This window comes from Flavobacterium terrae (assembly GCF_900142035.1).
In the GTDB taxonomy this organism is placed as follows: Bacteria; Bacteroidota; Bacteroidia; order Flavobacteriales; family Flavobacteriaceae; genus Flavobacterium; species Flavobacterium terrae.
The window spans coordinates 114,715-172,385 of sequence record NZ_FQZI01000004.1 but is presented as its reverse complement, the minus strand read 5'-3'; the positions used below and the strand labels follow the sequence as shown (position 1 = coordinate 172,385).

Here is a 57,671-nt window from a genome sequence, read left to right as displayed (position 1 = left end):
CAAAGCAATTAATAAAGATGGGACAAAAGACAAATCCAATCGGAAATCGCCTTGGTATCATCAGAGGATGGGATTCTAACTGGTATGGTGGTAATGACTACGGTGATAAAATCGCCGAAGACTACAAAATCAGAAAGTACATTCATGCTCGTTTATCAAAAGCTAGTGTATCTAAAGTAATCATCGAGAGAACTTTGAAACTTGTAACCGTTACTATCACTACTGCTAGACCTGGTATCATTATCGGAAAAGGTGGACAAGAGGTAGACAAGTTAAAAGAAGAACTTAAGAAAATTACTGACAAAGAGGTTCAAATCAACATCTTTGAAATTAAAAGACCTGAATTAGATGCTTATTTAGTTGCAAATAGTATCTGTCGTCAAATTGAAAGCCGTATTTCATACAGAAGAGCTATCAAAATGGCAATCGCTGCATCTATGAGAATGAATGCAGAAGGAATCAAAGTTATGATTTCTGGTCGTTTAAACGGTGCTGAAATGGCACGTTCAGAAAGTTTCAAAGAAGGACGTATTCCTCTATCAACTTTCAGAGCAGACATCGATTATGCTTTAGCTGAAGCTCACACTACTTACGGTAGAATGGGTGTTAAGGTTTGGATCATGAAAGGTGAAGTTTACGGAAAAAGAGATCTTTCTCCACTTGTAGGTATGGATAAAAAAGCTGCAGCTGGTAAAGGTGGTGATGCTCCACGTGGTGGAAAATCAAACGGTAAACAAGGAGCTCGTAAAAGAAAGTAATTTTTAAATTAAAGAAAAATGTTACAGCCTAAAAGAACAAAATACCGTAAGGTACAAAAAGGTAGAATGAAAGGGAACTCTAATAGAGGTCACGAACTTTCAAATGGAATGTTTGGAATTAAATCTGTACATGAAGATGGTGCTTTCTTAACGTCTCGTCAAATCGAGGCAGCTCGTATCGCAGCTACTCGTTATATGAAACGTGAAGGTCAATTATGGATTAAAATTTTCCCAGATAAGCCAATTACAAAGAAACCTCTTGAGGTACGTATGGGTAAAGGTAAAGGTGCAGTTGAATACTGGGCTGCTGTTGTTAAACCAGGAAGAATTATGTTTGAGGTAGGTGGTGTTCCACTAGCTGTTGCCAAAGAGGCTTTACGTCTTGCAGCACAAAAATTACCAGTAAAAACTAAATTCGTCGTTGCTAGAGATTTCGAAGCATAATAAATAAGATTATGAAACAATCAGAAATTAAAAATCTATCTGCAGCTGAGTTACAAGAGAAGCTAGTTCAATTAAAAAAGACTTATGCCGACCTAAAAATTGCTCATGCTATTTCTCCAATCGAGAATCCACTTCAAATTAGAAGTATTAGACGTTCAGTAGCAAGAATTGCAACTGAATTAACTAAAAGAGAGCTTCAATAATATTCAGCTGAAAAGATGGAAAAAAGAAATTTAAGAAAAGAAAGAATTGGTGTTGTTACATCAAACAAAATGGATAAGTCTATTGTTGTTTCTCAAGTAACAAGAGTTAAACACCCATTATATGGTAAGTTCGTGTTAAAAACTAAGAAATATGTTGCACACGACGAAACAAACGACTGTAACATTGGTGATACAGTAAAGATCATGGAAACAAGACCTTTATCAAAATCAAAATGTTGGAGATTAGTTGAAATCATTGAAAGAGCTAAATAATTATGGTACAACAGGAATCAAGACTAAAAGTAGCAGATAATACGGGAGCTAAAGAAGTTTTAACTATCCGTGTTTTAGGTGGAACGAAAAGACGTTATGCCTCAGTTGGTGACAAAATTGTAGTAGCTATCAAAGATGCAACACCTAACGGAAACGTAAAAAAAGGTGCTGTTTCAACTGCAGTTGTTGTGAGAACTAAAAAAGAAGTAAGAAGAGCTGATGGATCTTACATCCGTTTCGATGATAACGCTTGTGTATTATTAAATGCAGCAGGTGAGATGAGAGGAACACGTGTATTTGGTCCTGTAGCTAGAGAACTTCGTGAAAAACAATTCATGAAAATTGTATCATTAGCACCAGAAGTGCTTTAATTATTAATTACGATGATAAAGCTAAAAATAAAATCAGGAGATACTGTAAAAGTTATTGCAGGTGACCATAAAGGTGCTGAAGGTAAAGTTTTACGTGTACTTCGCGAGAAAAATAAAGCGGTAGTTGAGGGAGTAAACTTTGTGTCTAAACACACAAAGCCAAGCGCTAAAAATCCTCAAGGTGGAATCGTTAAGAAAGAAGCTCCTATCCATATTTCTAACATCGCTTTAATCGACCCTAAAACTAAGTCTGCGACTAGAGTAGGTTCTAAAGTTGAAGGAGATAAGAAAGTAAGAGTTTCTAAAAAATCTAATCAAGTATTATAGTCATGACTTATATACCTAGACTAAAAGAAGAATATAAGAGCAGAGTAATTGCTGCTCTTACAGCAGAATTCGGTTACAAAAACGTAATGCAAGTTCCTAAATTGGAAAAAATCGTTTTAAGTAAAGGAGTTGGTGCAGCTGTATCTGATAAAAAACTTATCGATTACGCTGTAGAAGAGTTGACAAAAATTACTGGTCAAAAGGCAGTAGCTACTATTTCTAAAAAAGACGTTGCGTCTTTCAAATTAAGAAAAGGTATGCCAATTGGTGCAAAAGTAACTTTACGTGGTGAAAGAATGTATGAATTCTTAGATCGTTTAATTACGGCTTCATTACCACGTGTAAGAGACTTCGGTGGAATTAAATCTTCAGGTTTCGACGGAAGAGGTAATTACAACCTAGGAGTTCTTGAGCAAATTATCTTCCCGGAAATTGATATTGATAAAGTAAATAAAATTTCTGGTATGGATATTACTTTTGTAACTTCTGCACAAACAGATAAAGAAGCAAAATCATTATTAGCTGAATTAGGTTTACCTTTTAAAAAGAATTAAGACATGGCTAAAGAATCAATGAAAGCCCGTGAGGTTAAAAGACAAAAAACGGTAGAAAAATATGCAGAGAAAAGAAAAGCTTTATTAGAAGCTGGAGATTACGCTGCATTACAAAAATTACCGAAAAATGCTTCACCAGTTCGTTTACACAATCGTTGTAAATTAACAGGTAGACCAAGAGGGTATATGCGTCAATTCGGTATTTCACGTGTAACATTCCGTGAGATGGCAAACAGTGGATTGATTCCAGGAGTTAAAAAAGCTTCTTGGTAGTTTGCAAAAAAGTATTATATTTGCAAACTTAAAATATTAAAGTTTAATAGGTTAAAGGTTCAACTCACTGAGGGTGAGTTGAAAACCATAACCACAATTTGTTTATAATGTATACAGATCCAATTGCGGATTATCTTACGAGAGTTAGAAATGCAGTGAAAGCAAACCACAAAGTGGTAGAAATTCCAGCGTCTAACTTGAAAAAAGAAATCACAAAAATCTTATTCGATCAAGGTTACATCCTTAGCTACAAGTTCGAAGACAGTACTGTTCAAGGTACTATCAAAATCGCTCTAAAGTATGATAAAGATACTAAAGAGTCAGTAATTAAAGATATTCAAAGAATTAGTAAACCAGGTTTACGTAAGTATGCAGGTGCTACTAAATTACCAAGAATTTTGAATGGTTTAGGTATTGCTATCGTGTCAACTTCTAAAGGAGTTATGACAGGAAAACAAGCTAAGCAATTAAATGTTGGTGGTGAGGTAATTTGTTACGTATACTAAAAAAGAGATAAGAAATGTCAAGAATAGGTAAAAATCCAATTGCAATTCCAGCTGGCGTAACTGTAGAAGTTAAGGATGCTGTTGTTACAGTTAAAGGAAAACTAGGGCAACTTTCTCAAGAGTTTACAAACAATGTTACTGTAACTGTTGAAGAAAATCAAGTTCTTGTTACAAGAGCTGCCGATAGCAAAGAAGAAAGAGCTCAACACGGTTTGTATAGAGCTTTAATCAATAATATGATTACTGGTGTATCTACTGGTTTTACTAAAGAATTAGAATTTGTGGGAGTTGGTTACCGTGCTTCTAATCAAGGAAACAAACTTGATTTAGCATTAGGATATTCTCATAATATCGTTTTAGAGGTTGCGCCTGAGGTTGTTGTAGAGACAATTTCTGAAAAAGGTAAAAACCCTATCGTAAAATTAACTTCTTATGACAAACAATTATTAGGGCAAGTTGCGGCTAAAATCCGTTCTTTCCGTAAGCCTGAGCCGTACAAAGGAAAAGGTATTAAGTTTGTAGGTGAAGTATTAAGAAGAAAAGCAGGTAAATCAGCTTAAAAAATAAGGTTATGTCATTAACAAAATCTGATAGAAGACAAAGAATACAGTACAGAATTAGAAAGATTGTAAGCGGAACTGCTGCAAGACCTCGTTTATCTGTATTCAGAAGTAACAAAGAAATCTATGCTCAGCTTATAGATGATGTAAACGGTGTTACGTTATTAGCCGCTTCTTCTCGTGAGAAAGGTATCGATGCAAAAGGAACTAAAGTTGAAATTGCTACAGCAGTTGGTAAATTAGTTGCAGAAAAAGCTTTAAAAGCAGGTATCGAGAATGTAACATTTGATAGAGGTGGATATTTATACCACGGTCGTGTTCAATCATTAGCAGAAGGCGCTAGAGCCGCTGGATTAAAATTCTAAGAAATTATGTATCATAATTATAAAAACGTAGAGCTAGTAAAGCCAAGCGGTCTTGAATTAAAAGATCGTTTAGTTAGTGTTAATCGTGTTACTAAAGTTACAAAAGGTGGTAGAGCTTTCGGTTTTTCTGCAATTGTAGTAGTAGGTGATGAGCACGGTGTAGTTGGTCACGGTTTAGGAAAATCTAAAGATGTTTCTGAAGCAATCGCAAAAGCGGTAGAAGATGCAAAGAAAAACTTAGTTAGAATTCCTTTAAGTGGTCATTCAGTACCTCACGAGCAAAAAGGTAAATTTGGTGGAGCAAGAGTATTCTTAATGCCTGCTTCTCATGGTACCGGAGTAATTGCTGGTGGTGCTGTTCGTGCCGTACTTGAATCAGTAGGAGTACACGATGTATTGTCTAAATCTCAAGGGTCTTCAAATCCTCACAACGTGGTAAAAGCAACTTTCGATGCTTTATTGCAAATGAGAAGCGCAGTTACTGTTGCTAAGCAAAGAGGAGTTTCTTTAGAGAAAGTATTTAAAGGTTAATTCAAGGAAATTATGGCAAAGATTAAAGTAAAACAAGTAAGAAGCAAAATCAACTGTCCAGTAAACCAAAAAAGAGTATTAGAGTCTTTAGGTTTACGTAAAATGGGTCAAGTTGTTGAGCACGATGCAAGTCCTGCTATCCTTGGAATGGTAAATAAAGTTAAACACCTAGTTTCTGTACAAGAAGCTTAATAACTAATATTGTTATGAATTTAAGTAATTTACAACCAGCTGAAGGTTCGACACACAACCAAAACAAAAGAGTAGGTAGAGGTGAAGGTTCTGGAAAAGGTGGTACTGCTGCACGTGGTCACAAAGGAGCTAAGTCTCGTTCTGGTTATTCTAAAAAAATTGGTTTTGAAGGAGGGCAAATGCCACTTCAAAGACGTGTACCTAAATTTGGTTTCAAAAATATCAATAGAGTTGAATATCAAGGTGTGAACCTAGATACTTTACAAGCTCTTGTTGATAACGGATATGCTACTGATACTGTAGATTTTGCTACATTAGTAGAAAACCGTTTAGCTACTAAAACTGAAGTTGTTAAAATTTTAGGTAGAGGTGAGCTTAAAGCTAAATTAAAAGTAAGTGCACACAAATTCACAGCTACTGCGAAAGCCGCTATCGAAGCTGCTGGAGGTGAAGCTATAGAATTATAATTTTCTGAACACGATGAAAAAATTTATTGAATCGTTACAAAACGTTTGGAAAATAGAGGAACTAAAAAACAGAATCCTAATTACATTAGGATTTCTGTTAGTTTATCGTTTTGGCGCTCAAGTAACGTTACCGGGTATAGATGCTACTAAATTGCAAGGATTAACTAATCAAACTGACAAAGGTATTGGTTGGTTAATTGATGTATTTACAGGTGGAGCATTTTCTCAAGCTTCGGTATTTGCTTTGGGTATTATGCCTTACATTTCTGCTTCAATTGTAGTACAGTTAATGGGAATTGCTATTCCTTATTTACAAAAGCTACAAAACGAAGGAGAAAGTGGTAGAAAAAAGATGAATCAAATCACAAGATGGTTAACAATTGGAATTACATTAGTACAAGGTCCTGGTTATATTTATAATCTTTATCGTACACTTCCAGCTGATGCTTTCTTGTTAGGATTTAATTCATTCGGATTTTTATTCTCTTCAGTAATTATTTTAACTACAGGAACAATTTTTGCAATGTGGTTAGGAGAAAAAATTACTGATAAAGGTATTGGAAACGGTATTTCATTATTAATCCTTGTTGGAATTGTTGCTAGAATGCCTCAGGCATTTATTCAAGAATTCTCTTCAGTAGTTAGTAATAATAACGGAGGGCCAATGTTAATTGTACTAGAAGTTATTATTTGGCTATTAGTAATCATTGCATGTATATTAATGGTTATGGCGGTTCGTAGAGTTCCTGTTCAGTATGCTCGTCGCTCAGTTTCTGGGGATTTAGAGCAAGATTTAATGGGAGGTAATCGTCAATTTATACCATTAAAATTAAACGCATCTGGAGTTATGCCTATCATCTTTGCTCAGGCAATTATGTTTATACCAGCAGCTGTTGCAGGTTTGTCATCTTCAGAAACAGCAAGATCTATTAGCGCAAGATTTCAAAATATATTTGGATGGGAGTATAATCTGTTATTTGCAACGTTAATTATAGTATTTACTTATTTTTATACGGCAATTACAGTTCCTACTAATAAGATGGCTGACGATTTGAAAAGAAGTGGTGGATTTATACCAGGTGTTAAGCCGGGTGTAGAAACGGCTGACTTTTTAGATAAAGTGATGTCTTTAATTACTTTCCCTGGTTCATTATTCCTTGCATTACTTGCTGTGTTCCCAGCAATGGTTCATACTGCAATGGGAGTTCAAACACAATGGGCATTGTTTTTTGGAGGTACATCATTATTAATTTTGGTTGGAGTTGCAATCGATACTGTTCAGCAAATCAATTCATATTTGTTAAATAAACATTATGATGGTTTGATGAAAAGTGGTAAAAACAGAAAAGCAGTAGCTTAATATGGCAAAACAATCAGCAATAGAACAAGACGGATCAATTATTGAAGCATTGTCAAATGCAATGTTCCGTGTTGAATTAGAAAATGGGCATATCGTAATTGCTCACATTTCTGGAAAAATGCGTATGCATTATATCAAGTTATTACCTGGTGATAAAGTGAAACTAGAAATGAGTCCATACGATTTGTCAAAAGCAAGAATTACTTATAGATACTAAAGCTACTAAAATGAAAGTAAGAGCATCAGTAAAGAAGAGAAGTGCCGAGTGCATTATCGTTCGTAGAAAAGGAAGATTATACGTTATTAACAAAAAGAATCCTAGATTTAAACAAAGACAAGGATAATTATGGCAAGAATAGCAGGGGTAGATATACCTAAAAACAAAAGAGGAGTTATCGCTTTGACATATATCTTCGGAATTGGAAAAAGCAGAGCTATTGAGATCTTAGAAAAGGCTCAAGTAAGTCAAGACAAAAAAGTTCAAGACTGGAATGACGACGAAATTGGAGCAATCCGTGACGCAGTATCATACTACAAAATTGAAGGTGAATTGCGTTCTGAAACTTCATTAAACATCAAACGTTTAATGGATATCGGATGCTACAGAGGAATCCGTCATAGAGCTGGTCTTCCATTAAGAGGACAAAGAACTAAAAACAATTCTAGAACTAGAAAAGGTAAAAGAAAAACTGTTGCTAACAAGAAAAAAGCAACTAAATAATAAGTAGTAATATGGCTAAGACAAGCACAAAAAAACGTAAAGTTATCGTTGAGTCGACAGGAGAAGCGCATATTAGTGCAACTTTTAACAACATCATCATTTCGTTAACTAACAAAAAAGGTGAAGTTGTATCATGGTCATCTGCTGGTAAAATGGGCTTTAGAGGTTCTAAAAAGAATACTCCTTATGCAGCTCAAATGGCAGCTGAAGACTGTTCAAAAGTAGCATTAGAAGCTGGACTTAAAAAGGTGAAAGTTTTTGTGAAAGGTCCTGGAAACGGAAGAGAATCTGCAATCAGATCTATTCATAATTCAGGAATCGAAGTAACAGAAATCATCGATGTTACTCCACTTCCGCACAATGGATGTCGTCCTCCAAAAAGACGTAGAGTTTAATTTATTTAAGTATAACTAGGTAGAAAACAGATTATCGGAGGATACTGACCTGAATTCATAATCTCTACCTTAAAAATTTTTAAAATGGCAAGATATACTGGTCCAAAAACAAAAATTGCTCGTAAGTTTGGCGAAGCAATCTTCGGAGATGATAAAGCCTTCGAAAAAAGAAATTACCCTCCTGGGCAACATGGTTTAGCTAAAAAGAGAGGTAAAAAATCTGAATATGCAATCCAATTAATGGAAAAGCAAAAAGCTAAATATACTTACGGTATTTTAGAAAAACAATTCAGAAACTTATTTGAAAAAGCTGCTGCTTCTAAAGGTGTAACTGGTGAAATCCTTTTACAATTATGTGAAGCTCGTTTAGATAACGTAGTTTTTAGAATGGGTATCGCTCCGTCTAGAAGAGCTGCACGTCAAATTGTAACTCACAGACATATTACTGTAAATGGTGAAGTGGTTAACGTTCCTTCTTACCATTTAAAACCTGGTGATAAAGTTGCTGTTCGTGAAAAATCTAAATCATTAGAGTCTATCGAACGTTCTTTAGCTGCATCTTCTCACGTATATGAGTGGATTACTTGGAATAATGATACAAAAGAAGGTACTTTCGTGTCTGTTCCTCAAAGAATCCAAATTACTGAGAACATCAAAGAGCAACTTATCGTCGAATTGTACAACAAATAATAATTGACATCAGTCGAAAATTTATGGCAATATTTAATTTTCAAAAGCCCGATAAAGTTATCATGATCGATTCTACTGACTTCGAAGGAAAATTCGAATTCAGACCTCTTGAACCAGGTTACGGATTGACTGTTGGTAACGCACTTAGAAGAGTTTTACTTTCAGCATTGGAAGGATATGCTATCACATCTGTTCGTATCGAAGGTGTGGATCACGAATTCTCTACTATTTCTGGTGTTGTTGAAGATGTTACCGAAATTATCCTTAACCTTAAACAAGTACGTTTCAAACGTCAAATTGAGGATATAGATAACGAAGCTGTGACAATATCAATCACAGGAAAAGATCAAGTTACTGCAGGTGATTTCCAAAAATTCATTTCTGGATTTCAAGTGTTAAACCCTGAGTTAGTAATTTGTAACCTTGATAGCAAAGTAAACCTTAATATGGAACTTACTATCGAGAAAGGTAGAGGATATGTGCCTGCAGAAGAGAACAAAAAACAAAACGCTGCAATTGGTACAATCTTTACAGATTCAATCTTTACACCAGTAAAGAACGTGAAGTATGCTATCGAAAACTTCCGTGTAGAGCAAAAAACGGATTACGAAAAATTGGTTTTTGAAATTAAAACTGATGGATCTATCCATCCTAAAGACGCTCTAACTGAAGCTGCAAAAGTATTAATTCACCACTTTATGTTATTCTCAGATGAGAGAATTACTTTGGAGGCTGATGAAATTGCTCAAACAGAATCTTATGATGAAGAATCATTACACATGAGACAGTTGTTAAAAACTAAACTTGTGGATATGGATTTATCTGTAAGAGCTTTAAATTGCTTAAAAGCAGCTGAAGTTGATACATTAGGCGATTTAGTATCGTTTAATAAAAATGACTTAATGAAGTTCCGTAACTTTGGTAAAAAATCATTAACTGAGCTTGATGAATTAGTAGCCAATAAGAATTTAACTTTCGGAATGGACTTGTCAAAATATAAGTTAGATAAAGAATAAATTACTTCATATTTTGCTCTCCAGAGAGGATAGTAGCAAGATGAAGGTTAAATAAAAACGTCATGAGACACGGAAAAAAAGTAAATCATTTAAGTAGACAAGCTGGACATAGAAAAGCTATGTTAGCTAATATGGCTTGTTCATTAATTGAGCACAAGCGTATTAACACTACTGTTGCTAAAGCAAAAGCACTTAAACAATTTGTTGAGCCGCTTATTACAAAATCGAAAGAGGATACAACTCACAATCGTCGTATCGTTTTCTCATACTTAAAAAGTAAATATGCTGTAACAGATTTGTTCAGAGATGTTGCTGCAAAAGTTGGAGATCGTCCTGGAGGATACACTCGTATCATCAAGTTAGGTAATCGTTTAGGAGATAACGCTGATATGGCTATGATTGAATTAGTAGACTTTAACGAAATCTACAACGGTGGTAAAAAAGAAGTTAAGAAAGCGAAGAGCCGTCGTGGTGGAGCTAAAGCTAAAAAAGCTGATGCTACTCCAGAAACTCCAGCTACTGAAGAATCTTCTGAATCTGCTGAATAATATGATGCTTGCTTCATAAATATAAAAAAGGATAAACATTTGTTTATCCTTTTTTATATATAATCTTTTTTGATACTTCGTTGATGTCTTAACTTATTGTTAATTTTTTATCCTCTAACTATTATTTTGTAAATTGCCTCAACTATTAGTTTGTTTTTACTAGGTTATTTTCTAAAGCGTTTTCAATTGAAACTTTTTTTATTTAAATATCTTCTTTTTTTATTTCTTTTCAATGCAAATTATCTGTTTTGTCAAAACGAAACTAATAATTGGTATTTTGGAAAAAATGTTGGTTTGAATTTTGCAAATGGTGAAGTTTTAAAATTAGAAGATGGGGCTATGAATACTCCTGCAGGGTGTGCAAGTATATCTGATGCTAATGGTGATCTGCTTTTTTATACAAATGGTAGTTCAGTTTGGGGGATGAATCATCAAATTATTTCAAATGGTGATGGATTGGCAGGTGATGTTTTAGGTGTTCAGACATCTATTATTATACCAAAACCAAATGATTCTAATACCTATTATATTTTTACTACTAGAGAATCTGATTCTAGTTCCCCAATTTTTTTTTCTAAAGGTGTTTATTATTCGGAAATTAAATTTACTAATGATTTTCCTTTGGGGGTTGTTGTTTCTAAGAATATAAAAATTACAAACACTTCTTATTCACGTATAGGAGCTATACATCATCCTGAAACTAATTCGATTAGATTGATTTGCATGACTCAATCTAATAATGGTTCTAGTAACTCTCCAAGTTCTATTCAGTCAGCATTTAATGTTTTTGTTATTTCAGAAAATGGAATCAATATAGATCCTGTTATAAGTGTGATTAATGAAAGTTTGGGTGCAGTTGGAGCAATGAAAATTTCTCCTGATGGAAAATTTGTTGCTTTTGCAGACAGGACAAATCAGAAAGTTTATTTTTATAACTATGATAATAATGCTATAACTTTTAATAGATATATTACTTTACCTACTGTACCAGCTTTTGGTTTATTTCTTGATCCTTATGGTATTGAGTTTTCTCAGGATTCGAAAATTTTTTATTATTCTGGAAATGATTATGTAGTTCAATTTCCTTTTTTTGAAATGGGAGGACCTGAACCAGTTGATTACTATATTTTTAATGTCAAGAATCCATCTTCTTTACAATTAGCCCGTAATGGTAAAATTTATGTGGTCCAAGAAAATTCAAATCGTATTGCAGTAATTAATAGTCCTGAAAAAAAGGGGGTCGATTGTGACTTTCAGCCAGGTGTCATTGAATACAATAATTCGATTGTTAAGAAGGGATTGCCAGTTTTTATTGCATCAAGTCTTAGAAATAGAATAATTTCTGCTGAGAATTCTTGCGTGAATACTGCTTTTAATTTTGATTTAGATACATATGAGAATGTGCTATCAGTTCAGTGGGATTTTGGCGATGGAACTTTTTCATCAGATTTAAATCCAAATCATATCTTTAGTGCTCCTGGAAGTTATGAAATAAAAGTAAAGGTCTTTGTTGAAAATAGGGATTTCTTTTTGTTTAAAAATGTAGAAGTGTATTCGTTACCAAATCTTGAATTAAATTCTGTTTTATCTCAATGTGTTGTAAATAACGAAATTCCTGTAATTTTTAATTTATATAATATTAAGGATTTTACAGATGATGCAAACTCTGATTATTCTTTCTCTTTTTACAATAGTTATTTTGATGCTATCAATAATGAGAATGTAATATCAAATCCTGAATTGTATGAAAGTACTTCAGTTCACGAGGAAGTTTTTGTTAGAATTACAAGCGCTACAAAATGTATTACTATTGGGAGTTTTTTTTTAGATAACTATTCTACAGCGATGTTTCAATTGGATGATATTTATACTTGCGAAAATTCAGATGGAATAATTAATAATTCAGAGGGTCAGTTTAATCTCGATTTGAAAGAGATTAATATTAGAGCTCAGTTGGATCTTCCAAGTAATTTTAGAATACAATTTTATTTAAGTTATCAAGATGCTCAAACAAAAATAAATGTATTGAATAATTCTTATGTAGGAGAAACGACAAATTTATGGATTCGAATAGAGGATGAAAATTATAATTGTTTTGGAATAGCAAGTTTTAAAGTAATTGTTAATTCAAATGTTGAACCAGATTTGGAAAGTCAATATATTATTTGTGATTCTACTATGCAATCAACAGTTGTTCTCGATGGAGGAGAGGTTAATGAGATTTGGCAATGGAGAGATGAGAATGATGTGATTCTTTCAACCTCGAGGTATTTTGAATTAGCACAAGCAGGTAATTATTCGTTAAAAGTTTATAGAACTGAAAATGACTTACAATGCTCTGCATCAAAAGGCTTTAAAGTTGTAGAGGCTAAAACAGCTTTTGTAAATAATATTTTAGCGGATGATGGACAAATTTTTATATCTGTAACGGGTGAAAGTATTTATGAGTTTTCTCTTGATGGAATTAATTATTTTGGAGAAGGATATTCATACATGTTTGATAATGTTTTGCCAGGAATTCATAATGTTTTTATAAAAGATGTTTATAATTGTGAAAAGATAATAATAGTAAAAATTCATTTGATCAAAATACCGCAATTTTTCACGCCAAACGGAGATGGTGTAAATGATTTTTGGAGAATTTTTGAATTAACAGATGAGTTTTATTCTAGAGCTGATATTCAAATTTTTGATAGATATGGAAAGAGTATATATAACATGAATTTGAGTCAAAACTATAATGGTTGGGATGGAACTTTTCAAAATCAAAAACTTCCAGCAACCGATTACTGGTATAGAATAGTTTTAATTGATTCCAGCCAAAAAGAAATTATTAAAAGTGGCCATTTTAGTTTGAAAAGATAATTTGTTTTTAAGATCAAAAAATGATCTTTTTTGGAATGACCATTTTTTTTGAATAAATTTGCCAAACTTTACACAACAATGCAACACACAACTAAACAGTCTGCTATTTTACTACTTGCGGACGGTACAATTTTTCACGGAAAATCTATTGGAATAACAGGTAAAACCTTTGGTGAGGTATGTTTTAATACTGGTACAACAGGTTATCAAGAAATCTTTACGGATCCCTCTTACTTTGGACAAATCATGGTGACTACCAATGCTCATATTGGTAATTATGGTGTCAATACAGAAGAAGTTGAATCAGACAGAATTATGATTTCAGGATTGGTTTGTAAAAACTTTTCTATGGTTCATTCAAGACCTGATTCTGAGAGTAATTTGTATGATTATTTCGAAAAGCAAAATTTAATTTGTATTTCAGATGTTGATACAAGGGCTTTAGTTTCTTATATTCGTGATAATGGTGCTCAAAATGCAGTTATCTGTACAGATGGAACTTCTGTTGAAGAGTTAAAAAAACTATTGGCCGAAACGCCAGACATGAATGGACTTGAATTAGCATCTAAGGTTTCTACAAAAGAGTCTTATTTCTTTGGTGAGGAAACAGCAACTTATAAAATTTCTGCATTAGATTTAGGGATTAAAAAGAACATTTTACGCAATCTAGCAAAACGCGATTGTTATATAAAGGTTTTTCCTTATGATGCCACTTTTGAAGAAATGAAGTCCTTTAATCCTGATGGTTTCTTTTTATCTAATGGTCCTGGTGATCCTGATCCATTGTTTGGGGCGCAGGATGTTGCGCGTCAAATTTTAGCTGAAAATAAACCATTATTTGGAATTTGTTTAGGACATCAGGTGATTGCGTTAGCAAATGGTGTTTCTACTTACAAAATGTTTAATGGGCACAGAGGGATAAATCATCCTGTAAAAAACTTGGTGACTGGAAAAGGTGAAATAACTTCTCAAAATCATGGTTTTGCTGTGAATAAAGAAGAATTAGAAAAACATCCAGAATTAGAAATTACACATTTGCATTTAAATGACGATACAGTTGCAGGTATGCGAATGAAATCTAAAAACTGTTTTTCAGTTCAATATCATCCAGAAGCTAGTCCTGGGCCACACGATTCATCTTATCTATTTGATCAATTTATTGAAAATATAAAATCTTCTAAAAACTAAAACGTTATCGTTAATAACAATTTTATTTTGATGAGTTTATCTTAAAAAAGATTGGGTAAATTTGTTATTAATTCAAAATAAAATTAAAATTTTAAAAATATGAGCATTATTATAAAAGTACACGCTAGACAAATTCTTGATTCAAGAGGTAATCCTACTATTGAAGTTGATGTAGTTACAGATAATGGTATTCTTGGTCGTGCAGCGGTTCCTTCTGGTGCTTCAACTGGTGAACATGAGGCAGTTGAGCTTCGTGATGGCGGAAAAGCTTTCATGGGTAAAGGTGTTTTAAAAGCGGTTGAAAATGTAAACACTACTATTGCTGAAGCTTTAGTAGGTACTTCGGTTTTTGAGCAAAATCTTATTGATAAAGTAATGATTGATTTAGATGGAACTCCAAATAAATCAAAGTTAGGTGCTAATGCTATTTTAGGAGTTTCTTTAGCTGTAGCTAAAGCAGCTGCAAATGAACTAGGTTTGCCTTTATATCGTTACGTAGGTGGTGTTTCTGGAAATACTTTGCCGTTACCAATGATGAATATCATCAATGGTGGTTCTCACTCTGATGCTCCAATTGCTTTTCAAGAGTTTATGATTATGCCAGTTAAAGCAACTTCTTTTACTCATGCAATGCAAATGGGAACAGAAATTTTCCATAACTTAAAAAAAGTATTACACGATAGAAATTTATCTACTGCAGTAGGTGATGAAGGAGGTTTTGCGCCAAACTTAGCTGGAGGAACAGAAGATGCTTTAGATTCAATCAAATTAGCGGTTGAAAAAGCAGGTTATACTTTTGGTGATGATATTATGATTGCTTTAGATTGTGCAGCTTCTGAATTTTATGTAGATGGTAAATACGATTACACAAAATTTGAAGGAGCTACTGGAAAAGTAAGGACTTCTGCAGAACAAGCAGATTACCTTGCAGAATTAGCAACTAAATATCCTATAATTTCTATCGAAGATGGAATGTATGAAGATGACTGGGCAGGTTGGAAATTGTTAACTGAAAAAATTGGAAACAGAGTTCAGTTAGTAGGAGATGATTTATTCGTTACTAATGTTGAGCGTTTGTCTCGTGGTATTTCCGAAGGTATTGCAAACTCGATTTTAATCAAAGTAAACCAAATTGGTACTCTAACAGAAACCATTGCGGCAGTAAATATGGCTCACAATGCAGGATATACATCAGTAATGTCTCACCGTTCAGGAGAAACTGAAGATAATACAATTGCAGATTTAGCTGTAGCTTTAAATTGTGGGCAAATTAAAACAGGTTCTGCTTCTCGTTCTGATCGTATGGCAAAATACAATCAATTATTAAGAATTGAAGAAGAATTGGGAGATGTGGCTTATTTTCCTGGGAAAAATGCCTTTAAAGTAAAATAAACTCTTCTAGATTATATGATACCCGTTAGTTTTTAAAATTAGCGGGTATTTTTTTATACTTCAGTTTCACTATCATTCTCTTTCAAAAAATAATGAACTAAAAAATAAAAAGAAACAATGTAGCACGCAATACTTGTAAACCGGAAGAACGAAAGTTTATAATAATAATGATAAATACCGTAAAAATTTTCACAGACTAGTGTGCTTAATGCGTAGATAATTAGGTAAGTGTTTTTTTGATTGAGTCTTGCTAAGTATAGATAAGTAGAACACAATAGTAAGCATATCGATACAAATCCATAAACTAAAATGACTTTATAAAATTCGGAAGAACGATCAAAAACAATAAATGAAGAAATATATAATAAGCAAATTGAAAATAGAGAAGTTAGAAAAATGGAAAAGTAATTCTCTTTTTCCATTTTATATATTTTCTTTTGTCTCAACTCTTTAATTAATTTGTAAATGAGCATTGAGTAGGCTAAGAAGTTGAAAAATAAAACATACATAAAATAGCTATAGCCTTCAAGTAAGTTAATCACTCCAGATAAAAACAATAATAATAGTATCGTGAAATTGTAGTAATTAATAGGCTTTTTGCATTGTTCTATATAATAAAAACTAATGGCACCTATAAATAAAGGCTTTGCAAAATAGGAAACAACAACCCAATCTATTAAGGTAGAAAGGAAATACAAAGCTCCAAAAATAAAGTAGAGAGCTAGATGTGATTTTAGAATTTTCATTTTGAAATGATTTTCATAAAATAAATCTGTATTGTATTGTTACATAGTGTAAAATTACTACAATTATAGTTATTTATTTAAAAATAAGTTTGTTGTGGTTTTTATTGTTTTAAATATCTAGAAAATTAAACATATAAAAGTAAATTGATGGTTTATTGAAATGTCTTGTGTTCGTTTTAGTTATGTTTTTATTTTTTTATTAAAGATTTAACGAAAACGTTTCAGTAAAACTTTTTTATTTAATTCATATTTCGCTAAATTTGTTAAATTATATTTTAAGATTAATTCCCAAATTACATTATGTCAAAAACAGCGATATTAGAGTACGATGGCAATAAGTATGAGTTTCCAGTTATTGTAGGAAGTGAAAACGAACCAGCTATCGACATAGAAAAACTACGTGCCTTAACTGGAGCGATTACCTTAGATCCTGGTTATAAAAACTCTGGATCTTGCAAAAGTGATATTACTTTCCTTGATGGAGAAGAAGGAATTCTTCGTTACAGAGGTTATGCTATTGAAGAGTTAGCTGAAAAAGCTGACTTTTTAGAAGTATCTTATCTAGTTATTTTTGGAGAGTTACCATCAAGAGCTCAGCTAGAAAAATTCGAAAATGATATTCGTAAATACACGTTAGTAAATGAAGAAATGAAAAACATCATTGATGGATTTCCTAAAACAGCTCATCCTATGGGTGTTTTGTCTTCACTTACAAGTGCATTAACTGCATTTAATCCTAAAGTGGTAAATGTAGAAAATGAAACAGAAATGTATGAGGCAATATGCAAAACTATGGGTAAATTCTTGGTTATTGCAACTTGGACATACCGTAAAATGATGGGATTCCCATTAAATTATTATGATAACACTAAAGGATATGTAGAAAATTTCATGCGTTTGATGTTTGAATTACCAACAGGTCCTTACAAAACAAATCAAACCGTAATTAACGCTTTAGATAAATTATTTATTCTACATGCAGATCACGAACAAAACTGTTCTACATCTACAGTAAGAATTGTTGGTTCTTCACACGCTGGTTTATTTGCTTCAATCTCTGCAGGTGTTTCTGCTTTATGGGGGCCATTGCATGGTGGAGCTAACCAAGCAGTACTTGAAATGTTAGAACAAATCCAAAAAGATGGTGGTGATGCTCAAAAAGCGTTAGCAAGAGCAAAGGATAAAGATGATCCGTTCCGTTTAATGGGATTCGGACACCGAGTATACAAAAACTTCGATCCGCGTGCAAAAATCATTAAAAAGGCAGCTGATGAAGTGTTGGCTGAATTAGGGGTAAATGATCCAATTCTAAATATCGCAAAACAATTAGAGGAAGCTGCATTAGTTGATCCATATTTTGTAGACAGAAAATTATATCCAAACGTAGATTTCTATTCAGGTATCATTTACCGTGCATTAGGAATCCCTACAGATATGTTCACAGTATTGTTTGCAATTGGTCGTTTACCAGGTTGGATTGCACAGTGGAAAGAAATGCGTATCAATAAAGAACCTATTGGTCGTCCACGTCAAGTATATACTGGTCATGCATTACGTCCTTTTGTTCCTATGGATAAAAGATAATCTTGATATATAGCAAAAAAGAGCTCCTCAATAAGAGGAGCTTTTTTTTGTTGTGAAAAAAATATATTTTTACTACTTAACAAAACTAAAAATGAATGATATAATTGGTATTTCTATTTTTTTATTTGGATTGTTTATTTTGTTTTTAAACACATTGTTGTTTGTTTTTTTGAAAAATAAAACAAGGTTAGTTAAAATAATGAACTACTACTTGATAGCATCATGTTTCGAAGGTGTGGTCTGTTTCAGTTTGGCTATACTATTTCAAGTAAATAATTTTTTTCTAAATCATATTTTCTTTACAATTCAGTTGCTTTTTTTGGGATTTTTTTTCTACAATTTATTTAAAGTTCCCATTCAGAAAAAATATGTAAAAATTTCTTCAATAGTTGTTTTTTTGGTTTCTGCTTCTCAATATGCTATCAATCCATCTTCTTTTTGGCATTTTAATTTAATTGAAATTTTTGGTGTATCGTGCTTAATAATAAGTTTTGCACTGCTGCATATTTATAATACATTAGGTCAGAAAAAAGATTATTTTTATTTCTGCTTAGGTATGATAATGTACTTTTTATGCAGTTGTATTGTGTATTTATGTGGAAACTTATCATTGGTTTTTAATGAAGATCCTTATATAGATCATTGGGTAATTAAAGATCTTTTTTTTATTGTGTACCAATTGTTAATTTTGAAAGAATACTTTACTATTAAAAGAGAAAAATTTGTTAGAAAATAATTTACCATACATAGTTCTTTTTGTTGTTCTTTTTTTAATTGTGATAATGATTATTATTACTGTTTTTATCATAAAATCTAGAAATAAAATTTTTGAAAAGGAAATAGAAAAGAGAAATCTGGAATTAGAATTTCAAAAGCAAATTCACATAAAAACTTTGGAAGTACAAGAAGAAGAGAGGAAACGTATCGCTCAAGATCTACATGATGATATTAGTTCAAAATTAATTGCCCTATCATTAAATTTGCACTTATTACAATCTGAAAAAGCTACAGATTTAGAAAAGAAGGATAGTTTAAATAAAATTGAATCTATTAATAAATCTACAATTGAATCTTCACGAAAAATAGCTCACAATTTATTTCCTCCAATTTTAGAAAAGTTTGGACTAAATGATGCAATTGAAGAATTAGTTAATGATTACAATAAATCCAAACAAATCAAAATTAGTTTTCAATGTCCAGTAGACTTGTCTATTCTTGAAAAAGAGAAACAGTTGCATGTTTTTAGAATTTTGCAAGAATTAATTAATAATTCGATTAAACACGGAAACGCGTCTATAATTGATGTTGCTATTGATGATGAAAATTCTAAAATTTATTGTCAATATAATGATAACGGAGTTGGTTTAAATCCTGAAAAGTTTGAAGCCAATAAAGGATTAGGTTTTATTAATATTGAAAGTAGAATAAAATCTATTAGAGGAAATTATTCTATTGACTTTTCTAAACCAGGCTTTGTCTTAAAATTCGATTTTTGATATGAGTGCTAAAATCAAAATTGCATTAGCAGATGACGAGATTTTAATCAGAGAAGGGATTAAAAATATATTGGCTCAGGAAGATGATTTTGAGGTTTTATTTGATGTTTCTAATGGGAAAGAACTAATATTTCATTTAGAAAGCAATCCTGACAATCTACCTGATATTATATTAATGGATATTAATATGCCAGAATATAATGGGGTGGAAGCAACCAAATATATCAGTAATAAATTTACGGAAATAGATATCATAGCATTGTCGTCTTATACTTCAGAATCATTTATGAAGAAGATGTTGTCTGTTGGAGCAGTTTGTTATATTCCTAAAAGTATAACTCCAGCAGAGATGATACATCGTATTAAAATGGTTTATCAAAATGGATTTTGTTATGAGGAATTTATGCTTTCTTTTATTAAAAATAAATACGATGATAAAAGCAGTATTTTAAATTCGGAAATAACAGAAAGAGAATTGGAGATATTAAAGTTTATTTGCCTACAAAAATCATCTGCAGAGATAGCCGAAATACTTTCGATTAGCCCTCGTACTGTTGATGGTCATCGAAATAATTTACTTTCAAAAACCGAATCTAAAAATATTGTTGGTTTGGTTGTTTATGCAATTCAAAACAGACTTTTTGTGCCAGGAATCGAAAACTAAAAAAAGCAGGTTGATTTACCTATTGTCAATTTTGTTGTTTGAATTTATTTTTGTTTGAAATTTTAAACAAAAATTTATGAAGCAAAAATACTTATCCCTGTTATTGATTTTTAATTTTTTAATTTCTTTTAGCCAAAATAAAGCCTTAGAGATTGGTGGTGCAAGTTACTTTAATGTTAATAATACTAATGTTTCATATTTTAGCTTGAATATTAATTCCTTTACCATTGAATATGATTTTTATTTAAATGAATTGACAGATTTCAATGCAAGTTTTAATTCTTTAGGATATAATTCTCTTATTGCTAGGCCTATCCGTTTTTTTGTTACTAATTCTGGCGCATCAATTTTAACATTAGGTAATGGAGTTTCAGAAGAAACTATTCCTGGTACACCTTCATTTAATTCAGGACAATGGTATCATGTGGCCATAGTTGTAATTAATAATGGTACTAAAAATGTGAAACTGTATGTTAACGGAGCTCAATCTGTTGATTATAATTTTTCAAGTACGTTGAATGATAATAACGTTCCATTTATTAGTTTAGGAGGAGTTTCGTTTGTTTCTTCTGCAAATGCTAAATATGATAATTTACGTATTTGGTCAGTAGCAAGAACCGGTTCTGAAATAGTAAATAATTACAATACTTGTCTAAGTAACAACGAAGCTGGTTTGGTTACTAATTTTACATTTGACGGTTTTAATTTTAATCTTATAAGTAACCAACTGTTAGGAGGTGGTCATAGATTAGGTCAAATACAAGGGGTCTATTCTTTTTCTCAAGGTACAGGATGTACTATTGCTTCTCCTTTTGCTCCTATAACTGTTACTGGTGATTATGCTGGAATATATTATTATGTAGATACTGTAAATGGCAAACCACATTACAAAACAGATAATTTAACTTGTAATGATTTTACATCAGAGAGTTACTGTGATGCTTATGGGTCAGGAAATTATTTTAAAGAAATAGTATGGGATAATAATTCGAATACTTGGGTTTTGAAATATGAACCATGTATATGGCTATTTACTAATTGTACAAATTTTGATGACTTAGCATTCACTACTTTAGCTACTAATACAACTAATACCTCATTTGCTCCTTGTACTGGCTGGGTGTTTTCAGATTCAAATGCTAATAGCACATTTTCTTCTCCAGATTGTCCGCCGCTTAATACCAATGACTTTGATATTAATTCTAGTTTTAAGTTGTATCCAAACCCAGTGCAAAATGAAGTTGTTTTAGAAATAAATGATTTAAGTAATGTTGCTTTAGAAGTATTCGATACAAATGGACGCTTGTTGAAAAAACAAAAACTTAGTTCTTCTAAAATTAGCATAAATGTTAGTGAGCTTCCATCAGGGATCTATATGTTTAAAATAATTTCAAACGAAGGGATAACAACATCAAAAGTTATTAAACAATAAAGTGAATTTTTTTTAAATTGGGATTGGCGATGAGAATTCATCGCCTTTTCTTTTTTAATAAATTAAAGTATTTCTTTCTTACCTTCGAAACCCTTTTTTATATTTGCCCAAGAAACAGATAATTGCTTAGTAGCAGACAAACTAGACTAATGAATTATTCATTTACTAAATGATTATCGAACAAAAAATTTATGAGTACTAATGTTACTTTTTTAATCAACAAATCAGAAATTACTGCTGGAACACGCGGAGCATCTTTGGGGCCAGATGCTATTATAACTGCTGCCAGGAAAAAAGAGAGTTACCTTTTTGGTGAAAATACTCTCGAAAAAACAACAAATTCTAATGGATATTTAGACAAACCAACAAAATATCCTTTCGCTAAACGAATCGATGGTCTCTTGTCGGTTTATCAGGAACTCAATTCTAAGGTTGCTGAAATTTTAAACAAAAACTCATTCCCAATTATTTTAGCAGCAGATCACGGTTCTGCTGGAGGAACTATTAGTGGTATTAAATCTGCTTTTCCTGATAAACGTATTGGTGCGGTTTGGATTGATGCGCATGCTGATATTCACACGCCTTATACAACTCCTTCAGGAAATATGCATGGTATGCCGTTAGCATCTGTAATGGATGTTGATAATATAGAATGTAAAATTAATGATGTAGACGCTGAAACAGCTGCATTATGGAATCAATTAAAAAATGTTGGAGGTGTTAGTCAAAAGGTAAAACCTGAAGATGTAGTATATGTAGCAGTTCGTGATACTGAAGAACAAGAAGAATTTGTAATTAATAAATTTGGTATTAAGTGGTTTTCGGTAAACGATGTACGTACATTAGGTGTTGCTAAAATCGTTGAAGGAATAAATGATCAACTTAAAAACTGTGACATTGTTTATGTAACCTTTGATGTTGATTCAATGGATCCAGATATGACTTCACATGGAACAGGAACTCCTGTACCAAATGGAATTTCACCTGAAGAGGCTAAAGATTTAATGAATGCTTTAGCGGCTAATTCTAAAACTGTTTGCATGGAAATTGTTGAAGTAAATCCGTGTTTAGACGAAAAGGAAAATACTATGGCCGAAGTAACTTTAGACATTGTAGAAACAATAACAAATACTATTCGAAACAGATAGATGCAGCAAATAACTAATACAATTTTAATGATTCGCCCAGTTTCATTTAGAAAGAATGAACAAACGGCAGTCAATAATTTTTATCAAAAAGATAGTAATGGAATGCTTCCTGCAGCAATCAATGTAAAAGCTCAGCAAGAGTTTGATGCGTTAGTTGTCAAATTGCAAGAAGTTGGTGTTTCAGTTATTGTTGTAGATGATACGAAAGATACTGATACTCCTGATTCTGTATTTCCAAATAATTGGATTTCGTTTCATGAATCAGGAGATGTGATTCTTTATCCAATGTTTGCCGAAAACAGAAGGCTAGAGCGTCGCGAGGATATTTTAGATATTATTGAAGATAAAGGTTTTGTTATAAACGATGTGATGGATTACACTTCTGCAGAAGAAGAAGGTGTTTTTCTTGAAGGCACTGGAAGCATAGTTTTAGATAGAGCAAATAACAAAGCTTATTGCGCCTTATCTCCTAGAGCCGATGAAGATTTGTTTATTGAGTTTTGTGAAGATTTTGAGTTTTCTCCTATCATTTTTAACGCATATCAAACAGTCGATGGTAATCGTGAATTAATTTATCATACGAATGTGATGATGTCTGTTGGTGAAACATTTGCTATTATTTGTAGCGAATGTATTGATGATAAAACAGAGAGAAAATCGGTTTTAGAAAGTTTAAAACAAGACGGAAAAGAAATTATTTACATCACAGAAAAACAAGTTAATGCTTTTGCAGGTAATATGTTACAGCTGCAAGGAGCCGATAAAAATTATTTGGTTATGAGCGAATCGGCTTATAATTCTTTAAATAAAAATCAAATTGCTCAAATTGAAAAGCACTCATCTATTTTGTATTCAAATCTAGATACAATAGAAAAGTATGGAGGCGGAAGCGCAAGATGTATGATGGCTGAAGTTTTTTTGCCAAAAGATAACTAATAAAAAAAGCCTCAACAGAGGCTTTTTTTAATTCTTAACAAAACTGTCAATTATTTTATCGGTTTCATTTTTTGTAGCATTCGATTTCAATTTGAATAAATGCATAAATAAGGGTTGTTTGTTTACTACAGTTTCAAGATTCAAATCTTTTTTCAAATCAAATATGATTTGCCATTTGTTTCTAACATTTTGCCATAAGACTTTGTTTTTCTTCCAATAGTTTTGAGCAGCAATACATTTTGAATCATCCACTTTTTTGTAAAAAACCATGCCCTTTTCAAAAGCAATCGTTTTATCTTTTCCATCTTCTGAGCGTAAAATTTTTTCATTGTCTTGTTCATGAAGCCATCCCTTATTTGTTATTTCATGAATGTTTCTTCTTTTCAATACATTGTAGTCATTTCTAATAGTATGTTCTCTTCTAGGTAATGGAGCATCAGTTGTGTTCATCCAATATGATTTTCCATCTACGTGAACCCATGAAGAGCTTCCTTCATATCTTGGACTATCATCTACTTGATACACTTTTTGAGTCCATTGTCCTTTAACTTCGTTTTTTGATTTACTTACATATTTCCAGCTTTTATCTTTATAAAATTGGTAAAAATCTGTGTTTTCAAAGAGCCAATCTTGTCTCCAATGTTTAACGATAGTTGTGTCGCCTACAATGAGTAAGTGCTGCATTACAATTTTTGAAGGTTTATCTTCTACTAATTCAATCCATTCTAAACCATAGTCTGTCTTTGTTGGTGATGGTTTGTATTGTTCATCTTTTGTTGTTTTAAAAGTTTCGGCAAAATTGAACGTGACTTCATAGCAGCCACACATCGATTTAATTGCTTTTACATCTCTTTTGTCTTGAGCATTAATAATCAGTGAGTTGATTAAAAAATAGCCAATAAGTACGAATTTAATTTTTTTCATTGTATAGGTTTTGTAAAAATTATCTGAAGCAAAAATATTAAATTAATTTAGAATAAATAAAAATAAGATATATATTTGTCAGAAATTATTAAGAATGTTTCTAAATAAAAAACTGATAATGCTACTTTTGTTTACCTCTTTTTCAATGGTTTCTCAACAAAAAAATAGTGTTGTAGATTCTACTTCAACAAAGCAATTAGATGAAGTACTCTTATCAGCAACTAGAACAAATCGTCAATTGTCATCATTGCCGTTACCTGCTCAAATAATAACAAATAATCAAATAAAACAATCTGGTGCTTTAAGACTTTCGGATATTCTTAACGAGCAAATAGGTTTGCTAACCGTTCCGGATTTTGGTGGAGGAGTTGGAATTCAAATGCAAGGTGTAGATGCTCAATATACTTTAATTATGATAGACGGTGTTCCTTTTATTGGGAGAAGTGCAGGGACCCTAGATTTAAATAGAATTTCTGTAAATAATATTAAACAAATAGAAATTGTCAAGGGACCATCTTCTAGTTTATATGGCTCTGAAGCAATAGGAGGAGTCATAAATATTATAACCGAAAATAAAAAAACGGAGAAATTATTAGGTCATGCAAGCTTTAGATATGGCACATTTGAGACTAAGGATAGTAATTTCAATTTTTCATTTGGATCAAAAAAATGGTGTATTACTTCAGGACTTAATACTTATATGACTAATGGTTATGATTTAGATGAAAGTACTTCTACAAAAACAGTCATGCCATTTTATAATTTGACTCCACATTTAAAGTTTAATTATACTTTTTCTGAAAAGTTAGATTTAATAATATCAAACAGGTATTTTCATCAAAACAGTCATGTAGGATATGAATCTTCTGGTCAAACATATTCTGGATTTGCAAAAACAGATGAATTTAATGTTCATTCAAGATTGTTTTACAAACCAACTTCAAAATTAAATTTCATTTATGAAGTTTATAAAACACAATACCAAACAAAAGAAAAAACTAATTCAGATTTAAATGGAGAATTAATTAGTCAAAGTCATTACAAAGAAGATTTATTACGTAATGAGTTAAGATCTTCTATCTCGATAAATAATGTTACCTATACTTTAGGAATTGGATATAATATAAATACTTTAGATCGAACATATTTTAGTGAAGAAGCTTCAAATAATTCACTCTATGGATTATTTCAATATGACTATAATGTAAAAGATAAGTGGAATATTTTAGCTGGAGCTCGAATTGATAAAAGTGAAATCTACGCTTCTGCCTTTAGTCCTAAATTAGCAGTAAACTATTTTTTAAATAAATATTTATCTGTCAAAGGGTCTGTTGGTTTTGGTTTTAAAGCTCCAGATTTACGACAATTGTATTTTGATTTTGAGAACCCCGCAATAGGTTACATAGTTTTAGGGTATAATGTAGCTTCACAACGATTAGAAGAACTAGAAAGTCAAGGTAGAATTGATGCACATTATGTGTCTTCTGATTTTTTTTCAAGCAAATTGCAATCTGAAAAAAGCATTGGATATAATTTCGGATTTCAGTTGAATAAAAATAAACTCAAGTCATCTGTCAATGCTTTCTATAATTCAATCAATAATTTAATTGATACAAAAGTAATTGCTAGATTAACAAATCTTCAAAATGTATTTAGCTATTACAATATTGGTTCTGTTTTTACTTCGGGTATAGAAATTAATTCTACGTATCAACTTTTTGAGAATTTTCAAATAGCAGCTGGCTATCAATTTTTATTAGCAAAAGATAAAGATGTAATAAAAAGAATTGATAAAGGAGAAATTTTTGCAAGAAATCCCGAAACACTTGAAACTTTCAAATTAAAAGCAACAGATTATGTAGGATTGTTTAACCGATCAAAACATACAGCGAATTTTAAAACTACTTGGCAGATACCTTCTTTAAAACTCAATCATTCTATGAGAGTTACTTATAGAAGTAAGTATGGACTATTAGATACAAATAATAATTCAATACTTGATAAGTATGACGTTTTTGCAAAAGATTATTTCATTCTCGATACCTCACTCTCAAAAGTCTTGTCGAAAAATTTTGAGATAATGATAGGTGCAGACAATCTTTTAGATTTTACAGATTCTCAAAATGCAAGTAATATTTCGGGAAGAACTATTTATGGGAAAATTCAATTTAATTTTTAATAATCAATACCAATAATTTAAATCAAACACTATGAAAAATCTTTTAAAATTAGCTTCAGCACTAATTGTTTTGCTCTTTGCATCATGTTCAAGCGATGATCAAGAAACAGTCATTCAATCTCAAAGTTTGCAAACTAAAAAAGTTTCAAATTTATACGCACCGCAATCGGGAGGGCAAGGGCAACCAGTTTCGGGTGATTTTGTAAAATTTAGCTTTTCAACTGGAGAAATTGTAACTTCAGGAGATAACTGGGATATTGCTTTTAGAGGAACAAGTATTATTGTTAATGGAGGTTATTCAGGAACTGGCGAACCAGCTAAAAATGGTAATGTGTTACTGGCAACTGTTTCAAATACACTTTCGGGTGTTACTGAAGCTCCTTCTGATGACAGTTTTAAGCAAGATGCTCAATCTGCTTATGCAATTCCAACAGGAAGTGGTAACGGATGGTATACCTATAACCCAACAAATCATGTTATAGCTCCTATTGCAGGAAGAGTATTTGTTATAAAAACCGCTAATGGAAAATACGCCAAATTTGAAATTCTTAGTTATTATCAAAATGCACCCGCAAATCCATTAGGAACGGAGCCTTCAAAATATTTTACTTTCAACTATGTTTATCAACCAGATGGAAGCAAAAAGTTTTAACATTTAACAGTGTGGTTATTTGTTTTTTTGTTTGTGATAGAAGACCTCTTTTAGAGGTCTTTCTTTTTCTTAAAAGTTACCTTTGATAATTGTTAATAAGGCATTCACAATGTATTGAACTCCAATTGCGATGACAAAAAATCCAACAATTCTTGAAATAGCAACTATACCAGCTTCTCCAAGGTATTTTACCAAATAGTGAGCACTATTTAATATTAAGAAAATGGATAATGCAACAGCTAAAATTGATCCAACAGCGATAGAAATTGCAATCCAATTATGATGTTCTTGATAAAAAGCAATTAATAATGAAATTGATCCAGGTCCTGCTAACAAAGGCATAGCAAGTGGTGTTAATGCGATGGCATGTTTTTGCTGTGCTTCAGATTCAACTTTTTTATTGATTCCTTTACGCTTCTTTACTTGTCCTGAAAGCAAACCAAAGCCTGAGTTTGCAATAATCATACCTCCGGCAATTCTAAGGGCTTCTAAACTAATACCAAAAAAACGTAAAACATATTCACCTAGAAAGTAGGCAACAATCATAATTATAAATACGTTTATTGCTGTCCATAATGAAGTTTTAGAGAGTTCCTCACGAGTATAACCATTGGTTAGTCCAACAAAAACCGGAATAGCTCCTATTGGGTTTAATACAGAAAATAATGCTGCGAAGATGTAGAAAAATAAATCCATAAGTTTTTTACAAAATTACCTTTTGAGGTATTGAATAAAGTGAAGACAATGTTAACTATTTCATGTTGTAAGTTAAAAGTAGTAAATTTATTTAATATTAAAATGAGATTCATGAAAACACTTGTGATTGGAGCATCTACAAATCCAGAACGATATTCTTTTTTAGCAGTTAATAAATTATTGGGCCATGGGCATGAAGTGGTGGCTATTGGATTGAAAAATGAAATTCTTTCTGGTATAGAAATTCAAAAAGGCTTTCCAGATTTTAAAAACATAGATACTGTGACATTATATCTTAATCCACAACGGCAAAAAGAATATTACGATTACATTGTAAATTTAAAACCTAGAAGGGTAATTTTTAACCCAGGAACAGAAAATCCTGAATTATTTAAAATTCTTGAACAAAATAAAATTACTTATGAAGCGGCCTGTACTTTGGTTTTACTTGGGACGAATCAGTATTAAAATCTTGTTTCCCCAGTGGCAGGTTTACTGATAAACAATAAACCGATAAAAGTAATCAATCCGTTTATTATAATTAATTCTTCTGCAATTGTATATCCACCTAGCCATTCAGAAGAATGTGTTGAAATAAAATAACAAATAGCTGGAGAAATTAAACAAATAAAAGGTACTAGCTTGTCGTTTACCGTTTTGGTTTTCATAAATAAACCAAAAGCGTATAAGCCCAAGAGCGGACCGTATGTGTAAGAAGCAATTTTGAAAATCATCTTCACAACTGAGGCATCATTTACAGTATTAAAAAACACAATCACTAGAAACATCAAGAAGGAAAATCCAATATGAACCAAATGACGTGTTCTTACTATGTTAGGATTATTGATGTTCTCATTTTTTTCCATTCCTAAAAAGTCAATGCAAAAAGATGTAGTTAAAGCAGTTAATGCGGAATCGGTTGTGGCAAATGTAGCTGCTGTTAAACCTAATAAAAACACCACAGCAGGAATCAATCCAAGAGATTTTAAAGCGATTTCAGGAAATAAAAAGTCGGTTCTTGCTACATCATCCACCATAGGAACTGAAATTCCGTTTTTCTCCCCATACATATATAATAAAGCACCAACACTTAAGAAGAAGATGTTTATGATAACAAAGATTCCCGTAAAAGTAAACATGTTTTTTTGAGCTTCGCCAATGTTTGCACAACTTAAGTTTTTTTGCATTAAATCTTGGTCAAGTCCTACCATGGCAATGGTAACGAAAATACCTCCAAAGATTTGTTTCCAAAAATAGTTTCCTTTTAAATAGTCATCAAAAAAGAAAATTTTAGAATATTGACTTTCCTTTACAGTTTCAAAAGCGTGAAAAATACTCAAATCTAAACTTTTGCAAATAAAGAAAATCGTTAAAAAAACAGATGAAACTAAGAAAAACGTTTGTAAAGTATCTGTAATAATAATTGTTTTCAAACCACCTTTGTAGGTGTAAGCAAAAATTAATAACAGAGACAAGAATACTGTAACGGTAAAAGGAATTCCGTAATAATCAAACACATATCGTTGTAAAACAATAACCACTAAATACAATCTAAATGCAGAACCAATAGTACGACTGATTAAAAATATAGAAGCAGCTGTTTTGTAGCTTGTTTTTCCAAGTCGTTGTTCGATATAACCGTAAATAGAAGTCAAATTCATTCTGTAGTATAGCGGCAGTAGTACCGTTGCTACAATGATAAATCCGATAGCATTTCCTAGTACAAACTGAAAGTATTTAAATTGTAAATCAGGATTTCCAACTTCTCCCGGGACTGAGATGAATGTAACACCAGAAAGAGCAGTACCAATCATTCCAAAAGCAACTAAATACCATTTCGAGTTTTTATTAGCTTTAAAAAAGGCATCATTTCCGCTATTGTTTTTACTCATAAAATGAGAAATGACAAATAAAATTCCAAAATAAATTACTATCAGTGTTAAAATTGCGAATGGACTCATCTAGGTTAGATTTTTTGTTTGGCCAATTTACATAAATAATCTTCAAATTTTCAAATTAAGCCAGATTCAAATTGACTATTTTTGCACCATGGATTTTTCTTCAAAATTATTAGAGAACGCAGTTAATGAGATGTCGCAACTGCCAGGGATAGGAAAGCGAACGGCTTTGCGATTGGTGTTACATTTGTTAAAACAACCCAAAGAACATACAGAATTTCTTGCAAATGCTTTACAAAAAATGAGAGAAGATATAAAGTTTTGCAAATCATGTCATAATATTTCTGATGTGGATATTTGTGAGATTTGTGTCAATCCTAACAGGAATCATCATATTATTTGTGTGGTTGAAGATATTAGAGATGTCATGGCAATAGAAAATACAGGGCAATTTAGAGGAATTTATCACGTTCTTGGTGGAAAGATTTCTCCAATTGATGGTATTGGACCAAGTCAGTTAAATATTACTAGCTTGGTTGAAAAAGTAAAGTCTGGAAATGTTCAAGAAATAATTTTTGCGCTCAGCTCAACAATGGAAGGTGATACGACTAATTTTTATATCTATAAACAAATCAAAGATACAAACGTTATTACTTCTTCAATTGCTAGAGGAATTTCGGTAGGAGATGAACTCGAATATGCTGATGAAGTGACTTTGGGAAGAAGTATCATTAACCGAATTCCATTCGAGAATTCCATCAAGAATAATTAAATGATTATGATTTCATTTTTAGAAATGAAAAACTATATTTGTTTTCTGAAATAGACTCAAAATATGAATAAAATATATACTTTTCTTTGTTTATTGTTTGTTTTTTTTGCTTCATCTTGTGTTTCAAATAAGGATTTGACTTATCTACAAGGAGCAAATAAAAATGAAAACCAATCTTCAATAGAAGTGGTGCCGTTAAAACCTTATAGGGTTCAGGTCAATGATGTTTTGAGCATCAAATTAAAAGCACTAGATCAAAAATTGGTCGAAATGTTTAATTCGTCTACTAGTGGTTCTGCTCCTAATTCAACTGATGCTTTGTATTTTGATGGTTTTACAGTAAATGATCACGGAAATATTAGAGTGCCAGTTCTTGGTGAAATTGCTGTTTTGGGATTAACCTTGGAAGAAATTAGAGCAAAAGTTGAAAAGCAACTATTAGATGAATATTTTAATAAAGAAGCCGATTTGTTTGTTTTAGTAAAATTAGCAGGACTTAGATATACGACTAATGGAGAGGTAAGTTCCCCTGGAACTAAGACTCTTTTTCAAGATAAAGTTACTATACTTGAAGCTATAGCGAATAGTGGCGATATTACGATTACTGGAAATCGTAAAGAGGTGGTGTTGGTAAGACAATACCCGCACGGAACAGAAATTCATACTTTAGATTTAACAAGTGTTGATGCAGTGAAATCGCCTTACTACTATATTCAGCCAAATGATTATATTTACGTTAAACCAATCAAACAAAAAACTTGGGGATTTGGTGTTAATGGATTGCAATCGGTAACAACCATTTTAAGTGCTTTGTCATTAGTAATCACAACATATTTGTTAATTAACAGATAAGAAAGTATGCTCGATACAAAAGATTTCTCGTTTTTTGAAACACAACATAATTTTGATTTCAAAGCCTTTTTTATAAAAATATTAGGGCATTGGGCATTGTTTTTGGTGAGTTTAGTTGTTGCCTTTTCAATCGCTTATCAAGTCAATATCAGAAAACAAAAAATCTATGGGATTTCTACCACTATTACATACAAAGAAGAAAATAATCCCTTTTTTACATCAAATACTAGTCTAGTTTTTAACTGGGGAGGAACATCAGATCAAGTTCAAACAATAATAACAACGATAAAATCAAGATCTCACAATGAATTGGTTGTTAAACAACTTAATTACTATGTAGAGTACCTAAAACAAGGTAAATATAATATTGAAGATGCATATGGAGAAGTTCCTTTTTATGTGAATAACAATAAAAATTTACCTCAATTAAAAAATCAGCTGATTAACATAAAGTTTATTAGTCCTACAGAATATGAAATGTCTATTAATTTTGAAGATTCTAAGGCTATACTTTATAATTATGAAACTGAATTAGAAAGCAATACAAATGTTGTAGTTGGAGAATTTAAAAAGAGATATAAGATAGGAGAACAGGTTTCTTTACCGTTCTTGCATTGGAAACTAGAACTTACTCCCAATCCTGGTTTTTATGAAGGAGCTACTTATATGGTTAGATTTGCAGACTTTAATCAGCTAGTTGCAAAGTATCAAGATATTGATGTTGATACAGATACTAAAGCAGGTTCTATTTTAAAATTAAATCTTCAAGGTACAAATAAGGCTAGAATGGTCGATTTCTTGAATGGTACGATTACTATTTTAATGAACAGGCAGTTGCAATTAAAAAATCAATTTGCAACTAATACAATTTCTTTTATTGATAGTACTTTAGTTGCCATGGAAGGTCAATTAAAAGACACAGAAAATCAACTTAAAGATTTTAGTAGAGATAAAAATATTTTTGAGGTTGAAGCAGGCGGAGGAGAAATAACATCTCAATTAACTGAATTGGATGTTGAAAAAGACATGATAAATAGAAAATTAAATTATTATAATTCTCTTAAGTCATATTTAATTAATAGTGTAGATTTTTCCAAACTTCCAGCTCCGTCCGTTGCTGGAATTGACGATCCTAATATTATAGCAAATGTTTCAAAATTAACACTTTTGTCAGCAGAAAGATCTGAAATGGCCTATACTTTAAAGAATGAAAAAAAGTTTAAGGATTTTGATGTTCAAATGGAGGCTTTAAAGAGTGTTTTACTTGAGAACATTTCTTCTGCAAAAAATTCTATTCAATATGATTTAGGAGTTGTAAATAGAAAAATAGGTAAGGCAGAAACTAGCATAAGGAGATTGCCAGGCCAACAACAGGAGCTTGTTAAGATAAACAGAAAGTACGATCTTAACAAAAATATATATAATACATTTTTAGAGAAAAGAAGTGAAGCAGATATCGTAAGAGCTGCTAATCTATCCGATGTTCAGTTTATAGATGCAGCAAAAGATACTGGAGGAGGTCTTCTTGGGCCAAAGACAAGTGTTAATTATGTTTTGGCCTTATTTTTGGGTCTATTAATTCCGTTGATTTTTGTTTTTGTTCGAACCATTTTAGACAATACAATTAAAAATACTGGTGATATAGCTAGGCTTACGAAAATACCTGTTATAGGTGTTGTTGGGAAAAAACATACAGTCTCAAATTTAGCTGTTTTCGAAAAACCAAAATCACCTTTAGCAGAAAGCTTCAGAGCAATACGATCATCATTGCAATTTTTGTATAAAAAACAACAAGCAGGGACTAAAGTTTTAATGTTAACATCATCTGTTGGTGGAGAAGGGAAAACTTTCTGTTCGATGAATATTGCAACAGTTTTTGCACTAAGTGAGAAAAAAACAGTTATTGTAGGATTAGATTTAAGAAAGCCTAAAATTTTTGAAGATTTTAAAATCGAAAACACAATAGGCGCTGTAAACTATTTGATTGGTCAAAAAAGTATTGAGGAAATAACTCAAAAAACACAAATCCCATTTTTAGATTTTATACCAGCAGGTCCAATACCACCTAACCCATCTGAGCTGATTATGGGTGAGAGTATGGGAGAGATGATTAATGATCTTAAGCAAAGATACGATTACATAATATTAGATACTCCTCCAGTAGGTTTAGTTTCTGATGCTTTAGAGTTGACCCAATTTTGTGATGCAACACTTTATGTTGTAAGACAAAATGTTACTAAAAAGGATATGCTTACTCTTGTTAATAATAAACATAAAAGAGGCGAATTAAATAACATTAGTATTGTTTTTAATGGGTTTGAAATTAAGGCAAAGTATGGATATGGATATGGATATGGATATGGGTATGGATACGGATATGGAAATTATGGTGAAGGATATTTAGAAGTAGATCAAGTTAAAAATCCAATTAAAAAAATTATAGATAAAATTTTGAAAAAATAATTTTAGCAAATTGAAAGAAAAAATTTTAATAACGGGAGGTGCTGGGTTTATTGGGTCTAATTTATGTGAGTATTTTTTAGAAAAAAAATATCAGGTTGTTTGTTTAGATAATTTTGCAACTGGACATAGGCATAATATAGAGCATTTGTTGCAAAACGATAAATTTACCCTAATTGAAGGAGATATAAGAAATTTTGATGATTGTAAGGAAGCAGTAAAAGACGCTCATTTTGTATTACATCAAGCGGCATTAGGTTCTGTTCCAAGATCAATTAAAGATCCATTAACTTCAAACGAAGTAAATGTTAATGGTTTCTTGAATATGTTGTATGCAAGTAAAGAGGCAGGTGTAAAGAGGTTTGTTTATGCTGCTAGTTCTTCAACCTATGGAGATTCTGAAAGTTTGCCTAAGATTGAAGAAAAAATAGGAAAACCACTATCTCCTTATGCGATTACTAAATATGTAAATGAATTATATGCCGAAATATTTAGTAAAACATATTGTATTGAGACGATTGGTCTGAGATATTTTAATGTCTTTGGAAGAAAGCAAGATCCAAATGGAGCTTATGCTGCAGTCATTCCAAAATTTGTTATGCAGTTTATGAATCATGAAAGTCCAGTAATTAATGGTGACGGAAATTATTCTCGTGACTTTACTTATATTGATAATGTGATCCAAATGAACGAATTGGCAATGTTGTCAAATAATCCAAAAGCAATTAATACAGTATTTAATACAGCTTACGGAGACAGAACAACTTTAAATCAATTAGTGACAATTTTGAGAGAAGAATTATCAATTTTTGATTCTGAAATTTCAAAAGTTGAAATTATTCATGGACCTAATCGAGCTGGAGATATTCCACACTCATTAGCAAGTATTGACAAAGCAAAAGAACTTTTAGGATATAATCCACAATATTCATTGAATCAAGGTCTAAAGGAAGCTGTAAAGTGGTATTGGGAAAATTTAAAATAATATGAAGATTGCAGTAATAGGATTGGGTTATGTAGGTTTACCCTTAGCAAGATTATTTGCTACAAAATATGATGTTGTTGGTTTTGATATAAATAAAAATAGAGTAGAAGAATTAAATCAAGGCCAAGACTTCACTCTAGAAGTAAGTGAAGAACTTTTGAAATCTGTTCTTAAAAAGGATAGTTCAAAAGGAATTGGTTTGTTGTGTTCGACTTCTTTAGAAGATATAAAAGATTGTAATTACTTTATAATAACTGTACCAACACCAGTTGATAAGCATAATAAACCAGACTTAACGCCGCTTTATAAGTCGAGTGAAACAGTGGGCAAAGTATTGAAAAAAGGAGATTTAGTGATTTATGAATCTACAGTATATCCTGGAGTTACTGAAGAAGAATGTGTGCCTGTGCTTGAAAGAATAAGTGGTTTAAAATTTAATATAGATTTCTTTGCGGGATATTCACCAGAGAGAATCAACCCTGGAGACAAAGAACACACTATAGAAAAAATACTTAAAGTTACATCAGGCTCAACTCCAGAAATAGGAATTAAAGTTGACGAATTATACAAATCTGTAATTACTGCAGGAACTCATCTTGCACCAACTATAAAGGTGGCCGAGGCTGCAAAAGTGATTGAAAATTCTCAACGTGATATCAATATTGCTTTTGTTAATGAGTTGTCTAAGATTTTTAATATTTTAGAGATAGATACTCAAGATGTTTTGGCTGCTGCAGGTACAAAATGGAATTTTTTACCTTTTAAGCCTGGATTAGTTGGGGGACATTGTATAGGTGTTGACCCATATTATTTAGCTCAAAAAGCACAAGAAAAAGGTTATCATCCTGAGATAATTTTAGCTGGTAGAAGATTAAATGATAGCATGGGTGAGTATGTTGCCTCCCAAGTTGTTAAGTTGATGATTAAAAAGGGTATAGCGATAAACGGAGCTAATTTGCTAATGCTTGGTATTGCATTTAAAGAAAATTGTCCTGATGTAAGAAATACTAAAATTGTAGATGTTATTTCATCCTTAAACGATTATGGTATTAACGTTACCGTATATGATCCTTGGGTAAATCCTTTAGAAGTGAAGCATGAATATAATTTAGAAACCAATACGATTTTGCCTTCTGATAAATTTGATGCTTTAGTTCTAGGTGTGGCTCATAAGGAATTCTTAGATATAGATTTATCCCTTTTAAGAAATCAAAATTCAGTTTTATATGATGTGAAAGGAATTTTAGGTTCAGATGTCGACGGAAAACTGTAATTTTACACCCTAATTTTTTAATTCAATGAAAATAAAAAACATTTGTTGTATAGGTGCTGGTTATGTGGGAGGCCCCACAATGGCAGTTATTGCACAAAAATGTCCAAATATTAATGTAACTGTTGTCGATTTAAACGAAGCTAGAATTACTGCTTGGAATAATCCAGATTTTGAAAAATTACCTGTTTATGAACCTGGTCTTGATGAGGTTGTTAAAGAAGCAAGAGGAAGAAACTTGTTTTTTTCTACAGATGTAGATAAAGCTATTGAAGAAGCTGAGATGATTTTTATTTCAGTAAATACACCTACTAAAATGTACGGGGCAGGTAAAGGAATGGCCGCTGATTTAAAATACATTGAGTTATGTGCGCGTCAAATTGCTCGTGTAGCTAAATCTGATAAAATAGTAGTTGAAAAATCAACTTTACCAGTTCGAACTGCAGAAGCCATTAAGAGTATCCTCGATAATACTGGTAATGGAGTTAATTTTCAAATTCTTTCAAATCCTGAATTCTTAGCGGAAGGTACTGCAGTAACAGATTTACATAATCCAGACAGAGTTTTAATTGGAGGTAATAATGCAGAAGCGATTCAATCTTTAGTTGAAGTTTATGCTCATTGGGTTGCAAAGGATAAAATATTAACAACAAATGTTTGGTCTTCAGAGTTGTCAAAATTAACAGCTAATGCTTTCTTAGCTCAACGTGTATCGTCAATTAATGCTATTTCTGAGTTATGTGAAAAAACAGAAGCAGACGTTAATGAAGTAGCTAAAGCAATTGGAATGGATTCACGTATTGGATCTAAATTTCTTAAGGCATCAGTTGGTTTTGGAGGGTCTTGTTTTCAAAAAGATATATTAAATCTAGTTTACATTGCTAAATCGTATGGTTTAAATGAAGTAGCTGATTATTGGGAGCAAGTTGTTATCATGAATGATCATCAAAAACATCGTTTCTCTAAAAATATTGTACAAACTTTGTATAATACTGTTTCAGGGAAACGTATTGCTATGTTGGGTTGGGCATTCAAAAAAGATACTAACGACACACGCGAATCAGCAGCAATTACTGTGGCTCAAGATTTAATTGCAGAACAGGCAAAAGTTGTTGTTTATGATCCAAAAGTCTCTGAAAATCAAATAAAATTTGATTTAGAACAAGATCATGATAATGAAATAATCGAAGTTGGAACTAATCCGTATGAAGTATGTAAAAAGGCTCATGCAATTGCTATTTTGACAGAATGGGATGAGTTTAAAACTTATGATTGGCAAAAAATATATGATTCAATGTCAAAACCAGCTTTTGTTTTTGATGGTAGAAATTTACTAGATAAACAAAAAATGAAAGAAATAGGGTTTGTTTATTCAGCAGTAGGAAGTTAATTTATGAAAAACATATTAATTACAGGCGGAGCGGGATTCATAGGATCTCACGTGGTTAGGAGATTTGTAAAAAATTATCCTAATTATAATATCTATAATTTAGATGCACTAACATATGCCGGGAACCTTGAAAATATCAAGGATATTCAAAACGAATCTAATTATACTTTTTTAAAAGGAGATATAGTTGATGAAACATACATCAATGAGATTTTTGAAAAATATCAATTTGAAGGCGTTTTGCACCTTGCGGCAGAATCTCATGTTGACAGATCAATTACTGATCCATTAGCATTTGTAAAGACAAATATTATTGGGACTGTCAATCTTTTAAATGCTTTCAAGAAGATTTGGAAGGATAATTTTGACGGAAAAAGATTTTACCATATTTCAACTGATGAAGTTTATGGGTCTTTAGGGGAAACTGGATTGTTTACAGAAACAACATCATACGACCCAAATTCTCCATACTCGGCTTCTAAAGCTAGTTCTGATCATTTTGTAAGAGCTTATGGCGAAACTTATGGTCTACCATATGTTTTAACAAATTGTTCTAATAATTATGGACCATTTCATTTTCCAGAAAAATTAATTCCATTGTTTATTAATAATATTATTAATAAAAAGCCTTTGCCAGTTTATGGTGATGGTAATTATACTCGTGATTGGTTGTTTGTAAAAGATCACGCTGTAGCGATAGATTTAGTGTTTCATCAAGGGAAAAATCATGAAACGTACAATATAGGAGGTTTTAATGAATGGAAAAACATCGATTTAGTACGATTACTTTGTCAAAAAATGGATGAAAAACTTGGCCGTAAAGAAGGAGAATCTGAACAATTAATCACTTTTGTAAAAGATAGACCTGGACACGATTTGCGTTATGCTATTGATGCATCAAAGATCAATAAAGAATTAGGTTGGATGCCTTCGGTAACCTTTGAAGAAGGCTTACAAGAAACTATTAATTGGTATTTAGATAATACTGAATGGTTGAATAATGTTACTTCTGGAGAGTACTCAAAATATTACGAAAAACAATATCAATAGTTATTGCTACTAAGCTGTATGCAATATATTTTGCTTATATCTAATAGCTGAAGGCTGAAAACTTTTAATATGAAGGGAATTATTTTAGCAGGAGGATCTGGTACACGCTTACATCCACTAACACAAGTGGTGTCTAAACAATTATTACCTATTTATGATAAGCCAATGATTTATTATCCGCTATCAGTGTTAATGTTAGCAGGAATCAAAGACATTCTTATCATTTCTACACCTCATGATTTACCAAATTTCAAAAGACTTTTTGGAGATGGTAATCAAATTGGGTTGAAACTTTCTTATGTAGAACAACCTTCTCCAGATGGTCTTGCACAGGCTTTTATTCTTGGAGAGGAATTTATTGGGAATGATGATGTCTGTTTAATACTTGGGGATAATATTTTTTATGGAGCAGGACTTCAAAACTTGTTGTCAAATGCCGTAAATATTGTTACTGAAAGAAAAGAAGCAACTGTTTTTGGATATTATGTTGATGATCCTGAACGTTACGGAGTTGCTGAATTTGATGAAAGTGGTAAGGTTCTTTCTATTGAGGAAAAACCAATTGAACCAAAATCAAATTTTGCTGTTGTTGGGTTATATTTTTATCCAAATTCTGTTGTAAATATTGCTAAAAATGTAAAGCCTTCACATAGAGGTGAACTTGAAATAACTACAGTTAATCAAGAATATTTAGATCAAGGTAAATTAAATTTGCAATTAATGGGGCGTGGATTCGCTTGGCTAGATACAGGAACTCATGAATCATTAACAGAGGCTACTGAGTTTGTAAAAGCAGTCGAAAAAAGAACTGGTTTAAAAATAGCCTGTATTGAAGAAGTTGCTTTTCGTAAAGGTTTTATATCTAAAGAAAAATTTATTGATACAGCCAAGAATTTAGGTAAAAGTACTTATGCAGAATATTTGAGAAAAATTTCAAAATAATTTTGAAAAGAATTATAGATAAAAATTGGAATTTAAAGTTTATAAATAGAGATAAACTTTTTTTATTGTCTTCGCAAATTATCAGTGCATTAATAGGAATTTTGTTTGGGAAATTAATTGCAATATATTTTTTACCAAGAGAGTTTGGTGAATACAATATATTATTAGCTACCTACACTTTCTTTTTTAGTTTATTTATTAGCCCACTTTTGCAATATTTAAAGACAATAACTAATACAAAATTATTAAAGGATAATTTTCGTATTTATTTAAAACTAACATCTCTTCTAAATTTAGCTTCTGTTTGTTTTTTGACTATTGCTTTGTGGTTTAATGATAAGTTAAATACTGAAATTTTTTTTCTTACAATTTTAGTGTTTCCTGCAAACTTTTTGTATAATCTTTTGTTAGATTATTTCAATGTAAAAGGAGATTTAAGACAATTTTCAAAACTAGGGATGTTTTTTAATATACTAACTTTACTTTTTTTAATTATTGCTATTTTTTTCTTTAAAATTTATATAGATTCAGTTATATTGTTGTGGTTTGTACAAATACTTTCATATATAGTTGTTGTTGTATTTTTTATTAAAAAATATCAGATATTCAAATTGAGTAAAAGTTCAATAGCTTTTAAAGTTTACTTAAAAAAATATTTAGTTTATTCATGGCCTTTAATGATTCTAGCATTTTGGAATTGGATTAATAGTTATTTTGATAGATATTTAATTGAATATTTTTTATCTCTAAAAGAAGTGGGGTTATATAATGCAAATGTGAGTCTTGGTTCAAAAGTATTTTTAATGCTAAATCCTTTTTTTTTGGCAATATTAACACCAATTGTTTTTAATCAAGAAGCTACTTTCTATGAAAAGAAACAAAAAATAAAAAAATATGCAAAAACTTATTTTTTTATTGGCTTAATTTTACTCTTTTCGTTGTATTTAGGATATGATTTTTTAGGGAGTATTTTGCTTTCTAAAAACTATTCAGAAGGATTTCATATTATATTTTGGAGTGCACTAGGTTATTTTTTAATTACTTTTGCATATCTTTTTGAAGTAATATTTTATTTCCAAAAAAGAACTAAGGTGATTTTAATGGCTAACCTTGTCTCTGCAATTATAGGAGTCATATTAAATATAATCTTAATACCTAAATTAGGACTGAATGGAGCTTTTTTTGGACTTGTTATTTCTGGTGTAGTAAGATTACTTGTCATTTGGTTAAATTATAATAAAATAAATCATATTCAAGATATTAGTAATTTATGAAGATAGCTCTTTTAGGTAGCAAAAACTTTGATAGTTTGGAGTTTCATATAAACGATACACTTGTTCATATGGGGCATGAAGTTCACCATGTTGATATGTCTGATGTAATTAACATCCCCTATAAATATAATTATTGGGCAACAAAACTTTTTCCCAAATATGATTCAAATATTTTTAAAAAAATTGCTCATAAAATAATTAGTATTCAACCTGATTTAGTTATTTGTACTTATAGATTTATTAATCCAATTTGTATAAAGATTATTAAAAATAATTTAAAAAGTACTCCAGTAATTCATATAAATCCTGATGCTGTAACAACCTTTGGTTATCAACAAATTTTCGCTTCAGAGTATGATGCATATTTTACCAAAGATCCTTTTATTGTGAATTTTATGAAAGATAAAATGGGGCTTAATGCTTTTTATCTGCCTGAAGCATTAAATAGTCGATACCATAAATCTCCAAATAAGGATAGAGAGATTCTGGAAAGTGAAATAAATATTGATGTTGTGGCATTTGGAACAATGTATCCTTATCGATCTAAAATGATTGATAAATTAATAGATTCAGGTATAAATGTATCACTCTTTGGTGTTCCTGATAAGCGGTTTCCGAATCAAAAAATTATGAAAAATTTCAGAAATGAATATATCACAGGTGAGAGAAAAGCAGATGTTTTATTTGGATCAAAAATTATATTTAATAATTTTCATTATGCTGAAATCAATTCAGCAAACGTTAAATTTTTTGAAATTGCAGGAATAGGAGGATTTCAAATATGTGATTATAAGCCTATTTTGGAGGAATATTCTTTTGTAGATTTAAAGGAGTTTACATTTAAAACAATTGATCAAGCAATAGAATTAATTAGATATTATATTGATGAGCCTACCCTAAGGTATAAAATAGCTTTTGAACAACAAGCTCATTTTACTCTTCATCATACTTATGAGAAAAGATTGGAACAAATATTAAAAATTGTTTAATGAATTTTAAATTATCAAATAAAGTTTATTTTATAATTCAATTAATTTCGTGGATTTTTTACAGCATTTTTTTGTTTAGAATCATATGTGTAGTTGATGATTCTGAAATTGTTTATGCAGTTATGCTTTGTGGTATAATAATGTATATGACTTTAAATCAATTTGTAAAAAATTGGTATATAAAAGGCAGGCCTTTACTACTTGATTGGTTTAGATTATCAACTTTTTTGTTCATTATTTTAGATTTCTTCGGAATGATTGATGGATTGGGAGGTGAATTCAATTCTTTTAAAGAATATGTTGTAAAGAAAGAATATGTGTTGCCTTCTGTTTTAGTAGTTTTTATAGGTGTTTTAGGTTTAAAAATAAGTGAAAATTTAGCGAAAATTTTTTGGAATAAAAAACAAAATAATAGTCAAGATCAAATAAATTATCGAATTTCTTATCCGGATTTTTTTTATTTTATTTCAATTTTAATTGCACTAATACAGCTTTATTTGATGTTGTCAGGTGAAGTTGGGTATGGAACTTTTCAAGAAAATACTGCTTCAGATATCTCTTTTTTATTTCAGATAGTATTTCTTTTGTCTTCGATGATATTGTCTGTTTACTCAATTTTCAAATACCTTTATAAATATAAAAACTCTACATTTAATATTTGTTTTTTTATCTATTTTGGAGTTCAGATTCTTTATGGTTTTTTGTCAGGAATGAAAGAGTCCATCATTACACCTTTTATAATTGTGTTGATTCCTTTTTTGATGGGTGGTAATAAAATCCCAAAAAATATATTTTATAGTCTTGTTTTTCTAGGGGTATTAATTTATCCATTAAATGATAATTATAGAGCAATTTTAAGAGATAAACCATCTATTGATAGAAATGATGCACTAGGAATTGCTTTAGTTAAAACTTTTGATTCTGACTTTAGTGATAATTTTTCAGAGGGAGCTGATAGTTTTTCTGATAGATTGTCCTTATTTCCTTATATTATTTATACAGTGGAAAATGAAAATTCATGGAACTATTATAAAAATATGGATAGGTATATTTATTTGCCAGTAGCTTGGATTTTACCCAGATTTATTATACCAGACAAGCCCAAATCAGAAACAGGAGAGATTCTTAATTATATGGTAAGAGGATGGTCCGGAAATTCTTTATCGGCAACTACTTATGGATGGGCATATTTTGAAGGAGGATATTTTTATGTTTTAATTCTTTTCGTATTTTTTGGATTATTTATATCATATTACCAACATCGTTTTGCTACAAATATTTTTTTAGGATTATTGATGTATATTATAGTTTTAGTTCAACTTTTAAAAGTTGAATCTGATATTTATTTTCTGATTTCAGGTATTTTGCAAAGTACTTTAATAGCATTTATCTTTTATAGAGTTTTTATAAAAAGAACAAATAGTAAATCTTAAGAAAATAAGTATAGATGGTATTGATTTTATTATTTTTTGTTCTGATTTTTTTTAGTTATAGGGAAATTTTCTTTGAAAAAAATAATTTGCTTTTTTTTTATTTATTGGCCTTCATTGTCGCAATTATTGATGGTTTAAGATGGAATAGTGGAGTTGATTTTCAAATGTATCACAATAGTTATACTAAATTATTCAATAGTGTAGACTTGCATAATGGGAGATATGATTTTCTCTATCTTTTACTTACAAAGCTTTTTAAAATTTTAAATCTTCATTACACTTTTTTCTTATTAGGGATATCTTTATTTACTACATTTCTATATGTATTTACGATTAAAAAATTTACACAGTATCCTATTTTTGCGTTACTATGTTTTTTTGTTAATATCATTGGCTTTTGGGGTAATAATAGACAACTTATCGCGTTGGGAATAGTTTTTTTTTCAATTCAATTTTTGATAAAAAGAAAATATCTTTTATTTGTAACTTGTGTCTTGATTGCATCAGGGTTCCATTTTACAGCTATAATGATGCTTTTTTTGCCTATTTGTAACATGGAATTTAAAAGGCATGATTTATTGGCTTTAGTCGTTTTTGGGCTATTATCATTTTCTATTTTGTCTGAAAAAAATTTATTGTGGTTTTTTGAAATCAATAAAGATTATTTTCCGCATTTTCATGAACGTTTTAATAGTTATAAGAAAATCAATCATATTCAAATTGATCCAGTTTTTTTGATATTAGGTATTGCAAGAAAATTGTTGCCTGTTTGTTTTCTTTTCTATTTTAGAAAATCATTTAGTAAGTTAGATGGGTATCATTTTTTTCTTAATATTTCTATTCTGTCTTTGGTTGTTTATCTATGGGTAAAATTTAACTTTGTATATTTGGCAGGTAGATTTACAATTTATTTTTCTATATACGAATGCATAATATATTCTTGGTTTGGATATATAGTTTTAAAATCAAATAGTAAAAGAATTCTTTTTTTGTTTTTTGTGATTTTTTTTGGATTTGTTTTTTGGAAGTCGATTTCGTTATATCCACATCTTTTTGTTCCGTATAATACTATATTTTTTAGTTTTTGATTATGAAGATTCATTTTTTTGAAAGAAATCCCGCTGATAATCAAATTAGCATTGAAAAGCTATTTGGTATATTAAAAATTGAATTTTTAAAGAAAAATGTTCAATGTGTCAATATAATTAACCCATATTCTTTGAAAATGATCTTGAAAACTGGATTTTATTTTAGAAAGAATCAAGGAGATATTAATCATATAACCGGAGATATACATTGGGCAAGTTTGTTTTTAGATTCTAAAAGAACTATTTTAACAATTCATGATCTTGTAGGTTTAAAAAATCTTAAAGGAGTAAAAAAACGTTTGTATTTTTTATTTTGGCTTTACTTACCCTTAAAAAAATTAAAATATATTACTGTGATTTCTCTAAAAACTAAAAAAGAAATTGCTATCTTATTGCCATGGGCAGAAAAGAAAATTAGGGTAATACCCAATTGCTTAACAGTTCCAGTAGAAAAACAATTACTGTTGTCTGAAAATTCTAAGCCATTAATACTTGTCATTGGATCTACAAAAAACAAGAATAGAGAAAGATTATTTAAAGCTATAATAGGTTTAAATGTTAAACTTATAATTATAGGTAAGCTTACAAAAAAACTTTTTGCACTATTAGTAGATAATAAAATTGATTTTGTTAATGAAATAACCGTATCGGAATTTGAATTAATCGATTATTACAAGAGATCGGATATTTTGTGTTTTCCTTCTTTGTATGAAGGATTTGGTTTGCCTATTCTTGAAGCTCAAGCTCAAAATTGTGCGGTTATAACTTCTAACAAAAGCCCTATGAAAGAAGTTTCAGGTGGAGCAGCTCTTTTAATTAACCCCAAGTCTGAAGAAGAAATAAAAAATGCTATAACTAAACTTGTTAATGATACTGAACTAAGAAAAGAATTAATACAAAAGGGGAAAGAAAATATTAAAAATTATTCACCAGAGATTATAGCCAACAAATACCTAGATTTATACAAAGAAGTATTAAAAAATAATTAATAAAATAATGAAGCTTTTTTTTCCTATTGATGCTTTTTACCCTTCACAAATAGGTGGACCTTGTAATAGTGTTTATTGGTTGACAGACGAACTAACTTCAAACGGATTTGAAGTTCAAATTTTTACAAACACAATAGGTATAAAAGATGGTTTAGTAAAGACTAATGAATATACGAAAACATATTATGGTCAAGTTTATTACGATAATAAAAAAAATTATCTCAAAAAAATAAAATTGATTTATTTAGGAATAAAAAATAGTGAAATTTTACATCTTAATGGTTTTTTTAGTAAAAGTTCATTGTTGAGTTTCTTTATTTCAAGACTTTTTTTTAGACATAAAAAGATTTTGATTTCAGCTAGAGGAGAGTTGAGTGATAAGGCTTTGATTTATAATAATTTACTTAAAAAAATAGTTTTGGTTTTTTATAAATTGTTTTCTTTGGGAGTATTTTTTCACAGTACATCCGAAAAGGAAAGTGATGAAATTAAAAAAAAATTCAATAAAAGCAGAGTGTTTGAATTGCCAAATTATTTTAAACCTAAAAAAAGAATTTTAAATAAGATAAAAAATAAAGATTTACTTTATATAGGAAGAATACATCATAAAAAATCAATTCATAAAATGATTGAAGGACTGTATTTAAGTAAAACTTTTAAAAAATCTGATTATAAATTTATAATTGTTGGGAATCATGAAATGAGACATCAAAATTATTTTGACTTTTTAAAAACTAAAATTAGTGAATACGATCTAGTTGACAAAATAGAATTTAAAGGGTTTAAGGAAGGTGATGAAAAAGAAATTATATATGCATCTTCTTATATGACATTAATGTTAAGTGAAAATGAAAATTTTGGAAATGTAGTTGTAGAATCTTTAAATCAAGGAACTCCTGTTATTGCCTCAACTGGTACTCCTTGGAGTATTTTGGAGAAAAATAAATGTGGTTATCATATAGATAATTCACCAATGATTATTGCAAAAATTATTGATGAAGTATTGGAAATTTCAAATGAGGAGTATGTTGAAATGTGCGATAGATCAATAAGATTAGTAGAAGATAATTTTATGATGAAAACTAAAATAAACAACTGGATAGAAGTTTATAATCAAATATATTTATCATAATCTTGTTAAGATTTATATTTCAAATTAATTTATAAATATTTCTAAACTACTGATAGATAGTTGTTTGTGAGTATATTAAAAAATGAAATTGTGATTATTTTTGGTTCAATCTTAATAAATTGATTTTTTTGTTTTTTTTAACAGAAAATTATGAAATTTGTGATTCAAATTTGTACTTTTCCTGAAAATTTTTAAATTAAAATAATTTTAAAAATGTGTGGGATTATTGGTACTACAAACGCGAAAATTTCTTTAGATCTATTTAAAGAAGCACATAAAACAATCTATCAACGAGGCCCAGATTCGCAATTATATATAACTGATTATTGTTTTGTTTTTGGCCATTCCCGTCTAGCAATTATCGATCTTGATGAAAGATCAAATCAGCCTTTTGTTTTTCAGCATGAAAATAAAAAAATAACAGTTGTATTCAATGGTGAAATCTATAATTTTCTGATTTTAAAAGAAATACTTGAAAAAAAGGGTTATGTTTTTAAAACATCTTCTGATACAGAAGTACTTTGCGCTTCTTATTTAGAGTGGGGTATATCTTGCTTCGATTATTTTGAAGGTATGTGGGCTTTGGGATTATTTGATCATCAGTTGCAACAATTAGTAATTACAAAGGATAGAGTAGGGAAAAAGCCATTATATTACTCTTTTGAGGATGGTGTAGTTTCTTTTAGTTCAAGTATTTGGGGTGTTTCTAAACTTTGTAAGAAAAAAGATATTTGTATTGAGGGTCTTCAATTGTATTTTGCTTTAGGTTTTGTTCCTGATCATTTTTCTATAATTAAGGGAATTAATAGCATGCTACCTGGCAAAATTATAGTTTTTCAGAAGGATGGTAATCAGTTTTATGTTAAAGAGGAGAATAACTCAGTTTTTAAATCCTTCTCAGCTAAAGAGAGCTCGGTTTCTAATCTTATGAAAGAAGCAATTGTTAAAAGAGTTATTGCTGATGTTCCTATTGCAACTCTTATGAGTGGAGGAGTAGATAGTACTATTGTGACTAAAATTACTAGAAAATTTTACAAGGAGGTTAAAACATTTTTTGTTGACTTTGAAGATAAAAGGCTAAGTGAGTTTTATTGGGCTGACTATCTTTCTAAAAGGAATAATTTACCAATCAATAGGGTAATGTTAAGAAATGTAGACTTGAATGATTCTTTTGCTGATTATGCAGAAGTATATGAAGAACCTTTTGCGGATTATAGTGGAATTCCTTCTATAGCAATATTTAAGAAAGTTTCAGAGGAATTTAAAGTAGTCCTTACAGGAGATGGAGGAGATGAACTTTTTTATGGATATCCTCATTATTCAAAAAAATTAATGCTTTATGTTTTGATGAAATTGAATAATGTTTTTAAAATTTCAAGATTTTTTAATGTTAAGGTTAAAAAAATTTTAGATGAAGGAATTGAAAAATTTGAATCTAATTATCTTAAAAATCATGCTATTTTATCTAAATTTGCTGCCGATTATATAGATCAAAGGTTTAATCAAGTAAGGTTAAAAGAGAAATCCTTCTTAAGAACTGTAATACAGTATGATAGAGTGTTTAATAATCTTCCATATAAATATTTAGTTAAGACAGATAGGGCTTCAATGTTTTCTGGTACAGAAGTAAGATCCCCTTTTTTAGATGAAGCTTTGTTAAGACATGTAAGAAAGTTGCCTACTTGGATGATTTTCACACCATGTATATCTAAGCTTTATCTTAAAATTTTGTATTTTAAGTGCTTTGGAATTAAGTATTTCTTATCAAAAAAGAAAGGATTTACTCCCCCTATAAAAGAACTGAGAGAAAGATATTTTAAAGAAGATGATTTTAATCAATTGAAAGATTATTTTAAAGAACTTAATTCTAGCTTTTTCAACGATATTAAAAACTTAGTTTATGATGACTTGCTAAATGATAATATACTTTTCGATCGTTTTTTCTTTTTTAACATATGGCGTTTGAAATCATACAGTAAAAATCAATAGCAATAAATTAATATGCAAATTAAAGATAAAACACTTCTTATAACAGGTGGTACGGGTTCTTTTGGAACTGCTGTGCTTAATCGTTTTTTAAATACAGATCATTTTAAAGAAATTCGAATCTTTTCAAGGGATGAGAAGAAACAAGATGATATGAGAAATCTTTATAAAAACGATAAACTCAAGTTCTATATTGGAGATGTTCGTAATCCTCTAAGTATTGATTATGCAATGCGAGGTGTAGATTATGTCTTTCATGCTGCTGCTTTGAAACAAGTTCCTTCATGTGAATTTTTTCCTATGGAGGCGGTGAAAACTAATGTAGAAGGAACTCAGAATGTTATAGATGCCGCTGTAAAATATGGGGTTAAAAAAGTAATTTGTCTAAGTACAGATAAAGCAGCTTATCCTATCAATGCCATGGGGATTTCTAAAGCAATGATGGAAAAAGTTGCAGTTGCAGCTTCAAGAAATTTGGAACGAACAACTGTTTGTTTAACTCGTTATGGAAATGTAATGGCTTCTAGAGGGTCAGTCATTCCATTGTTTGTTAAGCAAATTAAAAATGGAGAACCACTTACAGTTACTGACCCTTCAATGACACGTTTTTTAATGTCTTTAGAAGAGGCGGTAGAGTTAGTGCTTTTTGCATTTGAACATGGAAATTCAGGAGATTTGTTTGTAAATAAGGCACCAGCTGGTACGATTGGAGATTTGGCTCAAGCTTTGAAAGAAATGTTTAAAGCTGATAATCCAATTAAAATTATTGGAACAAGGCATGGAGAAAAGCTCTACGAAACCCTTTGTACCAGAGAAGAAATGATAAAAGCTGAAGATATGGGAGATTTTTACAGAATCCCTGCCGATAATAGAGATTTGAATTATGCACAATATTTTTCTGAAGGTGAAATAGATATTTCTAAAATTGAAGATTATCATTCACATAATACAACACAACAAAATATTGAAGGAATGAAACAACTTTTAATGAAACTTCCACTAATTCGTAAAGAGGTTTTAGGAGAAGTTGATGTAAAACAGTATCCAGATTAGATAGACTATGTTGCCTAAAATAATAAAAGGGAATTGTCATTCAGATTATAGGGGGAATCTTAAGTACAATAACGATTTCAATTCAATTTCTATAAAAAGGATGTACGTGATTGAAAACAAGAACCCCAATTTTAAAAGAGGTTGGCAAGGTCATAAGATAGAACAGAGATGGTTTTCTGCAATGACAGGAAGTTTTGAAATAAAATTGATAAATGTTGATGATTGGGGTAATCCAAGTTCTGATCTAAAACCGTATGTGTTTTTTCTTTCTTCAGAAAATTTAGATGTTCTACACATTCCTCAAGGTTATATTTCTTGTATACAATCAAAGGAAGAAACTGCAAAACTTTTAGTGATGAGTGATTATCTTCTGGGAGAGATTAAGGACGAATACAAATATCCGTTAGAGCACTTTATGTGTACCAAATAAAAATTTATGCTAAAAATTGGAATTACAGGTCAAAATGGTTTTGTAGGTAATCATTTATATAATACTTTGGGACTATTTCCTGCTGAATTTGAAAGGATAGTTTTTGAAAAAAGTTTTTTTGAAAATCAAAATCAATTAGATGCTTTTGTAAAACAATGTGATGTGATTGTGCATTTGGCAGCTATTAATAGACATGAAAGTCAAGAGGTTCTCTTTAAATCTAATTTGGAATTGGTCGAAAAATTAGTTTCTTCACTTGAAAGAACGCAATCAAAGCCGCATGTGCTTTTTTCATCTTCTTCTCAAGAAGAAAGAGATAATTTATATGGGAAATCAAAAAAGGGAGGAAGAGAAATTTTAAATAATTGGGCAAAACAAAATAATGCAAAATTTAGTGGGCTTATTATTCCTAATGTATTTGGTCCATTTGGTAAACCTAATTATAATTCATTTATAGCTACTTTTTGTTATAAATTAACTCATGGAGAGACACCAGTAATAGACGCTGATGGAGAAGTTAAATTGATTTATGTTGGTGAATTATGTAAATTGATTATAGAACAAATAAGAGGCGGTAAATCAGAAAGTGAATTAATTATTAATCATACGGCTACTTATAAAGTTTCTGAAGTTTTAGCAAAACTAAATTATTACAAAGAAAGTTATTTTGAAAAAGGAGAAATTCCTTTATTGGAATCAGTTTTTGATTTGAATTTGTTTAATACTTTTAGATCATATTTTGAATACGAAAATCATTATCCAATAAAGTTTGTGCAACACACAGACCCCAGAGGAGCTTTTGTTGAAGTGATACGATTGGGAGTTGGAGGGCAGGTTTCGTTTTCTACTACTGTTCCCGGTATAACAAGAGGAAATCATTATCATACAAGAAAAATTGAAAGATTTGCTGTAATAAAAGGCAAAGCTTTAATTCAATTGAGAAAAATTGGAACTGACCAAGTACTTGATTTTTATTTAGATGGTAATGAGCCTGCTTATGTAGATATGCCAATTTGGTATACTCATAATATAAAAAATATAGGAGAAGAGGATTTATATACGAATTTCTGGATAAATGAACCTTTTAATCCTGAAGATGCTGATACTTATTTTGAGGAGGTTTAATTAATGCTATAGTTTAAAAGCGGATGACGAAAAAATTAAAAGTGATGACAGTCGTGGGAACACGACCTGAAATCATTAGATTATCTAGGGTTTTGTGTGCTTTGGATAATTCAGAAGCAGTAGAACATATAATTGTTCACACTGGGCAAAATTATGATTATGAATTAAATCAGATTTTTTTTGAAGATCTAGGGTTACGTAAGCCTGATTTTTTCTTGGAAGCAGCTGGCGCTACAGCTACTGAAACGGTAGGGAATATATTAATTAAAATAGATCCTCTTCTTGAAAAAATACAGCCTGACGCATTTTTGGTTTTAGGTGATACAAATAGTTGCTTATGTGCAATTCCAGCGAAAAAAAGACAAATTCCTATTTTTCATATGGAAGCTGGAAATAGATGTTTTGACCAGAGAGTACCGGAAGAGACTAATAGAAAAATTGTTGATCATACTGCCGATGTTAACTTAACATATAGTGATATCGCTAGAGAATATTTACTTCGTGAAGGATTGCCAGCAGATAGAATTATTAAGACTGGGTCTCCAATGTTTGAAGTCTTGACTCATTATCTTCCGCAAATAGAAGCGTCTAATGTTCTATCTCGTTTAAATTTGGAAGAAGGGAAATATTTTGTTATTTCATCGCACAGAGAAGAAAATATTAATTCAGAAAAGAACTTTAACGGATTAATAGAAAGTTTAAATTTAATTGCAGAAAAATATCAATATCCAATTATTGTTTCAACTCATCCTAGAACTAGAAACATGATTGATAAAAAACAAGTAAAAGTAAGATCAGAAATTCAATTCTTAAAACCTCTTGGATTTCATGATTACAATGCTTTGCAAATGAGAGCGTACGCGGTACTATCTGATAGCGGGACGATTTCTGAAGAGAGTTCTATTTTAAATTTTAGAGCACTTAATATTCGTCAAGCTCATGAAAGACCTGAAGCGATGGAAGAAGCTTCAGTAATGATGACAGGTCTTTCCTCTGAAAGAATTATGCAAGGGTTAGTACAGTTGCAACAACAAAATGTTGGAAAATCAATGAGAAATTATAGGCCAGTTGCAGATTATTCTATGCCCAATGTTTCTGAGAAAATGGTGCGTATAATTTTGAGTTATACAGATTATGTGAATAGAGTAGTTTGGTCAAAGAATATATAAATGAAGGTACTTTTTTTAGCTTTAGCTTTTCCTAAAATTGGTCAAGGAGGTAATCTATATACTGATTTAATGGAAGAATTCCGTGACCAAGGACATGAAGTTTTTGTTGTTGCACCGTCTAGTAAAGAAAATGAAACTGGATTAATTGACGAAGAGGGAATTAAGGTATTGAGAGTGAAAACAATGTCATTGTTGAATGTTGGAGCTGTCAAAAAAGGTATAGCTAATTTATTGTTGCCTTTTCATTACAAAAAAGCGATAAAGCAACATTTTAAATCAGAAATTATTCCAGATTTGATAATAATGCCTACTCCACCTATTAGTCTTGTTCAAGTGGCTATTTGGTTGAAAAAAAAGAGTAATGCAAAAGTGTATTTGATTCTTAGAGATATTTTTCCTCAAAATGCGGTTGATTTGGGAATGATGAAAAAAGGAGGGTTTTTGTATCGTTTTTTTAGACAAAAAGAAAGAAAACTATATGAGATTTCAGATAGTATTGGTTGCATGTCTAAAGGGAATATTGATTATGTGAAAAAGTATAATCCAGAGATTGTAATATCAAAGCTTCATTTATTACCAAATTGGCAAAAGGAAATTTCTTTAAATTTTGAAAATAGATCTTTGTTAAGAATGAAGTATGGTTTTGATAATAAATTTGTGATTATTTTCGGAGGTAATATTGGACTTCCTCAGAAATTGGAAAACATACTTGAGGTTGCAAAATTGTATAAAGAGAATGATAATGTGCTTTTTTTTATTGTTGGTCAAGGAACTGAAAAAGTAAAAATTGAAGAACTGTCGAGAAGATTGAATTTAAATAATGTAATTATTAAAGATTCTTTGCCACGAGAAGATTATCAAAATATTATTTCAGCTGCTGATTGTGGTTTAATCTCACTTAGTGAAAAATTCACTATACCTAACATTCCTTCTAAATCTCTAAGCTATTTTAATGCGAAAATTCCTGTTTTAGCAGCAATTGATACAAATACTGATTATGGATTTCTAATTGAGGACCAAATAAAAGCAGGAGTTTGGGCTCCTTCAGACGAACCATTAAAAATTAAAGAAAAAATAGATTTTTTAAAAGCAAATCCTGAAATTTGTAGTGCTATGGGAAAAAATGGCTACGAGTATTTTGTAAATGAGGCAACTCCTAAGCATAGTTATGAAAAGATAATGGATTATGTATAAGCTTTTTATTAAACGTTTTTTAGATTTTATTTTAGCTTTAATTGGCTTGGTTTTGCTGTCACCAATTCTTTTTTTTGTAACTATTTTGCTTTTTTTTGTCAATCAAGGGAAACCGTATTTTATACAACGTCGTCCTGGTAAAAATTGTGTTGTTTTTTCTATAATTAAGTTTAAAACAATGAATGACAAGCGAGATGAAGAAGGTAAGCTCCTTCATGATTCACAAAGATTAACACCAGTAGGAAAATTTGTAAGAAAGACTTCCCTTGATGAAATTCCTCAATTAATCAATGTCCTTAAAGGAGATATGAGTTTAGTAGGACCAAGACCGTTATTAACTGATTATGTCCATCTCTACAATGAATTTCAAAATAGAAGACATGAAGTTAAGCCAGGAATTACTGGATGGGCTCAAGTCAATGGAAGAAATGCTATTTCATGGGATCAAAAGTTTGCATATGATGTTTGGTATGTTGATCACTGTAGTTTTTTAACAGATTTTAAAATAATTATAATGACTTTTCTTAAAGTGATTAAAAAAGAAGGTATTAATGCTGTTAATGCAGCAACTATAGAACCATTTAATGGAGAATAATATCATATTATATGGGGCTAGTGGACATTGCAAAGTGGTAATAGATATTTTGCTAGAGTCTTCTGTATTTATAAAAGGAATATTGGATGATAATATTTATTTAAAACAGATTTTTAATTTTCCTGTTTTTAATCCAAGTGATCATCGATTTAATACTTGCGATAAGTACTTAATTTCAATTGGAGATAATAGAATTAGAAAAGAAATAGTTTTCAAATTATTTGTAGAATATACAAGTGCAATACATCCTAAATCAACTGTTTCTAGATTTTCTGAAATAGGAGTTGGTACAGTAGTAATGGCTGGAGTTATTGTTAATCCTGATGTAAAAATCGGGAAGCATTGTATTATAAATACTGCAGCTTCAATTGATCATGATTGTGTTATTGAAGATTTTTCACACATATCACCAAATGCATCTTTGGCAGGTAATGTTTTTGTTGGAGAAGGAAGTCAAGTTGGTATAGGTGCAACCATAATGCAAGGTATTAAAATTGGTAAATGGGTAACAATTGGTGCCGGTGCTGTAGTAATAAATGATGTTCCTGATTATGCTGTTGTTGTAGGTAATCCTGGAAAAGTTATAAAATATAATTCGAATGAGTAAGACAAAAATATGGCTTTCTTCGCCACATATGGGTGGAAGTGAGCAAAAATATGTTCAAGAAGCTTTTGATGCTAATTGGATAGCTCCTTTAGGTCCAAATGTTAATGGATTTGAAAATGATTTGGAGATTTATCTGGGTGGTAAAGTTCACGTTGCTGCTTTGAGTTCGGGAACAGCTGCTTTGCATTTGGCTCTTATTCTTCTTAATGTTAAACGGGATGATGAGGTTATTTGTCAAACCATGACATTTTCAGCTTCTGCTAACCCAATTGCCTATCTTGGAGCTATGCCTGTTTTTGTTGACAGTGAATCTGATACATGGAATATATGTCCAGTTGCATTAGAAGAAGCAATTATTGATAGAATCAAAAAAGGTAAGAAGCCAAAAGCAATTATTGCTGTACATTTATATGGTATGCCTTTTAAATTCGATGAAATCAAAAATATTTCTGATAAATATCAAATTCCAATAATTGAAGATAGTGCTGAGGCTCTAGGAAGTTCTTTCAAAGGAAAAAAATGCGGAACTTTTGGAGACATAAGTATTTTATCTTTCAACGGTAATAAAATAATTACTACTTCAGGGGGAGGGGCATTAGTGGTTAAAAATGAAGATGATAAAAACAAAGCAGTCTTCCTTTCTACTCAAGCGAGGGATAATGCTCCTCATTATCAGCATTCTCATATTGGTTATAATTATAGGATGAGTAATATTTGTGCTGGAATTGGTAGGGGGCAGATGGAAGTTTTGGATAAACATGTTGACTTAAGAAGAGAGATGCATAATTTTTATATGGATTTCTTTAAAGGGATTCATGGAGTGGTTATTCTTTCGGAACCTAGTAATGAATATTTCTCAAATCATTGGCTAAGTGCTATTGTTCTTGATTCTTATGATAAAAGAGAAGCAATGCGATTGGCATTTGAAAATGAAAACATAGAGACGCGCCCACTCTGGAAACCTATGCATTTACAGCCTGTTTTTTCTAATTGTCCTTACTATGGAGGTGATGTGTCGGAAAAATTGTTTGAGAAAGGTCTTTGTTTGCCTTCAGGATCAAATTTAAATGCAAATGAAAAAAACAGAATAAAAGCCGTTTTAGAACTATTTTTTTAGTATTTTGCAACCCTATTTTAAAGGTCTTTTTAATTGTTTTTTTTCCTAATTAGTGATTAATTTTGAAGAGTTTAGGTGACTTTTAAAAGTACATTTTTAAATGTTAAAGTTTTGGATATAGAGGAAAAATCTACTATAAAATCAGTTTTAAGACAAGTGCTTATATTTAACCATGTTAAAGGATTTAATCTTAAAAATTTAGGTTATTTGCCAAGATGGGTGATTCTTCTATTGGATATGATGGCTATTACCTTTTCTGGATTTATCACTTTTTATCTTTTTAAAGGAATTGGCTTGGAGTATTTTGATTCCAAGCATGAAGGTCTTAAAATTGCGTCGTACTTTGTGCTTAATGTTTTCTTTTTCTGGTGGTTTAAAACATATTCTGGTATTATAAGACATTCTTCGTTTATTGATGCGATTAAGATATTGTTTTCTCAAGTATCTACTTTTTTCTCTTTATTAGTTATTAATTTAGGCTATTCAATTTTTTTTAAGGAAAATATTTTTTTGACAACAGCATTGTTGATAAATGTTATTTTTTCATTTTGTTTGTTGTTTTTGTACAGGGTATTAGTTAAACAAATTTTTGAGGTTTATTTTAAAGGAATTCAGGGAGCAAATCTTGTAAATGCCATAGTGTATGGTGCGGATGCTAATGCAATTTCTGTGTCTAATGCCTTGCAATCAGAAACACCAACGCGTTTTAAACTTCTGGGTTTTATAGATAAGTATAGCTTAAATGAATCAAAACAAATTCTAGGACTGCCTATTATTAACCAAAAGAAAAGAATTTCGGTAATTATGCGTTCGTTAAATGCGGAGGCATTAATTATTGCTGATAAAGGATTGTCTAAAGATGAACAATTAGCTATTGTGGATGAATGCTTAGAACATAGCTTGAAAGTTTACACTGTTCCATTGATTAGTAATTGGGAAAATCAAAAAGAGATTTCTCAAAAAATTAAAAGTTTTGAAATTGAAGATTTACTTGATAGAAAACCTATTGTCCTAGATAATCGTGGAATATCATCTCAAATTAAAAATAAAACCATTTTAATAACTGGTGCTGCAGGTTCAATTGGTAGTGAAATAGTTCGTCAAGTAATAGATTTTAACCCAGCAACTCTTATTGTTTTAGATCAAGCAGAAACACCTTTGCATGATTTAACTTTGGAACTCCAAAAAATGAATATTACGACTAATGTTGTTTCAATAATTGCAGATATAAGAGATAAGATTGGTTTAGAAAAAATATTCGATTTATATCGTCCTAGTTTAATATATCATGCAGCTGCTTACAAACATGTTCCTTTAATGGAAGAAAATCCTTCTCAAGCAATTTTTGTTAACGTAATGGGGACTAGAAATTTGGCTGATTTGTCAATTCAGTTTGGTGTTGAAAGATTTGTTAT

64 protein-coding genes (2 of these 64 only partly in view) are annotated in these 57,671 nt (G+C 30.7%); 60 read left to right on the top strand and 4 right to left on the bottom strand.

The window, feature by feature from the left end; translation table 11 throughout:
- From rplV to eno, 26 genes are all read left to right on the top strand, one after another.
- Positions 1 to 12, top strand: the 3' portion of a protein-coding gene (rplV, locus tag BUC09_RS11365) for a 50S ribosomal protein L22 (protein ID WP_073311708.1). Its footprint begins 399 nt before the window's first position; the window shows 12 of its 411 coding nt (coding positions 400–411); its start codon lies beyond the left edge, outside the window; its stop codon occupies positions 10 to 12.
- 5 nt (positions 13 to 17) lie between these two features.
- On the top strand, positions 18 to 758 hold the full coding sequence (gene rpsC, locus BUC09_RS11360; protein WP_073311707.1) for a 30S ribosomal protein S3: 741 nt from the start codon (positions 18 to 20) through the stop codon (positions 756 to 758).
- 18 nt (positions 759 to 776) lie between these two features.
- Positions 777 to 1,202 (top strand): 50S ribosomal protein L16, encoded by a 426-nt coding sequence (gene rplP, locus BUC09_RS11355; protein WP_073311705.1) that lies wholly within the window; start codon positions 777 to 779, stop codon positions 1,200 to 1,202.
- A gap of 11 nt (positions 1,203 to 1,213) precedes the next feature.
- Positions 1,214 to 1,405: a 50S ribosomal protein L29 gene (rpmC, locus tag BUC09_RS11350; RefSeq protein WP_060383160.1), complete on the top strand. Its 192-nt coding sequence runs from the start codon at positions 1,214 to 1,216 to the stop codon at positions 1,403 to 1,405.
- Positions 1,406 to 1,420: 15 nt separating this feature from the next.
- On the top strand, positions 1,421 to 1,678 hold the full coding sequence (gene rpsQ, locus BUC09_RS11345; RefSeq protein WP_073311703.1) for a 30S ribosomal protein S17: 258 nt from the start codon (positions 1,421 to 1,423) through the stop codon (positions 1,676 to 1,678).
- A gap of 2 nt (positions 1,679 to 1,680) precedes the next feature.
- Positions 1,681 to 2,049 carry a 50S ribosomal protein L14 gene (rplN, locus tag BUC09_RS11340; protein WP_014166275.1) on the top strand — a complete coding sequence of 123 codons (369 nt, stop codon included), beginning with the start codon at positions 1,681 to 1,683 and terminating at the stop codon, positions 2,047 to 2,049.
- A 12-nt stretch (positions 2,050 to 2,061) separates the two neighbouring features.
- Positions 2,062 to 2,376, top strand: coding sequence for a 50S ribosomal protein L24 (rplX, locus tag BUC09_RS11335; protein WP_073311701.1), 315 nt, complete (start codon positions 2,062 to 2,064; stop codon positions 2,374 to 2,376).
- A 2-nt stretch (positions 2,377 to 2,378) separates the two neighbouring features.
- Entirely contained in the window at positions 2,379 to 2,930 is a 552-nt protein-coding gene (gene rplE, locus BUC09_RS11330; protein WP_073311699.1) for a 50S ribosomal protein L5, read from the top strand.
- Positions 2,931 to 2,933: 3 nt separating this feature from the next.
- On the top strand, positions 2,934 to 3,203 hold the full coding sequence (gene rpsN, locus BUC09_RS11325) for a 30S ribosomal protein S14 (protein WP_073311697.1): 270 nt from the start codon (positions 2,934 to 2,936) through the stop codon (positions 3,201 to 3,203).
- Positions 3,204 to 3,310: 107 nt separating this feature from the next.
- The gene (rpsH, locus tag BUC09_RS11320; protein ID WP_073311695.1) at positions 3,311 to 3,709 is read left to right on the top strand and encodes a 30S ribosomal protein S8; all 399 of its coding nucleotides are present in this window, start codon (positions 3,311 to 3,313) and stop codon (positions 3,707 to 3,709) included.
- A gap of 14 nt (positions 3,710 to 3,723) precedes the next feature.
- Entirely contained in the window at positions 3,724 to 4,269 is a 546-nt protein-coding gene (gene rplF / locus BUC09_RS11315) for a 50S ribosomal protein L6 (protein ID WP_073311693.1), read from the top strand.
- 11 nt (positions 4,270 to 4,280) lie between these two features.
- Positions 4,281 to 4,634, top strand: coding sequence for a 50S ribosomal protein L18 (gene rplR / locus BUC09_RS11310; protein ID WP_073311691.1), 354 nt, complete (start codon positions 4,281 to 4,283; stop codon positions 4,632 to 4,634).
- A 6-nt stretch (positions 4,635 to 4,640) separates the two neighbouring features.
- Entirely contained in the window at positions 4,641 to 5,165 is a 525-nt protein-coding gene (gene rpsE / locus BUC09_RS11305) for a 30S ribosomal protein S5 (RefSeq protein WP_073311689.1), read from the top strand.
- A 12-nt stretch (positions 5,166 to 5,177) separates the two neighbouring features.
- On the top strand, positions 5,178 to 5,357 hold the full coding sequence (gene rpmD, locus BUC09_RS11300) for a 50S ribosomal protein L30 (protein ID WP_073311687.1): 180 nt from the start codon (positions 5,178 to 5,180) through the stop codon (positions 5,355 to 5,357).
- Positions 5,358 to 5,371: 14 nt separating this feature from the next.
- Positions 5,372 to 5,824 carry a 50S ribosomal protein L15 gene (gene rplO, locus BUC09_RS11295; protein WP_073311685.1) on the top strand — a complete coding sequence of 151 codons (453 nt, stop codon included), beginning with the start codon at positions 5,372 to 5,374 and terminating at the stop codon, positions 5,822 to 5,824.
- Between the two features lie 13 nt (positions 5,825 to 5,837).
- The gene (gene secY, locus BUC09_RS11290) at positions 5,838 to 7,184 is read left to right on the top strand and encodes a preprotein translocase subunit SecY (RefSeq protein WP_073311684.1); all 1,347 of its coding nucleotides are present in this window, start codon (positions 5,838 to 5,840) and stop codon (positions 7,182 to 7,184) included.
- A 1-nt stretch (position 7,185) separates the two neighbouring features.
- Positions 7,186 to 7,401 (top strand): translation initiation factor IF-1, encoded by a 216-nt coding sequence (infA, locus tag BUC09_RS11285; RefSeq protein WP_007136545.1) that lies wholly within the window; start codon positions 7,186 to 7,188, stop codon positions 7,399 to 7,401.
- Positions 7,402 to 7,411: 10 nt separating this feature from the next.
- Positions 7,412 to 7,528 carry a type B 50S ribosomal protein L36 gene (ykgO, locus tag BUC09_RS11280; RefSeq protein ID WP_002987490.1) on the top strand — a complete coding sequence of 39 codons (117 nt, stop codon included), beginning with the start codon at positions 7,412 to 7,414 and terminating at the stop codon, positions 7,526 to 7,528.
- Positions 7,529 to 7,530: 2 nt separating this feature from the next.
- On the top strand, positions 7,531 to 7,905 hold the full coding sequence (rpsM, locus tag BUC09_RS11275; RefSeq protein ID WP_073311683.1) for a 30S ribosomal protein S13: 375 nt from the start codon (positions 7,531 to 7,533) through the stop codon (positions 7,903 to 7,905).
- Between the two features lie 11 nt (positions 7,906 to 7,916).
- The gene (gene rpsK / locus BUC09_RS11270; protein WP_073311682.1) at positions 7,917 to 8,300 is read left to right on the top strand and encodes a 30S ribosomal protein S11; all 384 of its coding nucleotides are present in this window, start codon (positions 7,917 to 7,919) and stop codon (positions 8,298 to 8,300) included.
- 84 nt (positions 8,301 to 8,384) lie between these two features.
- Positions 8,385 to 8,990, top strand: a complete 606-nt coding sequence (rpsD, locus tag BUC09_RS11265) for a 30S ribosomal protein S4 (RefSeq protein WP_073311680.1) — start codon at positions 8,385 to 8,387, stop codon at positions 8,988 to 8,990.
- A gap of 23 nt (positions 8,991 to 9,013) precedes the next feature.
- Complete coding sequence (locus tag BUC09_RS11260) at positions 9,014 to 10,006, top strand: DNA-directed RNA polymerase subunit alpha (protein ID WP_073311678.1); 993 nt, start codon at positions 9,014 to 9,016, stop codon at positions 10,004 to 10,006.
- Between the two features lie 62 nt (positions 10,007 to 10,068).
- Positions 10,069 to 10,554, top strand: a complete 486-nt coding sequence (gene rplQ, locus BUC09_RS11255; protein ID WP_073311676.1) for a 50S ribosomal protein L17 — start codon at positions 10,069 to 10,071, stop codon at positions 10,552 to 10,554.
- Between the two features lie 294 nt (positions 10,555 to 10,848).
- On the top strand, positions 10,849 to 13,419 hold the full coding sequence (locus tag BUC09_RS11250; RefSeq protein WP_234972579.1) for a T9SS type B sorting domain-containing protein: 2,571 nt from the start codon (positions 10,849 to 10,851) through the stop codon (positions 13,417 to 13,419).
- Positions 13,420 to 13,497: 78 nt separating this feature from the next.
- A complete protein-coding gene (carA, locus tag BUC09_RS11245) occupies positions 13,498 to 14,607 on the top strand; it encodes a glutamine-hydrolyzing carbamoyl-phosphate synthase small subunit (protein ID WP_073311672.1) in 1,110 nt (369 codons plus the stop codon).
- Between the two features lie 99 nt (positions 14,608 to 14,706).
- A complete protein-coding gene (gene eno, locus BUC09_RS11240; protein WP_073311670.1) occupies positions 14,707 to 15,999 on the top strand; it encodes a phosphopyruvate hydratase in 1,293 nt (430 codons plus the stop codon).
- Between the two features lie 53 nt (positions 16,000 to 16,052).
- Here eno and BUC09_RS14700 read toward each other — a convergent pair whose 3' ends face one another.
- Positions 16,053 to 16,745: a hypothetical protein gene (locus tag BUC09_RS14700; RefSeq protein ID WP_143161918.1), complete on the bottom strand. Its 693-nt coding sequence runs from the start codon at positions 16,743 to 16,745 to the stop codon at positions 16,053 to 16,055.
- A gap of 300 nt (positions 16,746 to 17,045) precedes the next feature.
- Between BUC09_RS14700 and BUC09_RS11235 the strand changes: the two genes are divergently transcribed.
- The 7 genes from BUC09_RS11235 (at position 17,046) to ctlX (ending at position 24,005) form a co-directional block, all read left to right on the top strand.
- Positions 17,046 to 18,329 carry a citrate synthase gene (locus BUC09_RS11235; protein WP_073311668.1) on the top strand — a complete coding sequence of 428 codons (1,284 nt, stop codon included), beginning with the start codon at positions 17,046 to 17,048 and terminating at the stop codon, positions 18,327 to 18,329.
- Between the two features lie 199 nt (positions 18,330 to 18,528).
- Positions 18,529 to 19,065, top strand: a complete 537-nt coding sequence (locus BUC09_RS11230) for a hypothetical protein (protein WP_143161917.1) — start codon at positions 18,529 to 18,531, stop codon at positions 19,063 to 19,065.
- 46 nt (positions 19,066 to 19,111) lie between these two features.
- Positions 19,112 to 19,825 (top strand): sensor histidine kinase, encoded by a 714-nt coding sequence (locus BUC09_RS11225; protein WP_143161916.1) that lies wholly within the window; start codon positions 19,112 to 19,114, stop codon positions 19,823 to 19,825.
- A 1-nt stretch (position 19,826) separates the two neighbouring features.
- Positions 19,827 to 20,489: a response regulator transcription factor gene (locus BUC09_RS11220; protein ID WP_073311663.1), complete on the top strand. Its 663-nt coding sequence runs from the start codon at positions 19,827 to 19,829 to the stop codon at positions 20,487 to 20,489.
- A 76-nt stretch (positions 20,490 to 20,565) separates the two neighbouring features.
- On the top strand, positions 20,566 to 21,921 hold the full coding sequence (locus BUC09_RS11215) for a T9SS type A sorting domain-containing protein (RefSeq protein WP_073311661.1): 1,356 nt from the start codon (positions 20,566 to 20,568) through the stop codon (positions 21,919 to 21,921).
- Between the two features lie 191 nt (positions 21,922 to 22,112).
- The gene (locus BUC09_RS11210; protein WP_073311659.1) at positions 22,113 to 23,069 is read left to right on the top strand and encodes an arginase; all 957 of its coding nucleotides are present in this window, start codon (positions 22,113 to 22,115) and stop codon (positions 23,067 to 23,069) included.
- Positions 23,070 to 24,005 (top strand): citrulline utilization hydrolase CtlX, encoded by a 936-nt coding sequence (ctlX, locus tag BUC09_RS11205; RefSeq protein ID WP_073311657.1) that lies wholly within the window; start codon positions 23,070 to 23,072, stop codon positions 24,003 to 24,005.
- A gap of 27 nt (positions 24,006 to 24,032) precedes the next feature.
- On the opposite strand, the gene BUC09_RS11200 is transcribed toward ctlX, so the two are convergent.
- Positions 24,033 to 24,929 (bottom strand): DUF6607 family protein, encoded by an 897-nt coding sequence (locus tag BUC09_RS11200; protein ID WP_073311655.1) that lies wholly within the window; start codon positions 24,927 to 24,929, stop codon positions 24,033 to 24,035.
- A 118-nt stretch (positions 24,930 to 25,047) separates the two neighbouring features.
- Between BUC09_RS11200 and BUC09_RS11195 the strand changes: the two genes are divergently transcribed.
- Both BUC09_RS11195 and BUC09_RS11190 read left to right on the top strand, forming a co-directional pair.
- On the top strand, positions 25,048 to 27,108 hold the full coding sequence (locus BUC09_RS11195) for a TonB-dependent receptor plug domain-containing protein (protein WP_234972574.1): 2,061 nt from the start codon (positions 25,048 to 25,050) through the stop codon (positions 27,106 to 27,108).
- A gap of 31 nt (positions 27,109 to 27,139) precedes the next feature.
- Positions 27,140 to 27,760 carry an HmuY family protein gene (locus BUC09_RS11190; RefSeq protein WP_073311653.1) on the top strand — a complete coding sequence of 207 codons (621 nt, stop codon included), beginning with the start codon at positions 27,140 to 27,142 and terminating at the stop codon, positions 27,758 to 27,760.
- 69 nt (positions 27,761 to 27,829) lie between these two features.
- Here the strand turns inward: BUC09_RS11190 and BUC09_RS11185 are convergent, their stop codons facing one another.
- Positions 27,830 to 28,456: a MarC family NAAT transporter gene (locus tag BUC09_RS11185; protein WP_073311651.1), complete on the bottom strand. Its 627-nt coding sequence runs from the start codon at positions 28,454 to 28,456 to the stop codon at positions 27,830 to 27,832.
- Positions 28,457 to 28,558: 102 nt separating this feature from the next.
- On the opposite strand from BUC09_RS11185, the gene BUC09_RS11180 reads away from it, so the two are divergent.
- Positions 28,559 to 28,924, top strand: coding sequence for a CoA-binding protein (locus tag BUC09_RS11180; protein WP_073311819.1), 366 nt, complete (start codon positions 28,559 to 28,561; stop codon positions 28,922 to 28,924).
- On the opposite strand, the gene BUC09_RS11175 is transcribed toward BUC09_RS11180, so the two are convergent.
- On the bottom strand, positions 28,921 to 30,417 hold the full coding sequence (locus BUC09_RS11175; protein WP_073311649.1) for a sodium:solute symporter: 1,497 nt from the start codon (positions 30,415 to 30,417) through the stop codon (positions 28,921 to 28,923). The two genes, BUC09_RS11180 and BUC09_RS11175, sit on opposite strands and share 4 nt — an antisense overlap.
- An 88-nt stretch (positions 30,418 to 30,505) precedes the next feature.
- Here BUC09_RS11175 and recR point away from each other — a divergent pair, with 88 nt between their 5' ends.
- The 24 genes from recR to BUC09_RS11055 form a co-directional block, all read left to right on the top strand.
- Positions 30,506 to 31,126 (top strand): recombination mediator RecR, encoded by a 621-nt coding sequence (gene recR / locus BUC09_RS11170; RefSeq protein ID WP_073311648.1) that lies wholly within the window; start codon positions 30,506 to 30,508, stop codon positions 31,124 to 31,126.
- A 63-nt stretch (positions 31,127 to 31,189) separates the two neighbouring features.
- A complete protein-coding gene (locus BUC09_RS11165; protein WP_073311646.1) occupies positions 31,190 to 31,978 on the top strand; it encodes a polysaccharide biosynthesis/export family protein in 789 nt (262 codons plus the stop codon).
- A 6-nt stretch (positions 31,979 to 31,984) separates the two neighbouring features.
- Positions 31,985 to 34,441: a polysaccharide biosynthesis tyrosine autokinase gene (locus BUC09_RS11160; protein ID WP_073311645.1), complete on the top strand. Its 2,457-nt coding sequence runs from the start codon at positions 31,985 to 31,987 to the stop codon at positions 34,439 to 34,441.
- Between the two features lie 10 nt (positions 34,442 to 34,451).
- Positions 34,452 to 35,423, top strand: coding sequence for an SDR family oxidoreductase (locus tag BUC09_RS11155; protein ID WP_073311644.1), 972 nt, complete (start codon positions 34,452 to 34,454; stop codon positions 35,421 to 35,423).
- A gap of 1 nt (position 35,424) precedes the next feature.
- Positions 35,425 to 36,696, top strand: a complete 1,272-nt coding sequence (locus BUC09_RS11150; protein ID WP_073311642.1) for a nucleotide sugar dehydrogenase — start codon at positions 35,425 to 35,427, stop codon at positions 36,694 to 36,696.
- Positions 36,697 to 36,721: 25 nt separating this feature from the next.
- Positions 36,722 to 38,083, top strand: coding sequence for a UDP-glucose 6-dehydrogenase (locus tag BUC09_RS11145; RefSeq protein WP_073311640.1), 1,362 nt, complete (start codon positions 36,722 to 36,724; stop codon positions 38,081 to 38,083).
- A 3-nt stretch (positions 38,084 to 38,086) separates the two neighbouring features.
- A complete protein-coding gene (gene rfbB / locus BUC09_RS11140) occupies positions 38,087 to 39,133 on the top strand; it encodes a dTDP-glucose 4,6-dehydratase (RefSeq protein WP_073311638.1) in 1,047 nt (348 codons plus the stop codon).
- Between the two features lie 69 nt (positions 39,134 to 39,202).
- Positions 39,203 to 40,075, top strand: coding sequence for a glucose-1-phosphate thymidylyltransferase RfbA (gene rfbA, locus BUC09_RS11135; RefSeq protein WP_073311637.1), 873 nt, complete (start codon positions 39,203 to 39,205; stop codon positions 40,073 to 40,075).
- Between the two features lie 2 nt (positions 40,076 to 40,077).
- Complete coding sequence (locus tag BUC09_RS14825; RefSeq protein WP_073311634.1) at positions 40,078 to 41,349, top strand: oligosaccharide flippase family protein; 1,272 nt, start codon at positions 40,078 to 40,080, stop codon at positions 41,347 to 41,349.
- Positions 41,346 to 42,338 carry a CgeB family protein gene (locus BUC09_RS11125; protein ID WP_073311632.1) on the top strand — a complete coding sequence of 331 codons (993 nt, stop codon included), beginning with the start codon at positions 41,346 to 41,348 and terminating at the stop codon, positions 42,336 to 42,338. Before BUC09_RS14825 ends, BUC09_RS11125 begins: the two co-directional genes overlap by 4 nt.
- On the top strand, positions 42,338 to 43,771 hold the full coding sequence (locus BUC09_RS11120) for an O-antigen polymerase (RefSeq protein ID WP_073311630.1): 1,434 nt from the start codon (positions 42,338 to 42,340) through the stop codon (positions 43,769 to 43,771). The genes BUC09_RS11125 and BUC09_RS11120 overlap by 1 nt, the downstream gene beginning before the upstream one ends.
- Positions 43,772 to 43,785: 14 nt before the next feature.
- Positions 43,786 to 44,859, top strand: coding sequence for an EpsG family protein (locus tag BUC09_RS15030; RefSeq protein WP_084127225.1), 1,074 nt, complete (start codon positions 43,786 to 43,788; stop codon positions 44,857 to 44,859).
- Between the two features lie 2 nt (positions 44,860 to 44,861).
- Entirely contained in the window at positions 44,862 to 45,848 is a 987-nt protein-coding gene (locus BUC09_RS11110; RefSeq protein WP_073311625.1) for a glycosyltransferase family 4 protein, read from the top strand.
- Positions 45,849 to 45,855: 7 nt separating this feature from the next.
- Positions 45,856 to 46,980 (top strand): glycosyltransferase, encoded by a 1,125-nt coding sequence (locus tag BUC09_RS11105; RefSeq protein ID WP_073311623.1) that lies wholly within the window; start codon positions 45,856 to 45,858, stop codon positions 46,978 to 46,980.
- Positions 46,981 to 47,193: 213 nt separating this feature from the next.
- A complete protein-coding gene (gene asnB, locus BUC09_RS11100) occupies positions 47,194 to 48,969 on the top strand; it encodes an asparagine synthase (glutamine-hydrolyzing) (protein ID WP_073311621.1) in 1,776 nt (591 codons plus the stop codon).
- 12 nt (positions 48,970 to 48,981) lie between these two features.
- Positions 48,982 to 50,019, top strand: coding sequence for a polysaccharide biosynthesis protein (locus BUC09_RS11095; RefSeq protein ID WP_073311619.1), 1,038 nt, complete (start codon positions 48,982 to 48,984; stop codon positions 50,017 to 50,019).
- A gap of 7 nt (positions 50,020 to 50,026) precedes the next feature.
- Positions 50,027 to 50,449 (top strand): WxcM-like domain-containing protein, encoded by a 423-nt coding sequence (locus tag BUC09_RS11090; protein ID WP_073311618.1) that lies wholly within the window; start codon positions 50,027 to 50,029, stop codon positions 50,447 to 50,449.
- A gap of 6 nt (positions 50,450 to 50,455) precedes the next feature.
- Entirely contained in the window at positions 50,456 to 51,574 is a 1,119-nt protein-coding gene (locus tag BUC09_RS11085) for a polysaccharide biosynthesis C-terminal domain-containing protein (protein WP_073311617.1), read from the top strand.
- Between the two features lie 23 nt (positions 51,575 to 51,597).
- The gene (gene wecB / locus BUC09_RS11080; RefSeq protein ID WP_073311616.1) at positions 51,598 to 52,743 is read left to right on the top strand and encodes a non-hydrolyzing UDP-N-acetylglucosamine 2-epimerase; all 1,146 of its coding nucleotides are present in this window, start codon (positions 51,598 to 51,600) and stop codon (positions 52,741 to 52,743) included.
- Positions 52,744 to 53,937, top strand: coding sequence for a glycosyltransferase family 4 protein (locus BUC09_RS11075; protein ID WP_073311615.1), 1,194 nt, complete (start codon positions 52,744 to 52,746; stop codon positions 53,935 to 53,937). It begins immediately after the preceding gene.
- Complete coding sequence (locus BUC09_RS11070; protein WP_073311612.1) at positions 53,930 to 54,532, top strand: sugar transferase; 603 nt, start codon at positions 53,930 to 53,932, stop codon at positions 54,530 to 54,532. The genes BUC09_RS11075 and BUC09_RS11070 overlap by 8 nt, the downstream gene beginning before the upstream one ends.
- Positions 54,522 to 55,139, top strand: a complete 618-nt coding sequence (locus BUC09_RS11065) for an acetyltransferase (protein WP_234972572.1) — start codon at positions 54,522 to 54,524, stop codon at positions 55,137 to 55,139. Before BUC09_RS11070 ends, BUC09_RS11065 begins: the two co-directional genes overlap by 11 nt.
- Entirely contained in the window at positions 55,132 to 56,256 is a 1,125-nt protein-coding gene (locus BUC09_RS11060; RefSeq protein WP_073311610.1) for a DegT/DnrJ/EryC1/StrS family aminotransferase, read from the top strand. The genes BUC09_RS11065 and BUC09_RS11060 overlap by 8 nt, the downstream gene beginning before the upstream one ends.
- Before the next feature lie 111 nt (positions 56,257 to 56,367).
- On the top strand, positions 56,368 to 57,671 hold the 5' portion of the coding sequence (locus tag BUC09_RS11055) for a polysaccharide biosynthesis protein (protein ID WP_073311817.1). Its footprint extends 673 nt past the window's final position; the window shows 1,304 of its 1,977 coding nt (coding positions 1–1,304); the start codon lies at positions 56,368 to 56,370; the stop codon falls past the right edge of the window.

Coding starts and splice junctions, on each gene's coding strand:
- BUC09_RS11190 (WP_073311653.1), top strand. CDS start 27,140: ATGAAAAATCTTTTAAAATTAGCTTCAGCACTAATTGTTTTGCTCTTT.
- rplE (WP_073311699.1), top strand. CDS start 2,379: ATGACTTATATACCTAGACTAAAAGAAGAATATAAGAGCAGAGTAATT.
- BUC09_RS11230 (WP_143161917.1), top strand. CDS start 18,529: ATGAACTACTACTTGATAGCATCATGTTTCGAAGGTGTGGTCTGTTTC.
- rpmC (WP_060383160.1), top strand. CDS start 1,214: ATGAAACAATCAGAAATTAAAAATCTATCTGCAGCTGAGTTACAAGAG.
- BUC09_RS11160 (WP_073311645.1), top strand. CDS start 31,985: ATGCTCGATACAAAAGATTTCTCGTTTTTTGAAACACAACATAATTTT.
- rplP (WP_073311705.1), top strand. CDS start 777: ATGTTACAGCCTAAAAGAACAAAATACCGTAAGGTACAAAAAGGTAGA.
- rplF (WP_073311693.1), top strand. CDS start 3,724: ATGTCAAGAATAGGTAAAAATCCAATTGCAATTCCAGCTGGCGTAACT.
- rplO (WP_073311685.1), top strand. CDS start 5,372: ATGAATTTAAGTAATTTACAACCAGCTGAAGGTTCGACACACAACCAA.
- BUC09_RS11125 (WP_073311632.1), top strand. CDS start 41,346: ATGAAGATAGCTCTTTTAGGTAGCAAAAACTTTGATAGTTTGGAGTTT.
- recR (WP_073311648.1), top strand. CDS start 30,506: ATGGATTTTTCTTCAAAATTATTAGAGAACGCAGTTAATGAGATGTCG.
- BUC09_RS14700 (WP_143161918.1), bottom strand. CDS start 16,745: ATGAAAATTCTAAAATCACATCTAGCTCTCTACTTTATTTTTGGAGCT.
- ctlX (WP_073311657.1), top strand. CDS start 23,070: ATGCAGCAAATAACTAATACAATTTTAATGATTCGCCCAGTTTCATTT.
- BUC09_RS11145 (WP_073311640.1), top strand. CDS start 36,722: ATGAAAATAAAAAACATTTGTTGTATAGGTGCTGGTTATGTGGGAGGC.
- BUC09_RS11085 (WP_073311617.1), top strand. CDS start 50,456: ATGCTAAAAATTGGAATTACAGGTCAAAATGGTTTTGTAGGTAATCAT.
- BUC09_RS15030 (WP_084127225.1), top strand. CDS start 43,786: ATGGTATTGATTTTATTATTTTTTGTTCTGATTTTTTTTAGTTATAGG.
- BUC09_RS11195 (WP_234972574.1), top strand. CDS start 25,048: ATGCTACTTTTGTTTACCTCTTTTTCAATGGTTTCTCAACAAAAAAAT.
- rpsC (WP_073311707.1), top strand. CDS start 18: ATGGGACAAAAGACAAATCCAATCGGAAATCGCCTTGGTATCATCAGA.
- BUC09_RS11185 (WP_073311651.1), bottom strand. CDS start 28,456: ATGGATTTATTTTTCTACATCTTCGCAGCATTATTTTCTGTATTAAAC.
- rpsE (WP_073311689.1), top strand. CDS start 4,641: ATGTATCATAATTATAAAAACGTAGAGCTAGTAAAGCCAAGCGGTCTT.
- BUC09_RS11070 (WP_073311612.1), top strand. CDS start 53,930: ATGTATAAGCTTTTTATTAAACGTTTTTTAGATTTTATTTTAGCTTTA.
- secY (WP_073311684.1), top strand. CDS start 5,838: ATGAAAAAATTTATTGAATCGTTACAAAACGTTTGGAAAATAGAGGAA.
- wecB (WP_073311616.1), top strand. CDS start 51,598: ATGACGAAAAAATTAAAAGTGATGACAGTCGTGGGAACACGACCTGAA.
- BUC09_RS11165 (WP_073311646.1), top strand. CDS start 31,190: ATGAATAAAATATATACTTTTCTTTGTTTATTGTTTGTTTTTTTTGCT.
- rpsD (WP_073311680.1), top strand. CDS start 8,385: ATGGCAAGATATACTGGTCCAAAAACAAAAATTGCTCGTAAGTTTGGC.
- BUC09_RS11065 (WP_234972572.1), top strand. CDS start 54,522: ATGGAGAATAATATCATATTATATGGGGCTAGTGGACATTGCAAAGTG.
- BUC09_RS11175 (WP_073311649.1), bottom strand. CDS start 30,417: ATGAGTCCATTCGCAATTTTAACACTGATAGTAATTTATTTTGGAATT.
- BUC09_RS11110 (WP_073311625.1), top strand. CDS start 44,862: ATGAAGATTCATTTTTTTGAAAGAAATCCCGCTGATAATCAAATTAGC.
- BUC09_RS11225 (WP_143161916.1), top strand. CDS start 19,112: ATGATTATTATTACTGTTTTTATCATAAAATCTAGAAATAAAATTTTT.
- BUC09_RS11210 (WP_073311659.1), top strand. CDS start 22,113: ATGAGTACTAATGTTACTTTTTTAATCAACAAATCAGAAATTACTGCT.
- infA (WP_007136545.1), top strand. CDS start 7,186: ATGGCAAAACAATCAGCAATAGAACAAGACGGATCAATTATTGAAGCA.
- BUC09_RS11105 (WP_073311623.1), top strand. CDS start 45,856: ATGAAGCTTTTTTTTCCTATTGATGCTTTTTACCCTTCACAAATAGGT.
- rfbB (WP_073311638.1), top strand. CDS start 38,087: ATGAAAAACATATTAATTACAGGCGGAGCGGGATTCATAGGATCTCAC.
- BUC09_RS11075 (WP_073311615.1), top strand. CDS start 52,744: ATGAAGGTACTTTTTTTAGCTTTAGCTTTTCCTAAAATTGGTCAAGGA.
- eno (WP_073311670.1), top strand. CDS start 14,707: ATGAGCATTATTATAAAAGTACACGCTAGACAAATTCTTGATTCAAGA.
- BUC09_RS11150 (WP_073311642.1), top strand. CDS start 35,425: ATGAAGATTGCAGTAATAGGATTGGGTTATGTAGGTTTACCCTTAGCA.
- BUC09_RS11260 (WP_073311678.1), top strand. CDS start 9,014: ATGGCAATATTTAATTTTCAAAAGCCCGATAAAGTTATCATGATCGAT.
- rfbA (WP_073311637.1), top strand. CDS start 39,203: ATGAAGGGAATTATTTTAGCAGGAGGATCTGGTACACGCTTACATCCA.
- rpsQ (WP_073311703.1), top strand. CDS start 1,421: ATGGAAAAAAGAAATTTAAGAAAAGAAAGAATTGGTGTTGTTACATCA.
- BUC09_RS11090 (WP_073311618.1), top strand. CDS start 50,027: ATGTTGCCTAAAATAATAAAAGGGAATTGTCATTCAGATTATAGGGGG.
- rplX (WP_073311701.1), top strand. CDS start 2,062: ATGATAAAGCTAAAAATAAAATCAGGAGATACTGTAAAAGTTATTGCA.
- rpsN (WP_073311697.1), top strand. CDS start 2,934: ATGGCTAAAGAATCAATGAAAGCCCGTGAGGTTAAAAGACAAAAAACG.
- rpsK (WP_073311682.1), top strand. CDS start 7,917: ATGGCTAAGACAAGCACAAAAAAACGTAAAGTTATCGTTGAGTCGACA.
- rplR (WP_073311691.1), top strand. CDS start 4,281: ATGTCATTAACAAAATCTGATAGAAGACAAAGAATACAGTACAGAATT.
- carA (WP_073311672.1), top strand. CDS start 13,498: ATGCAACACACAACTAAACAGTCTGCTATTTTACTACTTGCGGACGGT.
- BUC09_RS11200 (WP_073311655.1), bottom strand. CDS start 24,929: ATGAAAAAAATTAAATTCGTACTTATTGGCTATTTTTTAATCAACTCA.
- rplQ (WP_073311676.1), top strand. CDS start 10,069: ATGAGACACGGAAAAAAAGTAAATCATTTAAGTAGACAAGCTGGACAT.
- asnB (WP_073311621.1), top strand. CDS start 47,194: ATGTGTGGGATTATTGGTACTACAAACGCGAAAATTTCTTTAGATCTA.
- ykgO (WP_002987490.1), top strand. CDS start 7,412: ATGAAAGTAAGAGCATCAGTAAAGAAGAGAAGTGCCGAGTGCATTATC.
- rpsM (WP_073311683.1), top strand. CDS start 7,531: ATGGCAAGAATAGCAGGGGTAGATATACCTAAAAACAAAAGAGGAGTT.
- BUC09_RS11060 (WP_073311610.1), top strand. CDS start 55,132: ATGAGTAAGACAAAAATATGGCTTTCTTCGCCACATATGGGTGGAAGT.
- rplN (WP_014166275.1), top strand. CDS start 1,681: ATGGTACAACAGGAATCAAGACTAAAAGTAGCAGATAATACGGGAGCT.
- rpsH (WP_073311695.1), top strand. CDS start 3,311: ATGTATACAGATCCAATTGCGGATTATCTTACGAGAGTTAGAAATGCA.
- BUC09_RS11215 (WP_073311661.1), top strand. CDS start 20,566: ATGAAGCAAAAATACTTATCCCTGTTATTGATTTTTAATTTTTTAATT.
- BUC09_RS11120 (WP_073311630.1), top strand. CDS start 42,338: ATGAATTTTAAATTATCAAATAAAGTTTATTTTATAATTCAATTAATT.
- BUC09_RS11220 (WP_073311663.1), top strand. CDS start 19,827: ATGAGTGCTAAAATCAAAATTGCATTAGCAGATGACGAGATTTTAATC.
- BUC09_RS11095 (WP_073311619.1), top strand. CDS start 48,982: ATGCAAATTAAAGATAAAACACTTCTTATAACAGGTGGTACGGGTTCT.
- BUC09_RS11235 (WP_073311668.1), top strand. CDS start 17,046: ATGTCAAAAACAGCGATATTAGAGTACGATGGCAATAAGTATGAGTTT.
- rpmD (WP_073311687.1), top strand. CDS start 5,178: ATGGCAAAGATTAAAGTAAAACAAGTAAGAAGCAAAATCAACTGTCCA.
- BUC09_RS11180 (WP_073311819.1), top strand. CDS start 28,559: ATGAGATTCATGAAAACACTTGTGATTGGAGCATCTACAAATCCAGAA.